Source organism: Streptomyces alanosinicus (assembly GCF_014650595.1).
Taxonomy (GTDB): domain Bacteria; phylum Actinomycetota; class Actinomycetes; order Streptomycetales; family Streptomycetaceae; genus Streptomyces; species Streptomyces alanosinicus.
The window spans coordinates 1-57,671 of the sequence record NZ_BMVG01000023.1 but is presented as its reverse complement, the minus strand read 5'-3'; the positions used below and the strand labels follow the sequence as shown (position 1 = coordinate 57,671).

The window sequence follows — 57,671 nt, the reverse complement described above, 5'->3', positions numbered from 1 at the left end:
CTGGCGGCCTGGCCGGTCAGGTACCGCCGGAAGTCGGTGTGGTGCCACAACGATGGTGGGCGCACCGGGCTGGATCCGGGGGAGGCGTCGGCAAGGAGCTTGGCGCGCCGGGACGCTGTGGCTGCGCATCTGTCCAGCTCGGGGGTGGCCTCGTCCTTCACCGGGCTTCCTCGGCCTTCTCAGGGCGGGAAGGGGAGGCACGTCGTTGGGTGGGCAATGGGTCCGGCGTCGGCGGGATGTGTCCGTACTGGGCTGCCTGGGCGGTGAACATGCGCTGGTAGAGGCCGTCGGCCTGGGCCATCAGCTGCTCGTGCGTGCCCTCTTCGGCGACACGCCCCTGATCGAGTACGTAGATGTGGTCGGCGTTCGCTGTCGCCGCCAACCGGTGTGTGACCAGCACGACGGCATGTCCCTTGTGAGCCAGGGACCACAGTCCTTCGAAGGCCGCGATCTCGGCGTGCGGATCGAGCGCCGAGGTCGGTTCGTCGACGAGCAGGAAGGGCGCGTTGCGGTACAGGCTGCGAGCGGTTACCAGCTTCTGCCACTGTCCGCCCGAGAGCTGGATGCCGCGTTCGTACCCCTTGAAGACGATCGAGTTCCATCCGTGCGGCAGGCTCTCGATGAGCGTGGACACGTCTGCTGCCTGGGCGGCCTCACGGACACGGTTCATGTCCCGGGGGCGATTGCCGGCGCCGATGGCCACGTTCGCGGCGGCGGTCATCTCCCAGCGCGGGAAGTCCTGAGCGAGAACCCCGACGGCCGCGAAGACCTGCGCACGGTCGGTCTCGCGGAGTTCGGTCTTCTCGCCTGACCCGGCCTCCCACCACACATTTCCTTCGGTGGGCAGCAGAAGCCCGGCCAGCACTTTGGTCAAGGTGGTCTTCCCCGAGCCGTTCGCACCGACCAGGGCTGTTACCTCGCCGCGGCGGACCTGCACGTTCACCCCTTTCAGGGACGGCGAGTCGGCCCCCGGGTAGGTGAAGGACACGTCTTCCACGCGCACGGTCTGCACGGGCGAGGGCAGCGGCTTGCCCATGGAAGGGATCGCGTTCTTGTCGGCGACCTCGATGGCGTTCTCGGTGTCGGTGAGGAACAGCAGTTCCTCGTACAGCCGGTTGACTTGCTGCACCAGGGAGGTGAGTCGCGCGGTCGAGGTGCGGATCGCGATGACCGCTGTTCCGCCGACGGCGAGCGGCAGCCGCCCGCTCGCCAGCAGCCACCACAGCAGCCCGTAGCAGGCGAGCGATGCCAGCCCGGCGAAGCCGCCGGCGACCAGGTCCGTGGTGGCCTGGGCGCGGGCCAGCCGCTGCTGTTCGACCTCCGTCTGCCGGGACATCTCCTCATAGCTGGACAGCAGCTTGGTGCCGGCCGCGTGCACGCGGATCTCCCCGGCTGCGTGCGGGCGTGTCAGGTAGTTCAGCAGCGAGGCGATCGCCCGCCGGTGGTCGACCCAGTTCAGCCGTGAAATGTAGTCGCGGCGTGCGGAGCGGACCGCCCCCCAGCCCTTGGGCAGGGCGATCGCCAACAGCATCGGCAGCAGGGCCCAGTGCAGCGACGCCAGGACGACGGCCGCGGCCACCATGCCGGTCACCACGTTTCCCACGCCTACCGACAACCGCAGCATGGTGCGCGCCGAGTCGGTGCCGAACTTGCCTGCCTCCAGGACGCGCTGGACTTCCGGCCGCTCGGTCGCTTCCACTTCGACGTGTGTGACGGCTGTGTAGTACCGCGTGGAAACCGCCCGCTCCACCTGCGGTTCCAGCCGGCCGGACATGGCCGTCGACCACGCCGACAGCAACGCCGTCCCCAGCGCTGTGAGGGCTAGCACCGCCAGTGATGGCAGGGCGTCGCGGAGCTTGTGCGCGGTTGGGCCGTCCGCGAACAAGCGCGTGAGAACGCTGTTGACCGCCACGAGCCCCCACCCGCCCATGACGCCCTGCCCGAGCTGGGCCGCCACAACCCCGGACAGTGCTCGCCGGTCCGCGCTCCAGCCGGTGCGCAGCACCATTCCGATCATGTGCGGCAGTGCTGCCGCCATCCGTCCGAATCCCAGCCGGGTCAACGAGCCTTCGTGTCGGACATAGGACTGGTCGTAGCGGAGCCGTCCTCCGTAGAGCTCACGCTCCGCCTCCGAGATCCCGTCCGTCGTCGTGTCTTGCGCTTCCTGAGGCGCAGTGCAGCGTGGTCCGGCCGATGTCAACGTCGGTCCCCCCTCGGTCGTGGCTGTGTCGACAGGTCCAACGACGCCGCCTGGATTTCGAACACATGTCTTTCGGTCGATCGGTGAATCCCGTCGTTGAGCGGTTCACGGAAGGTGTGCCCTGCACGGGCCCTTGTCCCGCAAGAGCCCTCTGTGGAGGCACACTTGGCCGAAACGCCGACACCCTCGAACGGGGGCGTCACTCCCGGCCCGGTGCCCGTTGCTCCCATGCCTCCAGACATGGGGAATCGAGGCGTGGCTGTAGTGGGCGCGCCCGCTGGCCGGCCCCCGTCCGCCGGAGCGGGGTGCACGGTAGGAAACGCGGTGATCTCTTCCGTGAAGCGCACCGTTCCCATCGGACGCCCGCTCGCACGACGGGTTGACGCCGAACTTTCGACAAGTGCTCATGGGTCCGATCCTGCGACTGGCGGGTCTCACAGATGGTGGCCGAAGGTCCGATACGCGTGCAGGACCGCTGTCATATTGGCGTTGAGGAAGGGGAATGGCAGGGTCGCATCCCAGGTGAGGGGCGTATTGATGTCCTGCGTACGCACGGTGACTTTATTCGGCCCTGTGGCTAGCCGCTGTATGTGGTCGCGGATGCGCCCGGTCTGTGGGATGACGATGCGGTGGACCGCGGCGCGCTGTTCCGAAGTCGAGGAGAGTTCGGCGGTCTTCCCGGTTTCTTGTTCCCGAGTCGATATCTCCCTCATCAGGCGCCCCAAAACGTCCATTTCCTTTGGCGACAGAGCGGCGCAGGGGCCGAAGTGTAGGTGATGGAACATCACGGAAAGCTGATAGAAATACCTACAAGTGCCTTCGGAATCGAACATCCCGGGCTTTATGCATATTTCGTCCGCAATAGCGATCGGAACGGTGCAGATAAACTGCGCGTACATCTCCAGTAGATCACCGCTGGCGGGAATAGAGCGGATGTCGACCGATCGGTACCCATGCCCCAGTGGGAGCCTTTCATTCTCCGGACTGCAGTGAGCCGCACCCCAGTAGTCGGGAGCGCACTCGGATACGATCTTGCCCAAGTGCTCGGCGAACGCGACTGACCAGGCGGCAGACGGATTGAGATTCGGTGGAATGCCTAGATATACGTAGAATCGGTTGAGGTTTCGGCGAATAAACCTGGCATCGTTGGTAACCTCGAATCCAAACGGGCAGATCGCCTGTATCCGAGGGTCTGTCGAGGCTGCTGCTCGTGTCACAATTTCACGCCATGCCGCTATGTTGAAGGCTCCGTCGGAGGCAAAAGGGAAGTCTGGTAATTGCTGCATAACACCCCATTTCGAGACGAGGTGGCACTCCGTCTTCTGGAAGCTCCTCTGCGGGAGTTCATCCTTCGGTACGTGGCGCATGCAGTCAATACCTGGAATGCGGCCGATTTGGGTGTGTCGGTGCGGGGTCGTGCGGATTGCGACTCATGACGGAACGTCACGAGTCAGCTTGCTGCTTACTGGCGGCCCTGTCGAGTTCGCCCGGCACTCTTGACTGGAGAGCCTGACGAAACATAAGATCAACAACGTTGGGGTGCGTAAGCTGGAGGTTAAAGCGTGACACAATGTCCACACTCGCCTATTAGCTTAAGTCGCATTGCCGAAAACGGCTACTCGCGTATAACGGGAATCTCGATAGATGATTTCGACTACGTCGCCTTCGCTGCCCGCTTGGGGAAACCCGTTACGCATCACAGCGGCAAGATAGTTACTGGAGTGTGCTGCACGGCAGAAATGCTTTCTCCGATCCGGACAGGTATCTCAAGCGCATCCTTCTTTCGGATTTCTGGGGAAATTCTTAGTCTGTCTGTGGTGGCGCCACCTACGGAGTCGATCAATGCACATATCCTTCATCTGTACCGGGAATATCTGTCGCTCACCCATGGCGGCGCTAGTGTTCCAGGAGCGTTTGCGCAGGGCCGGAATCGCTGACCGCGTCTCCGTAACCAGTGCAGGGGTTGGCACCTGGCACACCGGAAAGCGTATCGATGAACGTGCCGCCCGCGTATTATCGGCACACGGATATCCTGTCGACCACGTAGCTTCCCAACTGGGGGAACGCGACCTCGACGCGGATGTCTTCGTGGCCATGGATTCCCACCATGTAGCCGTACTCAAAGAACGTCTCGGAGTGGCGAAGAGCCGGACGGCGGACGGCGGAACCCCCGAGGCGGACGAACGGATCCGACTCCTGCGGTCATTCTCGCCGGGGTGCAGCGAAAGGGATGGCGGCGCAGACGGTGTGCCCGACCCCTACTACGGGCAGGAGGCTGACTTCGTCGAGGTCCTCTGGATGATCGAAGCCGCGATGCCGGGCCTGGTCGAGTGGGTACGGTCCAGGCTGGGGGACGGGCCGGTCGAGAAGTCCGATCCGCAGAAGACCGACCACCCTGCATTTGTTTCGATGGTCTGCGATACGCAAGACCTCCTTGCGCAACGGGACGAGGCTGATCGTCTCGGTGAACAGAAAAGCCCGGCTCTCGCCGCCACCGCCCTCGGTGAACTGCTGCCCGTCTTCGAGCGCGTATACGGACCGGAACACCTGGAAACCCTCACCGCGAGGGATATCCACGCGCATTGGCTGGCTGAGGGCGGCCACTTTCTCACCGCGCTGCACGCATTCCGTGCCTACCTCCCGGACTGGGAACGTGTGGCCGGCCCTGAACACCCCGGAACCCTGCACTGCCGCCAGAACATTTCCTACTGGACGGGCGAGTCGGGCGACTTCGGCCTGGCTGTCGAATTGAGCGGGGAACTCCTTCCCGTACGTGAGCGGGCATTGGGTCCGACGCATCCCGATACCCTGCTGACCAGGCATCGACTTGCGTACTGGATCGGAGAGGGAGGCGATCCCGCCACCGCGCTGACACAGTTTCGAGAACTTCTGGACATTCGTATCGAGCACCAGGGCCCCGAGCATCCGGACACCCTCACAACCCGGCACGAAATCGCTCGCCGGACCGGTGAAATCGGTGAGGCCGAAGAGGCGGCGGAGCTGTTCGATGAACTCGTACCTCGGCGTGAGCGTGCGCTGGGTCCCCGGCACATCAGCATGCTGACGACCCGTCACGAATTTGCCAAGTGGATCGGCGAGGCAGGAGCGCCCGACAAAGCGCTGGCCATGCTGCACGACTTGTGGCCTGTGCGTAAGGAGGTCCAGGGTGCGCACCACCCCCGGACCTTGCTGACTCAGCACGAGTTGGGCCGATGGACGGCAGTGACCGGCGACCGGAACGCCGCGCTGCCCATCGTGCAGGAGGTGCTGCGTGCGCGGGACCGTGTCCTGGGCCCGAATCACCCGCACACACGGCTGACGCGTGACCTGTTCGCGGGACTCGGTACCCGCTGACGCCTCGCCAGAGCTCTGCTCGGAGCGCTGCATCGCTAGGCCACACGTACACGTTCGAAGACGGCGACTAACAATTCGCCCATCCGCCCCAGGGGCAAATACCTCAACGGGTACGTCCATGTGGATAGCGGTCGCCTTGGTAAACGGGAATTCGACACGGAGGCGAACATGGCGCTCAGCGGGCGCAAGGTCCTCATCACCGGCGGCTCCGCCGGCATCGGCGCGGCGACGGCTCGCGCCCTGACGAGCCAGGGTGCACATGTCGCCGTCCTCGCCAGGGACGGCGAACGGCTCCGGGCGATCGCTCGCGAGACCGGCGCCCGGCCCATTCCAGCAGACCTCCGAGACCCCCACGCGGTGCCGCGGGCCGTCGAGGCCGCCGGCGACGAACTCGGCGGCCTTGACGCCTTGGTGAACAACGCCGGGAGTTTCCGGCTCGGTGCGGTGCGCGACGGCCGGTACGCCGACTGGCAGGACATGGTCGAGCTGAACATCCTCGGGCTGCTCACTGCTTCCCAGGCGGCCGTTCCCTTCCTGACACGAAGCGGATGCGGGCAGCTGATCAATATCAGCTCCATGAGTGGGCGGCAGGAGCCCAGCGCGGAATCCGGTGTCTATGCGGGAACAAAACACGCGGTGCGCGCCATCAGTGACGGCCTCCGTCACGAACTACACGGCTGCGGGATCCGGGTCACGGTGCTCTCGCCCGGCATGGTGCTGACTAACCGTGGTGAATACATCAGCGATCCTCAGCTGCGCGAAGCAACAGCGCGCTGGCATGAGGAGCAGGCGCTGGACCCAGCCGATGTTGCCGCACAGGTCTGCTACGTCCTTGCCGCACCCCCCGACGTGCACCTGGTCGAGATCGCCCTCATCTCCGCACGGCAAACTCCCTGACGGCAAACGCCTCCTCGGCAGCTGCCGGCTACCGGTATCGCTCGATGGGTGGTCGGCCTGTCAGCCACGACGTCGGCCTCTACAGGGAGAGGAACACCGTCGAGGTCCTGATCAACAAACTCAAGGCGTGGGGGGCGTCGCCACCCGGTATGACAAGGCGGCCTGGGGACTTCGACGAGGCTGAGGGCGTCGACGTAGGAGGCGGCACATGCCAGTGGGCGTGTGGCCGTCGCCGGGCGGCACCAGGTGCCGGTCGCAGGCCCGGGCTTCGAGTGCGTGGAGCACGGGCTGCTCCAGCGGGCTGTCGGCGATACGGCGGAGAAGGCCGATGAAGAGGGCATGCACGGACTGCCGGATGCTGTGCGAGTGGGTGGCGGCGTGGCGCAGTGGGTGGTGAGTGAAGACCGGCATGGGCGGTTGCCTCCGGTGGAGCGTGTTCGGGGAGCTATGTCGGCTCTCTGGGAACGCGGGGGAGGGGCGGGCGGGTCGGCCAGGGGCATGGATGGTGTGCGGGTCCGCGGGTCAGTGAGGTGCAGCGACATCGGCGATGCGCCGTGCTGCCGCCGGCGGAAGGCCGGTGAACTCGGCGAGCCAGTCGGGGCGGTGTCCCTGCCGGGCGAGGACGTGGGCCAGATGAACGCGCGGCTCATACGTTCCGCACCGGGTTCCGGCGCAGGCGCGGGGATCGAGCAGGTATGTGCGTCCGACGCCGTCGTCCAAGGTCAGCCGGACGCTTGGGTAGATCCTGCCGGTCGGGCAGGGCGCGGGGGTGAGGCTTCCGGGGAGGCGCGTGGCGGTGTCCTCCTTCGCAGGGGTCGGGCGCCGGCCGCTACGGCGGCGGCGCAGTCGGCGGCGGCAGAGCGGACATGCCACAGAGATCAGCACGATGCTGAAGGGGCAGCAGGGCATGGGCCGGGATGCCGTGTCCCAGGACGGTTCGGATCTGCCGCACGTTGATAAGGAGGTGGTCTCCCTGTACGCCCTCGACAACCGTCTGTCAGACGGTGATACGGCTCCCGTCAGGCACGGGGGAGCGCGTCCGGGCACGGGGCCGGACCGTGGCCGGGACCGCAACTGCTCTCCATGTCCGCCCCCTTCCGATCCATGCCCGTGGCAGAGGCCCCGATGAGTTGATCAAGCTGGAATGATCCGCAGAGGAGCTACGACTGAAGCCCGCGGATCCTTCGCCGAGGCGTAGGGGGCGCTACGGGCCGCTCGGGTTGCCGGTGAGGCCGCCGGTGTTCTTGACGATCACGGTGTCGCCGGTGCGGCTGAAATCGTAGAAGCGGTGGGCGTCCGCCGTGCTCAGGTGGATGCAGCCATGGGAGGTGTCGGCCTGGCCGATGGCGTGGTCCCAGGGCGCCGCGTGAATGAACACGCCGGAACTGGTCAGCCGCACCGCCCAGTGGACCGTGAGGACGTAGTAGTTGGGACTGCGTGGATCGCATGTGATGTTCGCGCTGCACGATGTCATCGTGATGACCTCGTCCTTGCCCAGCACATGGAATGTTCCGGACGGGGTACGGAAGCCGGGCTTTCCGAAGCCCGCGGTGAAGGTCATCACCGTCCGGCCGTGATCCGTGACGGTCATCTGGTGGGTGGCCGCGTCGACCGTCGAAACGTGGCCCGCGGAGGCCGCCCGGGCCGGACCGGCGCCCAGCGTCAGGGCGGCCGCCAGAGCACCGACCAGCACGAGTCGCGCGGCGTCACGAAGGCATGGGCGTGGGACCAGGTGCTGCAGGGACATTTCCGATCACCGTCGCTCTCCTCACCAACCAATTCTGCCCCCGCCATCGCATGGAGGCACCTTCGCCACCGCGGCGCTCTTCGCGTCGGGCGCCGGCGAACCGTTCGTCGGCACGAAGGACCTGGTGCGATTCCATCTCGCCCAGGCCGGCACGACGGGGCACAAGGGTTCATACGGCGGTTCATACGGCGGCCAGGCCCTCAGCCCTTCGACCTGTTCGCCGGTGGCCGGCAGCTGCCTTGCGGGACATCCCGGCCGATGCAGGGGTGTGCCGGCGGCGTGAGCGAGCCGACCGGCTGGTCAGAGACTCGCCGCGTGGTCGGGTACGTAGGTCTGCAGATCGCGCGGTGGGCGCTCGTAGCCTGTCGACGGCGGCCGCGGCGGCAGCTCCAGCACCGGTGGCGGCACCTCCTGGTACGGCACGGAGGCCAGCAGGTGGGCGATCATGTTCAGCCGGGACCGTCGCTTGTCCTCGCTCTCCACGATGTACCAGGGCGCCTCGGAGATGTCGGTGTGGACCAGCATCTCGTCCTTGGCCCGGGAGTAGGCCTCCCAGCGGGTGATCGACTCCAGGTCCATCGGCGACAGCTTCCAGCGCCGCAGAGGGTCTTCCAAGCGGTGCCGGAACCGTTCCTGCTGCTGGGCGTCGCTCACCGAGAACCAGTACTTGCGCAACAGCATCCCGTCCTCCACCAGCATCCGCTCGAAGATCGGGCACTGCCGCAGGAAGAGGCGGTACTCCTCCTGGGTGCAGAAGCCCATCACGCGCTCGACACCGGCCCGGTTGTACCAGGAGCGGTCGAACAGCACGATCTCGCCCGCGGCGGGCAGGTGCTCGACGTACCGCTGGAAGTACCACTGGGTGCGCTCGCGCTCCGTCGGCTTCGGCAGGGCCACGATGCGTGCCACCCGCGGATTGAGGTACTCGGTGACCCGCTTGATGGTGCTGCCCTTGCCCGCCGCGTCCCGCCCCTCGAAGACGAGGACCAGCCGGACGCCCTCGGCCTTCACCCACTCCTGCAGCTTCACCAGCTCGGCCTGCAGACGCAGCAGTTCCTTCTCGTACACCTTCCGCGGCAGGCTCACCGCCTCCTTGCCGGCCATGCCGTCTCCCCGCTCCGTCCCCCAGGTCGGACACCAGAACGCCACCGTACTCACGGGTGAGGAGCCGCGCACTCCGGGAAACACGGGAGTGCCTTCGAGAGACACGCGCGTGTATCCGAATCCTTCGCCGCAGGGGAGCTCAGCGCCGTGACCTCACCTGTCGGCAGCAGCGGCTTCGGAGCACCGAGGGGCAACGACGCCGGGGGTACGCCCGGTGCTCCGCCGACCGAGGCGGTCATCCGCATGGTCGAGCTGGCCGTGGGCCAAACGGCACCGGAACCAGGGCAGTTCGGGTTCTTTTCCATGGGTGTGGCCCGAACGGCCCTGTCGGGGCCCGCCGCGGCCGTGGAGGGTGGGACACCCGAATCCGAGTCGGCACGTACGCCACCGGACCGCTGCCCCGGCCTGGAAAGGAATCCCGATGTCCGTCGACACGCGGCAGACGCCCGCCCAGTTGGACGAGGATGAGCTGAGGTCGCTGGTCGCCCACTGGCGCGCGGCGAACTACCTCTCCGTCGGCCAGATCTACCTCATGGCCAACCCCCTGCTGACCGAGCCACTGCGCCCGGAGCACATCAAACCGCGTCTGCTGGGCCACTGGGGCACGTCACCGGGCCTGAACCTCGTGTACACCCACCTCAACCGGGTGATCAAGGCCCGTGACCTGGACGCCCTGTGTATCTGGGGGCCCGGCCACGGAGGGCCGGCGGTGCTCGCCAACTCCTGGCTGGAGGGCTCCTACGCGCAGACGTACCCCGACATCTCACGGGACGCGGCGGGCATGGCACGGCTCTTCAGGCAGTTCTCCTTCCCCGGCGGGGTACCGAGCCATATCGCGCCCGAGACCCCCGGCTCGATCCACGAAGGCGGCGAGCTCGGCTACTCCCTCTCCCACGCCTACGGCGCCGCGCTGGACAACCCCGGCCTGCTGGTCGCCTGTGTGATCGGCGACGGCGAGGCGGAGACCGGGCCGCTGGCCGCGTCCTGGCACTCCAACAAGTTCCTCGACCCGGTCGACGACGGAGCGGTGCTGCCGATCCTGCACCTCAACGGGTACAAGATCGCCAACCCGACCGTGCTGTCCCGGCTCCCCGAGGCCGAGCTGGACGCACTGCTGCGGGGCTACGGCCACGACCCGATCCACGTCACCGGCGACGACCCCGCCGTCGTACACCGAGCGATGGCGCAGGCCATGGACACCGTCGTGGACCGCATCGCGGCGATCCAGCGTGCCGCCCGCCGGGAGGGTGTCACCGATCGGCCCCGCTGGCCGGTCATCGTGCTGCGTACCCCGAAGGGCTGGACCGGCCCCGCGGAGGTCGACGGCCTGCCCGTGGAGGGCACCTGGCGTTCCCACCAGGTGCCGCTGGCGGCCGTGCGGGACAACCCCGAGCACCTGCGGCAGCTGGAGCAGTGGCTTCGCTCGTACCGCCCCGAGGAACTGTTCGACGAGCACGGCGCCCCGCGCACCGAGGTGCTGGCCTGCGTTCCTGAAGGGGCCCGTCGGCTGGGCGCGACCCCGCACGCCAACGGCGGCCTGCTGCTGCGTGAACTGCCCCTGCCGCCACTGGAGCGGTACGCCGTCGCCGTCGACAAGCCCGGCGCCACCCTGCACGAACCGACCCGTGTCCTCGGCGGCCTGCTCCAGGACGTCATGGCCGCCACCGCCGGCCGCCGCGACTTCCGGCTGGTCGGCCCCGACGAGACCGCCTCCAACCGGCTTCAGGCGGTCTACGCGGCCAGCGGCAAGGCCTGGCAGGCCGAGACCCTCCCGGTCGACGAAAACCTGGACCGGCACGGCCGGGTGATGGAGATCCTGTCCGAACACACCTGCCAGGGCTGGCTGGAGGGCTACCTCCTCACCGGACGGCACGGGCTGTTCTCCTGCTACGAGGCCTTCGTGCACCTCGTCGACTCGATGGTCAACCAGCACATCAAGTGGCTGCGCACCACGCGCCGGCTGCCCTGGCGGGCCCCCGTCGCCTCGCTCAACTACCTGCTGACCTCGCATGTGTGGCGCCAGGACCACAACGGTTTCTCCCACCAGGACCCCGGCTTCGTCGACCACATCCTCAACAAGAGCCCCGAGGCCGTCCGGGTCTACTTCCCACCGGACGCCAACACGCTGCTCTCGGTGGCCGACCACGCGCTGCGCAGCCGTGACTACGTCAACGTGATCGTGGCAGGCAAGCAGCCCTGCTTCGACTGGCTGTCGATGGAGCAGGCGAAAGCGCACTGTGCGCGCGGCGCGGGCATCTGGGAGTGGGCCGGAACCGAGGACGGCTCGCGGGAGCCCGACGTCGTCCTCGCCTGCGCGGGGGACGTACCGACCCAAGAGGTGCTGGCCGCGGCCCAGTTGCTCCGCCGGAACCTGCCGGAGCTGGCCGTGCGCGTGGTGAACGTCGTGGACATCGCCCGGCTGCTGCCGAGCGCGGAACACCCGCACGGGATGAACGACTTCGAGTACGACGGACTGCTCACCGCCGACAAGCCGGTGATCTTCGCGTACCACGGTTACCCATGGCTGATCCACCGACTGGCCTACCGGCGTACCGGTCACCACCACTTGCACGTACGCGGCTACAAAGAGATCGGCACCACGACGACCCCCTTCGACATGGTCGTCCGCAACGACCTCGACCGCTACCGCCTGGTCATGGATGTCATCGACCGCGTTCCCGGCCTCGCGGTCCGCGCGGCGGCCGTACGCCAGAGCATGGAGGACGTACGACAACGCCACCACGCCTGGATCCGCGAGCACGGCACGGACCTGCCCGAGGTGGCCGACTGGACGTGGGACGGCTGAGGAACGGAGTGATCGGAGTGAGCCCTGCCCGGCGGCGCGACACGATGTGTCCGGCGATATCGGCCACGCCGCTGAACTCGCCGAGCCGGCTGGGCTGTTGTCGGAGGGCGGCGGAGGCCGAGGCGGATCGATGTGGTCGAAGTGACCTGACCGTCTCGTATCGAAGGGGGATCGTCGTTCCGTAACGCAGTCCGTGCCGCGAGGGTCTGCCCGGTGGATGCATGTCGATCCACCGGACAGACCTCGGGCCTACCGCGCGTGCGGCGGGCCCGGGGGAGTGGCTCAGCCGCCGAACCGTACGCTCAGCGGCGCCTGGGACGTGAAGGTCACGCCCTGTCCCGGCTGCGCCGCGCCCACGAACTGGTTGGGGTCGCAGAACGAGTCGGCGAAGAAGAGCGCGGTCGAGTTGGTGTCGTTGTGGGCGCTCAGCGCTCCACCGCCGACGAAGTAGCAGAACCCGTCACTCGGGTCATCGAAGCTCGACATCCCGCCGGTGTCGGCCCGCACGTAGGTGAGTGTTCCGGTCGCTGCGTGCGAGCTGGTACCGAGGGCTGTGGCCAGAATGAGGGCACCGCCGACGGCGACGACCGCTCGACCGAGTCGTCCGGTAAAGCCTCTGATCCTTGTCTTCGTGGTCATGACTTCCCCTCTCCCTGAGCAGACCCAGCGGGGCGCGTTGCCTCCGCCTAGAGCTGCCCGGACACTCCCACTGCCAGGCACGGGGACCACGCGATGCATCCGTCCGGCCGGGCGGGCGACACCACGTCTGCCTACCCGCACGGGGCTTGAGGGTCTCGCGCACGGCGCCTTCGGCTGCGGAGTGACGTCGGAGGCAGACTGGGGGGCGTGGGTTCTTGACCCTCACACCGTGTCAGGCGATCAACTCGGAGCCATCATGTTCACCATCGGAGCCTTCGCCAGGCACGGCCGTGTATCGGTCCGGATGCTGCGTCACTACGACGCCACCGGACTACTGCGCCCGGCCCACGTCGATCCCGCCAGCGGCTACCGTCACTACACCGCTGCCCAGCTCGCCCGGCTCAACCGGATCATCGCGCTCAAGGACCTCGGCTTCACCCTCCAGCAGGTCCAGAAGATCCTCAGCGAGAAGGTCACCACCGAGGAACTGCGCGGCATGCTCCGGCTACGCCGCGCCGAGCTGGAGGCGGCGATGACGTCAACGGCCACCCGGCTGGCCCAGGTCGAGACGAGGCTTCGAATGATCGAGAGCGAGGGGCACATGCCCGGCAACGACGTCGTCATCAAGAGCCTGCCGTCCGTACGGGTAGCGGAACTGACCGGTGTGGCACCGGACTTCGACACCATCACTCCAGTCATCCAGCCGCTGTACGAAGAGCTGTTCCGCCGCCTCCAGGAGGCCGGCATCGCGCCGACCGGGCCGGGCATCGCGTACTACGAGGACGCCCCGGACGGCGGCATCCTCGTCCACGCCGGCGTCGAGGTCTCCGCACCCCTCGGAGACGACGATGGGCTGCGGATCGTGGACCTGCCGCCCGTCGAGCAGGCCGCGACCATCATGCACCACGGCTCGATGGACGCCATCCTGCCGACCGTCCAGGCCCTGGGCCGCTGGATCGACGCCAACGGCTACCGCTCCACCGGCTACCCCCGGGAGATCAACCTGGAGTGCCCGGAGAACGTGGACGAATGGGTGACCGAACTCCAGGAACCAGTGTCCAAGCCCTGACGCGACGGCGAGGGCATGCTCTACTCGGCGCGGGTGGCCGACGACAAGTAGGACATGCCCGAACACCTGCCGATCAGCGTGTAGTCAACTGCCTTGGCACGTATGAGGCTTCATACAGACCCGAGCCCAACTCATCCACGGGGGAACTGATGAGGCTCCGCACTTCTGCCATGCTCGGCGCCAGTTTGCTCGTCGCCATCTTGCTCTCTGTCAGCGGCGGGGGCAGCACCGACGCCACCGCCCATGCCGCGCAGGACGGCCCGAAGTACGTCAAGGTCAGCCCGGACGCGTCCGCGACGGAGTACGGCCTTCTGGCCGCCCCGTACGCGACGGCCATCGAATACGCCCTCCTGTAGTCCACCACCCTGCGCGCGAGGCCGTGCCGCATCAAGCAACGTTCGCCCTGTTGTGACGCGTCGCCTGGATGTTGATCCGGGCGACGCGTCGGGCTCCTTGAAGACCGCCCACAGACGTCTGCTCAGGTTGCTACTCGGCTGAGGCCAGCCGGCGTAGGGATTTCCGGCCCCGGGGTGTCAGGTTCGGGTCCTGGGCCAGCTCTTCGCGCACCGCGATCGCCGATGGATGGCCGACCCTGGCCACGAGATGCACCGCAGCCACGCGCAGGTCCTCTTCCAGATCGGGGTCGCGGGCGAAGAGCAGGAGGTCCTCGGCGCCTCGAGGATCGTGGTGGAGCGCGACCACATAGGCCGCGTTGATCCGCTTCAGGGCGGGACAGGCGGGATCGTCGGCGATGGCTTTCATCCGCTCGACGCCGTATGTCTCGTCGATCTCGACCACGGTGAGCGCCGCCTTGAACCAGAACTCGTCCCCGGCACGGGCGTCGATCCAGCTGTTCAGGAGATCGAGACCGCGTTGTCGGCGAAGCTGGGTGAGCTGCCATGCGATGCCGAGCCGGGTGCCGTCGTCCAGGCCTGGATCGGACGCCAGGTCCACGATCAGATCGAGGCCGGTTTCGTCGTAGGCGTCGACCATCGCCGTCGCCGCCGTAACTTGGCCTTGCAGACTGGTCAGCCTCGGTGATCGGGCCAGATTCCGCAGTGCCGCCAGGCCCTCGGCCCGGCTCTCGGCGAAGGCGAGCAGTGAACGGGCCGCATCGACCCGGGAATCGTCGATCGCCAGGGCGGCGAGGGCCTCGGCCATCGGCACGGAGCCCGGATCCAGCTGATTCACTGCGTCGACGTCGATCGAGGCGCCGAACAGGCTCCTTCCACCAACCTCGCTATGGCGCTTGAGCTTGTCCACTGCCTGGGCCTGCACGTCGTCCGGGAGGTAGGTGCCGAGCCGCTTCAGGGCGGCGAGGAACGTGCAGCCACTGATGCCGCCAGATGGCGGCAGCTTGTCGAGCTCCGTCGTGGCGGCGTCAGCGAGCCGGTCGATGAGGAAGCCGAGATACGACAGGTTTCCCCCTTCATCAGCCGCCCACACTCGTTGACCCCAGGCGCCCACGGGGCGGTAACCAGATGCCGCCCGCCAGGGCCAGAGCCGGAGCCGGTGGCTGTCGAGGGCGCGTCGCAGCTCCGCCAGGCCGCCCTCGCACGGATCGCCGAGAGTCCAGGCGGCCAGGAATTCCTCGTACGTGCGATGCGCGAACTCCAGCTCCCCGCCCTGCTGCTGGAGCACCCCGCTGCGCCGGAAGCATGCGATGAGCTCCTCCCTCCACCGCTTGATCCGCACTCCTTCCGGCAGCTTCGTGAGCGGCTGCTCCAGCAGGATGTCCATGACCGACCGGACGGGGCTGCTCTGCCGTCGGCGAGTGACGGCCACCTTCGCCAGCAGCGTACGAAGCTGCGCGGGCGGCAGCGAGCCCAGAACGGCAACGCGTTCCCCCAATGCGGGGCTGTACCAGACCGGTGACCCTACGTCGCTTCGCTTGCCCGCGTGATGCTCCGGCCGGGTATCGGTGCGAGGCGTGGTTACCATCAGCCGGTCGATGAAGGCGTCGTAGATGGCCCCACGGGTGTCACCCAAAGGCTGCTTGGAATCGGCCTGGTACAGCTCGCAGAGCATGGCGCCGATCATCGGCAGCCTGACCAGGTCGCCGAGATCTGTCTTGTCGATCGCAGCCATGAGGCCGTCGACCTGCTCAGGACCGAGCCGCGCCGCGGCCAGTTCCCGGACGTCACCCGCCTCGAACTGCAAGAGCTCGAAACAGACGGGCGCCGCCTCCTGCAGATCGCTCAGCTCCTGCTTGGACAGGTACCGCGTGGCGACCACGAGGCGGTGGGTCTCTCGCCGTTCTGCGACCCATCGAACCATGTCCCGCAGCGCCTCCCGGCGTACCTCTGCGTTGGTGATCTCGTCGAGGCCGTCGAGCAGAACAAGCCAGTGAGAGCCGGGCGCGGGTGGGCGAGCGAAGAACGGCGCCTCGAGTGGCGCTTCGCTGAGCGCAGTAGCGGGAATCAGCACCGGCAGCGCGGCAGACCGCACTCCGGCCCGCCACTGGCGGCATACGTCGAGCCGGTGACGTCGTAGGAGCTCGGTCTTGCCGCCACCGGGATCACCGAGCACCACCACGAGCGGCGCGGTCGTGAAGACGGCGACGCTCGCCGGCTGGGCCGTCGAACGGTCGACGGGTGGCCCGTCGCGCCAGTTCACCACTGACTGGGCGACGTAGGGTCCGCAAGCCTCAGCCTCTGCGCGGCGGCAGACATCGGCGAGGTACCCCTCCAATGGGGCGCGGTCCTCGTCCACGAGGTCCGCGTTTCCGTCCCGCCCGGCCGTCTGTGACGCGGACCGATCCTCAGTCGAGGGCGCGGCCCGAGCCACCGCCTCCTGTACGAGCGTTGCGAGGGCCTCGGGGGTGGGCATGGTGGAAGCCCTGACACCTGCGGCGAGCAGCTGCTGGATCTCGGTCCGCGGTAGCCAGTGCGTGAGGTCGCCGTCGCGTACCGGCACCGCGAGAGCGTCCGACGGAGGTGCGCCGGATCTACCACCCGTCATGGCCGGCACGACGAACAGTTGACCGGGCTCCTGGGCCGGGATGTGGAGGAATGCCACCCGCGGTTTGTCCTCAGGGCCGGACCAGCCGATTCGTATGCCTCGTACGAAGGGCTTGATCCGCTGGAGCAGCACCTTGCGGATCTGATCGGGGTTGACGTCAGCTGGATCCAAGCCGACGATCTTGTCGAGAATCTCCTCGCCGTACTCCCAGCGAGTGCCGATGCCGAACACGATCACGCCCCCGCCTCCGTTGGCGAACGCGGCGACGTCCTTGGTGATCTCCTCGACGGCCTTCGGGACCGACAGTTTGTAGAAGCATTTCTTCGCGTCGAGCCACTGCGACTCGCGCAGACCGAGCAGAGCATCGGGGCGGTCGGCGTCGAGCGCGGCCAGTGCGTCCTTGAGGTTCATCGGCACTCTGGCAGTATCTACCGGCGGCTCGGCCCGTCATCTCCCTTTTCCCACATTGCCATTACTCGACTATTCCTCTATTCCTCGTCGTCAGCCGCACGGTCCGGCTCCGTCCTCTTCGCTGTGGCATGCCTGGCCGACCTCGCGTACTCATACCGCGCGATCTGCGGCCACCTGCTCCGCCGGCAGATCCGCGGTCATCCCGCAGCCGTCGGACCAGGTCGGTCAGAACCGACGAACTCACGATCGCCTACCGGGCCGCGCTTCACCTCGCCGGCATCCCCGGTTTCGCGGGTTTGTCCGGCGGGCCGTCGGCGGCGCGGTCCAACAGGGAGGTGTGCGGCCTGGACGAACTCGGCCTCGGTCGCCCGGTCGGTGCCAGGCTGGGCAGGAGGCGGTGGGCGTGGTCCCAGGCGGGTTCACCCATCGGGGTCGCGGCGGTGCGAAGGTGCCGCCAGATGGCGGTGATCCAGCCGCCCCCACAGTGGGTGCGCACCCAGATGCGGGAGATGTCGTAGGGGTCGTGGTGGACCTCCCAGCTCCTCCCGTCCTCTCCGGCGCCGCATGCCGATCAGCTCGACGGTGTCCACCGTGCCCTCGTCGCGAACGGCTAGGGCCCATCTGTCGGAGTCGAGTCGATCTCCATCACCTCGCCTGGCCGGGCCGCGGTTCAACCCTCCGAGCTCCGGCCAAGAGCCCACCGCCGTGGGCGAGCACGTCCACCAGGCGCGCGGCGGCCTCCGGGCGGTGCGCCCACGGATGGCGGTAGCCGACCAGCCACAGCACGTTTGCCATCAGTACCGCATTCGGCGTCCCCACCCGCTGGAAGTCGCAGCCCACGGACCGGCAGGCCGCAGCCGGCGCGGCGAAATTCGCGGCGTGTGGCGAATGCAGCCGGTGTCACCTGCCAGGAGATCGCGGCGAGACTCTTCGGGTGAAAAACGGGAGCAAGGCCACCTGACTGGCGGTTCGCTGGTTGTTGGGACGGTCTGAAAAACATACGTTCAGCTCCAGCGTGCACAGCGGCGGCGCCGTGCCCAGAGTTCGTCCGCACCTGCCACAGACCACCAAGCCGAGAGGAACTGTCATGCGCCTGATCCGCTGCGCTCTCGCCGCTGTATCGGTGGCGGCTTCCGCCTCAGCCATCGGCCTGCCCCTCTTCTTCACGGACTGGATGCCCCAGAGCTCCGATGCCACGCAGGTCCGCATGGTCAACGCCCCCGTCATCTCGCGGGGTAAAGCGGAATCGCCCCAGCCACCCTTCGCGAATCCGGGCTCGCAGGACTCGGCTCCCCCTTGTGACAATTACGGAGGCCCCTACTGCGGCTGGGTGAGGAAATACTGGGGCGGCTGCGACAAGGAGTGGGGCCTGAGCTACGGATTCAAAGACCCTGACTGGCTCTGCCGCCACGACCCCCGCCCGAGTCCCTCGGACACATCCAGTCCCTCTGACACATCCAGTCCCTCGGACACGTCGCCCTCTGCCGGAAGCAGCAGTTCCCCGGCCGCACTCAGCCGTTTGAACAAGCCCAAGCCCAAGCACTCGGCCAAGGCCGGTTACAGTCCCACTGCCACAGCCAGCTCCCTCGGCCACCACCCGGAGCAGCAGTTCCTTGCAGCCAGTCCCGCGGAGACACCTCCGGTGGCCAGTAGCAGCGGCGGTGTGCCTTCGCCGGTAGCAGTCGAACCGCAGGCGCTGCCGAGCGGAGAAGACCTGCTCGGCTCTCGCCCCGATCTCCACTCCGGGGCCGACTCGTCCGGTACTGGAATGCGATAGCCGGGCAGACAGACAACACAGCGGTTCTTCCACGAGCCGCACATATGGTGTCCTGAGTTCCTGTCAGCGGGGCATACGAGCGCGGGCCGCGGTCCGGAAGGCTTCGTGAACCTTGGTGAACGAACCGTTCTGCCGGGCGGTGACCAGCGCGGTTGAGTCGGCCATGGCCCCGGGCTTGACCAGCAGGATCGCCAGTTTGTGGTCGAGTTCGTCGCGGACTGCGACGGCGCGGGCATCAGTGTGTGCGAACTTGCCGACGAGTTCGGCGGCCATGCTCCGAACGTGCGGATCGGGGTCGCAAGCGAGATGGCGCAGTGCCGGTTCGAGCACCCGGTCCGCGCCGGGCGCGCAGGTGTCGCCCTTGCACCGGTCGCAGGCCAGGGCGTGGACGGCAGAGATCCTGACCCGAGCATCGGGGTCGTCGCCCATGGAGATCAGTTCGTCCATGGAATCGGCGTCGACCAGGTGGTCGAGGAGGCGGCAGCAACCCTCGCGTACCGCCGTACTCTCATGATGCAGGCCGGCACGGATCGCACTCAACGCGTCCTCGCCGCGCCGCAGCAGTGCGCGGTAGGCCGCGACGGTGCGCTGCGAATCGCCCAAGCAGGCGACGAGGGCCTGGTCGTCGGTACTGGGTAATCCGAACATGCCTCTCAGTCTCAAGGCGCGTGGGGAAGTCCAGCAAAGGGTTTTCCCAAGTCCGCCGCCTCCGCCTCTGCTCCGCCTGCATTCTTCCCAGAGCGTGTCTGAGATCGGAGCGCCTCCGGTCAGGCCGGTGACGGCGCGCATCTGGTCAGCGGACCGTCGCCGACGGGACACTGTGCGCATGGACGGCGCGGGCCAGTCGGGTGGGGCGGACCAGGCACAGTGGGAGCTGCACCCTGGCGTGGCGCTGTTGCTGCCTGCGACGCGCAGGGCCTTGCGTTGCTACGCGGTCCGGTCCGCGGGTGTGGCTCTCGCGGGGCTTGGGGCTGTCGTGGCGGGTGTGCTGGCCCTGGCTTTGTCCGGGCGGGCGGCGCAGTCGGGTCTGGTCCGCGACGTGCTGATCGCACCCGTCGGCCTGGGCTTGGTTCCAGCTGTCGGCGGACTGGCGGGCCTGGTCAACATCCCGCGCATGCGTCACCTGGCGGCTCGGCATCCCTGGCGCGTATGGGACGGTGCGTATCAGGTACTACCGCTGGGGGTCGGTCAGCCGGCTCTCCTGCTCGCACGGGAAGGCGGGCGGGTGATGTCGGTGGTCGCCTGGCGCTGGAACTGGAGCGTGCTGGGTCCGGAGCGGGGGCCGGTCTGGTACGTCGGCGATCCCCTGCGCGGTCCCGCCTTGGCCGCGCCGCCGGACGGCGCCGTTGTCCTATGGGCGCGGCCCGTACGGGTGTTGCGGTGCCGGATGCAGCGCCTGGCCGACGGGCAGCCGCCCCCCGGCGCCCTGACCGGCTCGCCACCTCAGACCGTGTCCAAGAGGGAACCATTTTCGGCCCACTCTCACTCGGCAGAGCGACGTCGGCGAAGCCAGACCGTGGCCAGCGCTCCTAGAACCATCAGCAAACCGCCGGCCGCGATCAGGATGTGCTCGACGCTCAGGAAGTCGTCGCTCCAGCTGGCAGCCGAGTTGGCACCCGGAACAGTCTGGGGCGACGGGGAGCCGGACTTGCCAGTCGTACCACTGTGCGGACCCGCACCGTCCTCGCGGTCATCGTCGTCCTGGCGGTCGACGCAGTGGGTGGCCGGGAAGGGAAAGAAGCGCTTGTGGCGGTCGAAAGTCTTCACCTCGAAGCGCGGGTGAACCTTGAAGAAGTCACGAATCGCAAACTCGTACTGGCCTGAGGTCTGGGTCGGATAATTCACATTCAGATACGTCGAGACAGTAAAGCTGTCCCATGGTGCCGCCGGCGAGGTGGCTGGGGCTCCCGGGTCTCCTTGGACGACGAGAGCCTCCGGCCCATGTCGGTCATTGGTCAGAATCGCCCTCAGGTCCTTGTCGATGAGTACGACACGGCGGTGGCTGTGGCAGTTTCGCCAGGGATTGTGGTGACCGTGGTGCCCCCCGCCTTCTTGGAGCCACAGGGAGCCGGAGGCGTGTCGTGCGGAGGCTTGCGCAGCCATGCCGACCGATGGAGAGACGAGGGCGATAGCCGCACCAGCCAGCGGCGCTGCAACCCAAGCACGAAGATTCATCCGATGACCTCCAAGAGTGGCGGACACAGGCGACCGCCTGCTGGGTGCCACATCCGAATCTCAGATGAAGTTAAGAGAAATCAACTCATCACACCGGGAACGTCCTCGGGGAGCCGTACTCTGTCACTCAACCGCAGCAGTCTCGGCGGATGAAACAGGTCGTGGGCGGCTTCGGTCGGGTGATCGGCATTGTGGGCGGCCGGCCTGTGCGACGGCGTCTTCGCCGAGGGTGGTCGAGATCTGGGCCGGGCTTACTCCGAAGGTTCACGCAGGCGTACGGCCAGGGCGGCGATGTCGTCGTCAAGGCGCCCTCCGCTGTAGTGGAGGAGGGCGCCGTGCAGAGCCGTGAGCAGTTCACGGGGCGGCGTCGGGGGCTGTTGGCGCATCCAGTCCGTCAGCGGAAAGAACTCGCCGTCGCGGGCGCGGGCCTCGGCGACCCCGTCGGTGTAGAGAAGCAGCAGGTCGCCGGCGGCGAATTCGAAGGTGTCGACGCTGTAGTGATCGCCGATCAGCTCCGCGAGGTTGAGCAGCGGCGAGGGGGTGGTTGGTTCCAGGGCTCGGAGTTCCCCGCGGTTCAGGAGCAGCGGCGGGGGGTGTCCGCAGTTGAGGATCTCGATACGCCTGCCACCGTGCGGGATCTCGACGAGAAGGGCTGTGGCGAAGCGTTCCATCGCTCCCTCAGGGGGAAAGGCGGCGTAGTAGCGGGTGCTGCTGGCGTCCAGTCGGCGCGCGACGCTGACCATGTCGGCCTCGTCGTAGGCCGCCTCCCGGAAGGCGTTGACGATCGCCGCGGCCGCACCCACCGCCGGCAGGCCTTTGCCCCGCACGTCACCGATGAGCAGCCTGACCCCGTATCCGGTGTCGACCACCTCGTAGAAGTCCCCACCGATACGGGCCTCCGCCGCGGCCGCGAGATACAGCGACTCGATCTCGACGCTCCCGAAGCGGCGTGGCGTAGGACTCAGCACCACCTGCTGCGCCGCGTCGGCGACGAGCCGCACCTGGAAGAGGGTTCGCTCCCGCTGGAGCCGGACGTGACTTCCGTAGGCGGCCGCCACGGTGACCGCGATGATCCCCGCAGCCGTCCACCACGTCCCCAGGCCGGGGAACACCATGCTGAGGCCGATCATCAGAAAGAGGCAGACCGTCCCCAGCAGCACGGTGGGGAGCACCGGCCACATGGCGGCGGCGAGGGCCGGAGCCGCGGGCAGGAGGCGGCTGAAGGCCATTTCCGGGGGAGTGGAGTATGCCAGGCTGGCGATGACGACGGTCAGGATGACCGGCGACAACCGCACAAGCCACCCCCGGCCGTGGCGACGACGGGGCCGTGGCCGTCCGGATTCGATCACAATGCACAGAATATCTACGCAATGAAGGCATAGCGCTCTGGCGGATCAGAGTCGGTCGACTGCGCCCTGTGGTGAAAACCATCGCCCCGCGGCGCCGCGGACGAGCAGGCAGTGCTCTGGGCCGGCGCCCGAGCACCGCGCGGCTGACGGGCGACCGGGATCATCCCGGCGGGCGACGGGGATCATCCCGGCCGGCTGGAGACGGCCTTCGCCCAGCCCCGGGTGACCGTCTCCCTCGCCTTCTCCAGTTGCGCGTCCGTCGGGAACTGCGGCGTTCCCTCCACCGTCGGCAGTCGTGCGGCGGCTGCTTTGTCGAGGGTTCCGTCCTGCCTCATGGCGTCCATGAGTACCGGGCGGGCATAGGCGCGCAGCCGGAGGTTCTGGCCCTCCGGGCTGAAAAGGTACTCCTGCCACAGGCGGGCGGTCGCCGGGTGCGGGGCGTTCTTGTTGATCGCCAGCGCGTAGTACTGGGCGAAGCTGCCGTCGAAGGGGATCGCGACCTGCCAGTTCACGCCCTTGTCGCGGAGCCGGCCGGTGTAGTCGAGGTTGATGTAGTCCCAGTTGATGCTGATGGGGGTCCGGCCGCTCGCGACCGTTGCCCAGGTGGAATGGAGAGGGTTGAAGTTGCCGCGATTCTTCAGTTCGGCGAAGAAGTCGAGACCTGGCTGGACGTCGTCGAAGGACCCGTTGTTCGCCAGCGCGGCCGCGTAGACACTGGCGAAGGCGGTGGCCGACCGGGGCGGATCGCCTTCGAGTGCGACTTTGTCCTTGTAGCCGGGTTTCAGCAGATCGGCAAAGGTCTGCGGGCAGTGTTTGATCCGATCGGCGTCGCAACCGATGGAGATGTAGCCCCCGTAGTTGTTGGACCAGCGGGCCATCGAATCCTTTTGACTGTCGGGAATCGAGTCGTAAGCGACTACTTTGTACGGCGCGAGAAGATTCTGTGCCGCTGCATTCCGTGCGAACGTATCGCCGACGTCGATCACGTCGGGCGCTGTCGGACTGTTCCCCCTCTTCCTGAGGGCGTCGATCTCGTCCTCGCTGTGGCCCAGCGGGTCCTCGACCGTGACTTTGATCCCGTACTTCTTCTTGAAGCCGTCGATCAGGCCGCCGTAGCCGGCCCAGTCACGCGGCAATGCGAGGGCTCTGAGCGTGCCCTCCTGTTTCGCTGCGGCGATCAGTGCGCGCATGCCGCCCATGCTCTCGGCGGATGTGGCCACCGACGGCTTCGCGGGGCCGGCGGCCGGTGTGTTCTCGCAAGCGCTCAGGCCCAGTGCCACGAGAGCGCAGCAGCTCAGGGCCGCTACTGTTCGGGCACTCGGTGTGGTCACGGCTACTCCCGGACGTACGGGGACGAGATGGTCACCGCGACCGGCTGCCGGCAGTGCCCCGGGGGCCGAGCGGCGGGCTCACGTGCTGCGCCCTCCCGGCTTCCTCGGCTCCACGGCGCCGACGAAGGGGTCATGGAGGTCAGGTTACCCGGCCGCGCCGATGGCGGAATCTCGCCAGGGACGGGGTGTACCGCCTCACCTCACAGCGCGGTGTCGTCCCATTGGTCGAGCAGGAGCTCGCCGAGTTCTTCCGCCTCCGGTGCGGCGTCGTGGTGCAGGAACTGTTCGGCCCAGATGACCTTGCCGGCGGCGGTGTAGCGGGTTCCCCAGCGTTCGGCGAAGCGGGCGACCAGAAAGAGCCCGCGGCCGCCTTCGTCGGTGACCTTCGCCCGGCGCAGCCGCGGCGAGGTGCTGCTGCCGTCGGCGACCTCGAAGATCAGGGTGCCCGCGTCGGCGCTGCCGGTCGGCTCCGTGCGGAGCAGCCGCACGGCGATCGGCTCGGCTCCGTAGCGGATGGCGTTGGTGATCAGCTCGCTGAGGATGAGCTCTGCGGTGAAACCGGCCTCTTCGAGTCCCCACTCCGCGAGCCGACGGGCGCAGGCGGTACGCACGGGGGCCACCGCCGCCGGGTCACGGGGCACCTCCCACTCGGCGACCTGATCCGGACCGAGGCGGCGCGTGCGGGCCACCAGCAGCGCGATGTCATCCCGCGGCCGGTCGGACGGAATGGCCTCCATCACCGCCGCGCAGGTGGCCTCCGGTGTGCGATCGGGCCCGGTCAGCGCCTCGCGCAGGGCGTCCAGGCCGGCGTCCAGGTCCCGGGAGCGGTCCTCGATCAGCCCGTCGGTGTAGAGCACCAGTCGGGAACCCTCGGGCACGGTGAGCCCGGCGGTCTCGACAGGCAGGCCGGCCCCGAGTCCCAGCGGCGGGGAGACGGGCAGTTGAGGGAAGTCGACGGATCCGTCGGGACGGACCAGCGCCGGTCCCGGGTGGCCGGCGCTGGCGATGGCCAGTCGCCCAGAGGTGGGGTCGTAGACGGCGTACTGGCAGGTCGCTCCCGTGATCACCCCCTGCCCGTGCTCCCCTGCGGTGACCTCCTCGGCATCGATCTGCGCCACCAGCTCGTCCAGCCGACCCAGCAACTCCTCCACGGGCATGTCCAGGCTGGCGAAGTTGTGCACGGCGGTGCGCAGCCGGCCCATCGTCGCCGCGGCGTGCAGACCGTGTCCTACGACGTCGCCCACGACCAGCGCCACCCGGGTACCGGACAGCGGGATGACATCGAACCAGTCCCCGCCCACCCCGGCCTGGGCCGGCAGATAGCGGTAGGCGACCTCAAGGGCGGACTGCTCGGGCAGCGCGCGGGGCAGCAGGCTGTGCTGCAGAGCGACGGCCATGGCGTGTTCGCGGGTGTAGCGGCGGGCGTTGTCGATGCACGCCGCTGCCCGCGTGGCCAGTTCCTCGGCGAAGGAGATGTCCTCGTCCTCGAACGACGGGGAGCCCTTCGCACGCCAGAAGATCACCACGCCCAGCACCGCACCGCCGGCGCGGAGGGGCACGACGAGCATGGAGCGGATGTCGTGGTCGAGGGTCCGCCGGGCACCTTCGGACTGCTCGGACCGCCAGATGCCGGAGACGCTCAGGTCCCCGACCAGGACCGGCCTGCCTTCGGCCATCGCCGTGGACGCGGGCTGGGCAGGGACGAGCCGGATCAGCTCGCGGACCGGATGGAGGGGATGGCCCGCGTCGAGACCGGCGACGGCGCTGCGGCGCAACTCGCTGATCGCGGCGGGCGCGCCGGAGGTGTCCTCGCCGCGCAGGACCGGGTCCAGCAGATCGACGGTGACCGCGTCGGCGAACCGGGGCACCGCCACCTCGGCCAGTTCCTCGGCCGTACGCTTCACATCGAGTGACGTACCGATTCGCAGTCCCGCGTCGTAGAGCGACCGCAGCCGTTCGCCCGCCGCCTCCGCCTGGCCGGACAAAGTCCGCAGCTCGGTGGTGTCCCTGAGCGTGACCACGCTGCCGGCCGGTCCGTGAGGTGCGGTGAGGCGCTTGCTGACCGCGAGCAGCCGGTCGGCCGCGAGGTACACCTCGTCGGTGGCGGGGCGGTCGGAGGCCAGCAGCTCGGCGAGGCCCTCGTCCAGCCCCAGTTCGGCGAGGTGCCGCAGCTCCGCGTCCGCCGGCAGGTCCAGAAGCCGTCGTGCCTCGTCGTTGGCCAGCAGCAGCCGGCCGTCACCGCCGACGATCAGCACTCCTTCCCGCACCGCGTGCAGCACCGCGTCGTGGTGCTCGTACATCCGGGTCATCTCGGTCGGCCCCAAGCCGTGCGTCTGCCGCCGCAGCCGCCGACCCACCAGGGCCGACCCGCCCGCGGCGAGGACCAGGGCCGTGGCGGCGCCGCCGAGCAGGACCGGTAGCTGCCGGTTCACCCGGTGCTGCACCCTCTCGACCGTGACGGGCACGGCGACGATGGCGACGACCGAACCGTCGGGACCCCTGACGGGCACCGCCGAGACCACGGAGAGCCCCAGTGAGCCCTTGAACGTACTCGTGAACGGCTTGCCGTTCGCCGCCGCCGAGTAGGGCCCGATGACGCGTCTTCCGATCTGATGCGGGTCGCTGTGGGCGAGGGTGATCCCGTTCAGTCCGTACACGACGACGGCGTCGACGCCCGCGGCCTTGCCGGCCGCCTCGACGTGCGGCTGCAGCACCGCGGTCGGGTTCGCGCTGTTGACTGCCGCCACGATCCCCGGCGAGTTCGCGAACGCCTGCGCCACGGCGAGTGTCCGGTGGCGGGCGTCCGCCATGACGTCTCGCCCAGCCTGCACGACGAGCGCCACCAGGGCGGTGGCGACGAGCAACATCACAACCGCCAGCTGGAGCAGGAAGACCTGGCCCGCGAGGCTGCGCACGCTCAGCAGGGAACCCGACCGCCACGCCTCTCCCGACTGACGTGGTGGACCGAGCTGATGGGTCCTTGTGGACGCATCAGGCGGATCGTGACCGGATTGACCCGATACCCCGCTCATGTCTCCTTTCTATCGTGTCCGGGTGGCCGACCACGAGACGACCGGGACGGACTGCTCCGCTCGGGGCCGCCGACGAGCGCAGGGGTCCTGCCGGGCGCCCGCCGTCACACTCGGCCGCTGAGCCCGCCCGGGGGGTCCGGGCCCGGTTTTGCCGCGAGGTGCAGCTCCTGGGCCGCGTTTCAGGCCCGTGCTTGGTGCCGCTGCCGGAGACCGATCCGCAGGCGGAGACCCCACGGCCCGGCAGCTGCGCACGCGCCGGGGTGGTGCTGCGCTGGGCGGTGATGATCCGGGCGTGTTCGGTTGTGTGCTTGTTCAGCAGCTCGCGGAACCGGAAGACGATCTGGGTGCGGCGGTGAGGGAGCTGTCACGCCAGGCGGGAAGGCCGCGCGGGCTGCGGCGATGACGGTGCGGGCGTCCTCGCGGTCGGCCGGCGATGCGGCCGGTGGTCTCGCCGGTTGCGGGGTTGGTGACGGGTGCGGTGCCGCTGCCCGTACCGGCGAAGGTCCTGCCGTCGCACCAGCGCGTGACGGTGGGGACCATGGTCGTTCCTTCCTGGGGGGGGCAGAAGACGCTGTACGCCTTGCGGAGCGTCTCGGTGACGTCCCACCGACCGGTCCATCCCGGAGGCAGGATCACGAAGTCGGCCACGGAGATCTCGACCGTGCTGCCCGACTCGTCGTCGGTCAGCGTCGCCCGGCCGGAGATGATCTAGCAGGTCTCGGTGTTGGGCCGGTCGACGACGGGCCAGCTCCCCGGGGGCGCATTCCCAGACGCCGATCTGCGCGGGGATGCCGGCGTCCACCGCGAGCGTGTGCAGTCGCGGGTCTCCGCGGTCTGTGCCGGGGCGCCGTCCCGCAGGGGCCAGGTCCCCGAGCACGCGATGCCTGGGAAGGCGAATCAGGGAAGGCGTACGGGCCGGCCCACGCGATGCCCGCGTCGGGGTCGTGACCGATGGAGGGGAACCAGTCCCGCGGGACTCCGAGGGGGCCGCCCCAGCGGTGGGTGATCTCGACGCCGGCCAGTTTCGGGAAGAACTCGTTCATCGTCTCGATGATCTTGGCGTGGTCGAATGGGACGACGGGCACCGGCAGCGGTGTCATCAGCCTTGAGGATTTCCTCGCGGCAGCCGGTCTGGTGCTGGCGCCTGGCGCATCGGTGAGTTGAGGTCGTGGCACGCGGCCATGTGCGCAGCCACGCGGCCATGTGCGCAGCCAGGTGACGAGGCCGTCGTCGGGGAGGACTCGCAACCGGGGGCCGGCCGCGGGTGGGTTCGTGCCCAGGGCGTCCTGGAAGCGCTTTGTCTCCGAGCGTGTCCGGTCGTTCGGCTATCCGGTGTGCCGCCGTCATGCACTCTTACTGAGCAGGATCCGGGAGGGCGGCTGCGGGCAGCAGCCCTGCCGCGATCTCGTGCCGGGGGAGACGGATGCCCAGATGCACTCCGACCGTGTGGAACACACGAGGAAGCAGGTCATCGCCGCGCCACACCACACCGGCGCGGCGCAACGCCCCGTCCAGCGCGGCGACCTTGCCGGTGGGGTCTTCACGTCCGGGGTGATCCAGCAAGCCGTCCTCGCCGATCCCCATGCTCCACACCTCCCCGTCGCCCGGTGAGTACACGAGCCTGGACGGGGCCTGATGATGGTGCAGCGTGACCCACACCAACTCTTCGCCCTGGCGGGTCATCGCGTTGTCGACCTCTTCGATCCAGTCCGGATACCACGTGGCGCACAGGTAGTCCTCCAGCAGGAACGTCCACTCCCCGCTGGTGCCGAACATGCACTGCCAGTCCTTGTACTCCTCTGCCGACCACCGCGTCTGTACTTCGGTCATGGCCGACACCGTAAGACATCACCGCACCGGACCGATGTCCCGCACATCGCACATGCCTCTGCCCGGAGCGACGGGACGTGGACAAGCTGTTCCACGGCAGACGGGCTCAGGCCGGAGACCGCGACGGGCGCCGACCACAGGCACTCGATGAGCATGCTGCCGGGCTGCCGGCCGCGATGACTTGGGCCACACCACGGTCACAGCGTGGGTAAGGAACTCCACCGGCCGGTGGCCGAAGGTAGCCCCCGTGAAGCCGCGGCTGTTCAGGTTGGGTCATGCGCTGCGCGGGCAGGGGCTCGCGCCCGGCGACGGAGTGGGGCTCTTCCTGGCCAACCGTGTGGACTCCGTCCTGGTGCAGCTCGCCGTCCATCTCATCGGCTGCCGCGTCGTGTTCCTGCCGCCCGAGCCAGGGCCTGGCGAGCTCGCCGCGCTGGTCGAGCAGTCCCGGGCTTGCGCCGTGGTCACCGACCCGCTCTTCGCGCAACGGGCCGCCGACGCGGCCGGCCGCAGCGTCCACGCCCCCGTACTGCTCAGCCTCGGGCCCTGCGGGCAGCAGTGCACGGACCTGCTGGCCTCGGCGGCCGAGTGCCCGGCCGTGCGCCCCGACGGCGTGCCCGCCCCGGGAGCGGACGAAGCCGTCACCGTCCTCTACACCGGCGGAACGCTGGGCCGCCCCAAGCTCGCCGCGCACAGCCACCGGCTCTACGACGTGCTGGTGGACCTGATGGAAGGCGCCCCGCAGAACTCCCGCCCCGCGGTCTTCCCGACCATGAACCCGGGTACGGACAGGGTGCTCGCTTCCACGCTGCTCACGCACGGCAGCGGCCACCTGACGTCGGTCCAGGCCCTGGTGACGGGGTCCGCCCTCGTCGTGCTGCCCGAGTTCGAAGCGGGCGCGGCGCTGAGGGTACTGCGTGAGGAGCGGATCACCGCCACCATGTTCGTACCGCCCATGCTGTACGCGGTGCTCGACCACCCGGGGTGCGAGCCGGACGCCCTGCCCGCGCTGCGGCGGGTCGTCGTCGGCGGCGCGGCCACGTCGCCCAGCCGGCTGCAGCAGGCGGTCGAGGTGTTCGGGCCCGTGCTCAGCCAGGGCTACGGGCAGTCGGAGGCACTCGGTATCACCGCGTTCGGCGCGGAGGATCTCGCCTCGGAAGGAGCCCGTCGCCCCGAGCTCTGGCGCAGCTGCGGTCGCGCGATATCCGATGTCGAGATCGAGATCCGTGGTGAAGACAGCACGGCGGCGCTGCCCGTCGGGCAGGCCGGCGAGGTGTGTGTCCGGGGCGAGACGGTGATGCTCGGTGCGCAACGCTGCGGCGCTGGGTGTGCCGGACGAGGAGTACGGGGAGGCGGTACAGGTCTTCCTCGCCACGGCCGAGGGTGCTGACATCGACCCGCAGGCGGTCGGCGCGGCGGTGACCGCCGAGTTGGGAGCGTTGTACACGCCGCGCGAGACGGTGCTGCTGGACCATCTTCCGACGACCAAAGTCGGCAAGGTGGACAAGAAGGCGCTGCGCGCCGCGTGGACCAGCGGGGCCTTGGACACGCCGTAGACTCCGTGCACTGGCCCTGACCTTGACGGCTCTCAATTGACCGATCGGGGTGGCAAATTGAGCGCAGTCAGCACATGCACGACAGGAACTGGATTTCTTGATGGCGGAACTGATATGCGATACCGGCACGGCCCAACCGCGACCCCAAGGAAGATCACGCCGCCGATACACATGCTGACCCAGGCCCGGCGGTGCTTCCGGGTGGACACCCTTGCTTTCTTGGGGTGTTCGGGCAGATAGACGACCGGTACCCGGGTTCCGAGGTCCATCCCCATCCTCGACGCTGTCGACACGGGCGTGAACCTGACGGGTCGGCTCTGCCGGTCGGTGAACTCGATGACGGGCGTCAAGTAGTCGTCCGAGGGTGCCATCTCCTGGTCCACCACCACTCCCTCGGTGTGTACCGCGTACCGCCGCAGCCGCGCCTGCAGCCGCGCCTCCCGGACACCGCGAAGGGTCGGTAGCCGCCCTCGCCGTCGGGCTCGCGCCTGGTGCCCCTGCTCGGCCTTCGTCGAGTCGAACCGGTCAACGCGTCAGTGGAGTCAACTGACCAGGCGCGGCAGGATCGTTGACCCGTCGGACGCGGCCTAGGGCTGGGCGTCGTTGTCGCCGCCGAAGCCGGGTACGTCGGCCGACAGCAGGTGTTCGGCGCCATGTTCGAGGGCCTTGGCCGTCTCGGTGGAGCGGGGGAGCATGGTCTTCTCGTAGGTGCGGATGGCGTCGTCGACAGTGGCGGCGTTCGCCAGGGCGAGGGCGAGTTCGCTGGCGTCGAGCATGGCGAGGTTGACGCCGACGCCGAGCGGGGGCATGAGGTGGGCGGCGTCGCCGAGCAGGGTCACCGTCGCGTTGTGGTCCCAGGTGTGCGGGACGGGAAGGGCGAGGATCGGGCGGTGGATGTAGGGGCCGTCGTTTTCGGTGATCATCTGGCGCATGCGGGGCGACCAGTGGGCGTACTCGTCACATAGCACGGCGCGGATGCCGTCGGTGTCCTCGGCGGTCAGCCCGCCGGCGCTGATCCAGTCGACCGGGACGCGTTGGATGATGTAGACGCGGATGTGGTCTCCGCTGTTGCGCTGGGCGAACAGGCCGCGTTCGCCGTCCGCTGCGTGGGCGCTGCCCGAACCGACCAGCTCGGCGATCTCGGCGTGTCCGTTCTCGACGTCAAAGAACCATGCTTCCAGGAAGCTGACCCCGGTGTACTCGGGGACGGCGGGGGACACGGCCGGGCGTACCCGGGAGAAGGCGCCGTCGGCGCCGATGACCAGATCGGTCTCGATGCTCGTGCCGTCGGCGAAGTGCAAGCGCCGCGGCCCATCGGCGGGTCCGCTGATCACGTCGAGGGAGTGGCCCCAGCGCACGGTTCCCGGCTGCACGGAGTCGAGCAGCAGGTTGCGCAGCTGGCCGCGGTCGATTTCCGGCTTGAAGAGCTCGTCGGCCGCCGGGACTTGATGAGCCGTGATCGTGCCTGTCGGGTCGATCTGACGCATTTCCTGCCCTTCGGGACGGGCGAGGGCGAAGAACTCGTCGAGCAGGCCGGCTTCGCGCAGGGCGACCTGGCCGTTGTCGGCGTGCAGGTCGAGGGTGCCGCCCTGGTCGCGGGAGTCGGGGCCCGGGTCGCGGTCGTAGACGGTGACCGCGATGCCGCGCTGTTGGAGGATGCGCGCGCAGGTCAGTCCGCCGGGTCCGGCGCCGATGATGCTGATGCCGGCGTCGGCGGGCTCTGGGGAGTTCATGGTTGTTCCTTCCAGCTGGCGAAGAGGAGTCATGAAGAGGAGTCATCGGGCGAACAGAGCGGGGCGGGACACTCCGAAGCCGCCGGTCAGGTGCTCGCAACCTCATAAAATCAGAACAAGAAGAAAAGTGCAACGAATCAACTTAGCGATGGGTTCGACTATGGGATAGACTCTCACCATGACTGTGCCCCCTGTCAGCCGCCGCGACCGCAAGAAGGCGGCCACCCGGCAGGCAATCGCCGACGCCGCACTGCAGCTCTTCCTGGAGCGTGGCTACGACCAAGTAGGCATCCGTGACATCGCCGACGCCGCCGACGTGTCGACCGCTACGGTGTTCAAGCACTTCAGCGGTAAGGAAGCGCTGGTATTCGACCAGGACCAGGACCGGGAGTCAGCACTGATCGCCGCGGTGCGCGAGCGACCCTCCGGTCAGAGCATCCTCGACGCCCTCCGACTGCACATCCTCGACACCTGGCCCTCGATCGAGGAACATCCTCAGGCGGCCGAGTTCACGCACCTGGTGGACTCCACGCCGGTGCTGCGCGCGTACGCCGAACGCATGTGGACCCGGTACACCGACAGCCTCAGCGCAGCCATCGCCGACGAGGTCGGCGTGGACCACGACGACCTCGCATGTGTGGCTCTTGCTCGATTCGTCCTCGACATCCCGGCCCTCGCTCGCGGTCGGCAGGACCGCCGAGCCGCCGTCGAGGCAATCTTCGACATCCTCACGCACGGCTGGGAACCGCCCGGCAAGCGGCCTGCGCCGTAGCCCTCCCCCTTGTGCCGGCCCTGCGCGACACCGGGGCCGTTGGCTGACCGCCGGACAGCTCCCTGGTGGCGCGATGTGCGTGGGAGTCGTGAAGAGTTCTCTCGTGGTTCTGGGGATTCGGTCGCGGGAGCGGAAAGATCGGGGGGCTCACTCGGCGCTTGCGGAGAGGTCGGGCGCCGCTCCATGCGATGGGAGACCGATCAACGATGTTGACTCTGGTGCGGAGCAGAGTACGGAGGGCCGCGCTCGCGCTCTCGGCCGTCACGGCCCTCGCCTTCGGCGCGACCGCCACGACCGGCGCGGCAGCGGCCCCCGCTCCCGCGAAACAAGGACCGACCTCGGTGGCGTACGTCGAGGTGAACAACAGCAGCATGCTGAACGTCGGCAAGTACACCCTCGCCAACGGCGGCGGCAACGTCTTCGACGTCGCCGTGATCTTCGCGGCGAACATCAACTACGACACGGGCGCGAAGGCGGCAACCCTGTACTTCAACGAGAACGTGCAACGCGTCCTCGACAACGCCGCCACGCAGATACGGCCGTTGCAGCAGAAGGGCATCAAGGTCGTCCTCTCGGTGCTCGGCAACCATCAGGGCGCGGGCTTCGCCAACTTCCCGTCCCAGCAGGCGGCTTCGGCGTTCGCGAAACAACTGTCGGACACCGTGGCCGCGTACGGCCTCGACGGCATCGACTTCGACGACGAGTACGCCGAGTACGGCAACAATGGCACCGGCCAGCCCAACGACAGCTCGTTCGTGTATCTGGTGTCGGCACTGCGCGCCGACATGCCGGACAAGATCATCAGCCTCTACAACATCGGCCCGGCCGCGTCGCGCCTGTCCTACGGCGGCGTCGACGTCTCGTCCACGTTCGACTACGCCTGGAACCCGTATTACGGCACCTGGCAGGTCCCCGGCATCGCACTGCCCAAGTCGAAGCTGTCGCCGGCGGCCGTCGAGATCGGCGGGACCTCGCAGAGCACGACCGCCGACCTCGCCCGCCGCACGGTCGACGAAGGGTACGGCGTCTATCTGACGTACAACCTCGACGGCGCCGATCGCAGTGCCGATGTCTCCGCGTTCACCAGGGAGCTGTACGGCAGTGACGCCGTCTACGCGCCGTAGGCCGACCGCACTCCCCGCCATCCGGTGCCCCCTCGGGGCTTGCTGCATCCCGTAGGGCCGCGCCCCGGGCAGGCCGCGCCTTCGACAACGATGTCGGAGGCGCGGTCGCAGCCGGCTGGGCATCTCCGGGGTGTGAGTCGGAACTTTCCTTGATCGGGTGGGGCGTGTCTTCGTGGCTTTCGCCAGATCCGTATCCGGGTGTCCATGCGTGAGACTGCTCGGCGTGTACTGGTCGGGAGCCAGTCAACGATCTACACGCGTCGATACGGGGGGTGTCTTTCATGCATGTCGCCATTGCCGGGTCCACCGGCGTTCTGGGTTCGCATCTGATCCGGCGGGTCACCTGTGCCGGGCACATCGTCACGCCGATCGCCCGGTATCACGGGGTGGATCTGGTCACCGGGCGGGGGCTGGACGCGGCACTGGACGGGGTTGATGTCGTGATCGATGCCTCCGATCCACGTCCGCGTGGTCTTGCTGACGGTGAGGAGCTGCGCTCGGAGGTGCGTGAAGCGGCTGAGCGTCTACTGGAGGCGGCGTACGTCATGGGGGCGTACCGGCTGATCTCGGTGTCGGTCCTGGGGGTCGAGCACGCGGCGTTCGACGCGTTCGCGCCCTATCTCGCCAAGCGGGAGAAGGAGGCGATCGCGCATGCCCACGATCTTCCGACCACGGTGGTGAAGGCGAGTCATTTTCACGAGTTCGCGCTGAACCCGGCTGGCGTGCACGCCTTTGCCGATCAAGTCCTGGTGCAGGACATGCTGCTTCAGCCGGTGGCCGCCGGGGCGGTTGCGGCTGCGATCACCGAGATGCTGGAGGCCGACATGATGACCGAGGTGATCGAGCTGGCCGGCCCGGAGGAGATCCGTCTGCCGGAACTGACGCGTCGTGTCCTGGACGTGCACAGGGACAGGCGCGCGGTCATGCCGATCGCGCCGCTGGTACGCCAGATGGGTACAGGCGTGCTGCTGGCTCCGGATACCGCCCTCATGGTGGGCCCCACGGTGACGGAGTGGCTGGATATTTACGCCAGGGATAACGCGGTGTGCACGCCGTACTGACCGGTTCCATCCGAATCTAATCCCCTACTGGCCTTTTTGACCGGTGGGGGATCTTTGCATGCAAAAATTGCGAGGAATTTTCCGTCTGACGGAATTTGCTGAGGTTTCTGCGGCAGCATTCGCTCCACTTGTAGAGATTTACCCGACATTTATATCTCTTTCGGGCAGTTCGCTGTTTTCGGGTGCTCGACGGCTAGTTCGAGCCACTAATCTCGGTGCCGCCGTCGCAGAGAACGGAAATCTAATTCCGTATAGCGGAAGAATTTCTGGTGTCACGGTCTCTGCGCGGTCCATTGCGCAGGGCTGACGCCCTGTAGCGGCGGCAGTACCCGAACCACGTCCACTTCCAAGGGGGGAACCGGGACATGAGTACGCGCAGAAACTTCATAGCGGGAGCCGGCACCGCAGCGGCGGCCACGCTCCTGACCAACGTCACAACCTCGGCGGCGAACGCCGCACCGGCAGCGGCTCCGGCCGGCAACGGCGACGTCTCGACCGACCAGCGCACCGCGCGGGACAACATCCTTCAGGTCGACACCGACATGCGCACCAACTACGACATCCTGCGGGTCAACGTCGCACAGCAGCTCAGCCCGGTCATCGTCGTGGAGAACGGCATGCAGGGCGGCAAGTACACCCTCGTCCTGGGCGGTCAGCGGTTCGTGGAAGAGCCGATCTCGGAGATTTTCAAGCTGGCGAAGTCCATCGCCCACGTCCCGCTCGGGATCTTCTCCGTCGTCGCCCCGTACCTCGACGCGCGGATCCCTGACGGGCAGAAGAACATGTACCCGCACGACCTGGCGATGGTCGCCTACGCGGGACCGGGCAAGACGGACTGGGTCGACCCGCTGACGAAGTTCGTCACCGACCTGGACACCGCCCGCCGCACCCTCGAACAGGCCGGACTGCCCGACGACCTGAAGGTCTCCTGTGCGCACATCCTGGACGCCGGGATGACCTACGCCAACGACATCACCCGTCGGCGCACCTTCGACATGAAGGGCTTCGAGGACTTCACCGGCAAGATCGCCGACGACATCAAGACGAACATGTACTGGGCGGCGAAAGTCCAGATCGAGGCGGTCAAGGATCTGTTCGGCCGCTGGAAGGACAAGGTGGGCGCCGACAACTGGCACGAGCTGTACGTGGTCGTGCTGTCGATGTGGACCACCAGCGAACTGAACCAGAACTCCATCATCATCAAGCACCTGATGGACGCCGACATGGTGGACTCCCACCTGATCGACCTGCCGTGCCAGGCGCCGTCGATCGCGAACGCCGTGGACGTGGCCCTGGACAACCTCGCGAGGATCGTCCAGGACAACATCGCCGCCCAGATGGTCTTCTCCACCGACCAACAGCTGGCCGACGCTCTCAAGGGAAAGCCCGACCTGCTGTCGCAGGAGATCCTCAAGCTCCTCGGTGACTCCTCGGCGACCTCGGCGACGGCCGCCTCCCTGGCCTGCCCGTTCCACTCCAAGCTCAAGGCGCAGAAGACCGTCCGCGCAGCAGCGGTCTAGTCCGTACAGACGGCCCCGTGGACGGACGGGGCCGGTGAGCCGCTCCTCCCTTATGTCATGCCTGACTTATGTCATGCGTGACGCCCTGTGGGGGAGCGGCTCGCCCTTTTGCCACCGGGGGAACACTTGTGAAACACCGAAAACATCCGCCTGTCCGCCAGACGACCCTCGAACTTGTCCTGTTCACCGTGAACCTGCGCGCGGCGATCACCGGCCTGCCGCCCGTTCTCGTATCCGTCACCCGCGACGCTCACCTGTCGGGCGCAGCGGCCAGTGTCCTGGCGGCGTTGCCCGTGCTGTGCCTGGGACTGTTCGCCGGTATGACCCCGTTACTCGCCCGCAGGGCGGGCACCTCCCGTACGGTCGCGGCAGCGCTGGTCCTGATCGGCACGGGATGCTTCGTACGGATCCTGCCCGGGGCCGTCGCCCTGTTCGCCGGCACGGTTCTGGCCGGTGCCGGGATCGCCGTCGGCAATGTGCTCGTCCCAGCCGTGGTCAAACAACGCTTCCCCGCACGTCAGGGCGCCTTCATGGGAGTGGCGATGCTGGTGATGGCGCTCTCCGGGGCTCTTGCCGCCGCTCTGGCGGTCCCGCTGTCCGAAAGCAGCGGATGGCGCGGTGCCCTGGCCGTGTGGAGTGCACCGGCGCTCCTGGGAGCCGTTGTATGGGCCACCGGCGGCCGGACGGCGGACGAAGGCGCCCCGGTCTCCGCCACCCGCCGCAGCAACGCCGGTGAGGTGCTGAGGCGTTCGGGGACGGCGTGGTCGGTCGTGGCGTTCCTCGGGTTGGTGTGCCTGATCTTCTACACGACGGTGGCGTGGCTGCCGCAGATCATGCAGGCACGCGGTTACACACCCGCAAGTGCCGGGGCGATGATCTCGCTGCTGCTGGCCCTCGGTATCCCGCTGGGCATGGCCGTTCCCGTCGCAGCCGCCCGCATGCGCAGTCAACGACCCCTGGTCCTTGCCGTGCTGGCCGCGCATGTCACCGGGCTGGGCGGAATCCTGTTGCTGCCCGAGGCCGGCTGGCTATGGGTATGTGTCCTCGGGATAGCCACCGGCAGCGGCTTCCCCCTCGCGGTCACCCTGCTCACGCTGCGCTCACCCGATCCCGAGACCACCGCCCGGCTGTCGGGCATGGCGAACACCGGCGGCTACCTCCTGGCCGCGGCCGGTCCCCTCGCTGTCGGTCTGCTGCACACCGCGACCGGGTCCTGGGCGCTGCCGCTGCTGGTGCTGCTCGCCGTGGCGGTTCCCGAGACCTGTGCGGGGCTGATCGCGGCGCGGCCGGTGTCCATCGGCGTACCCGAGAAGAAGAAGGAGGAAGTGGTCCGGCAGCTCGACACGGTGGGCTGAACACCCTGCTGCAAGGCGCCTGCCCGGCCTGGACCGGGCCGTGCGGGAAGAACAGCTGGTGTGGCGCATCACCTTCATGAAGCGCCGGCCCGAGCGGATTCCCGTCATCGGGCAGCCGGAAAAACTGGAGCCCCTGTCGGTTCGGCCGGCAGGGGCTCCGTCGTGCCGTTCACGTGCGGATCTTGCTGCGGGCGTAGTGGCGGGCGGCACGGACCCGGTTGCCGCAGCGGTCGTGGGAGCACCAGCGGCGGGTGCCGTTGCGGGAGGTGTCCAGGAAGTACAGGCCGCAGGCGTTGGCGCAGGCGTGCAGGCGGTGAGATTTCTCGGTGATGAGGCTGACGTAGTTGTCGGCGGCGAGATAGCCGAGAAGGTGGGCGGGGTCGTCTATGTCGAGGTGGTGGGTGATGCCGGCGGGAGTGAGTTCGCGGCGGGTGCGGCCGTGGACGAGGAGACGGTTGAAGCGTTCGAGGGCTGCTGGATCGCCGGGGCGGGCGAGGAGGCGGGCGAGGCTGTCGCGGGCGTCACGGATGATGGTGAACGCGTACTCGTCGCTGAGACGGTAGATGTCGGGATAGTGGGTCAGTGCGGGTGAGGTGTGCAGCCATCGGTTGAGGGCGGCCCTGGTGTTGATCAGGTCGTGGTGTCCCCGGGGGTCGGTGTAACGGGTGTTGACGAGGTCCAGGGCGAGGGGCTCGGCGGGCAGGGGACGGGGGTCGTTGTACTGGGGCATGACGGAAACCTTTCGGCGGGAGAACACGGAAGGTGCGGCAGCCTCCGGCTGGTTCCGGAAAAAAGGGGCTGCCGCACCTGAAGGAGAGGGGGAGGGCTGCGCGGTGGTCGGGGCAAGGGGCCGCGCAGCCCTCCCGGCTAGTGGAGGACGGGTGTCCAGGTGGGGTGGGTGGAGGCTTCGAAGCGTTCCCTCAGGGGGGCGCGGCGCAGCTTTCCGATCCCGGTCTTGGGAATGTCGTCCTTGCCGACGGCCAGCAGGTGGGCGCCCGTGATGCGGAAGCGTTCGGCCAGCAGGGTGCGAAGTGCTTCCAGGTCGTCGGTGGTAGGGGTTGTGCGGGGGTGGAAGAAGACGGCGAGTCCTTCACCGGCGGAGGTCGTGACCGGGGTGGCGACGGTGTAGGTGGGGTGGACGAAGCCGAGTTCCTCCACGGAGGCTTCTATTTCGTGGCCGTGGTAGGTGACCCCGGCGATGGTGATCTGATCGTCGGCGCGGCCGGTGACGGTCAGGACGCCGTCGCTGATGTAGCCGAGGTCACCGGTCTTGAACCAGCCGTCCGAGGTGAAGGACTGCTTGTTCTGCTGCGGGTTCTGGTAGTAGCCGTGGGAGACGGCAGCGCCGCTGACCTGGACGTGGCCCACCGTGTTCTGTGTGACGACGGTGCTGTCGTCGGCGGTGATACGGATACGGGTGCCTGGCTGGGGGCGGCCGACGGGCACGTAGCGGCCCTCGGTGTGCTCACTGAACCGGCAGTCGGTGACCCCCGAGGATGTCTCCGACATCCCCCATCCCGGATACATGGCGTCCGTGGGCAGGCCGTGGGGAGCCAGCAGCTGCTGGAAGCGGTGAATCACCTCGGCGTGGACGGGTTCCCCGCCGTTCATGATGTACGTGAGGCGGCTGAGATCCCAGGGATGTCCGGTGACATGCCCGACAGCGTCGTTGACGAGCGCGAACGCATAGTTGGGCGCCCAGGTGCAGCTGATGCGGTGGGTGTGGGCGGCTTCCAGCCAGCGCAGCGGCTGGTCGAGGATCCACTGCTGGGGCGCGTGGACCTGGTAGGCGCCGAGGCAGGTGTCACGGGTGTGGAACATGACCAGGCCGCCGACGTGGTCGAGCGGCATCCAGTTCAGGGTGCGCTGACGGTGGTCGAGACGGTTGGTGTGGGCGGTGGCCGCGCTGCGCGCCAGGATGTTGGCGTGGGTGAGGGCTACCGCCTTGGGGGTGCCGGTGGAGCCGGAGGTGAGCAGGAGGACGGCGACATCCCCGGGATCGGCCCGGTGATGTCGCGCGTCGGGTGTGTTGCGCAGCAGACCTGCCATGTCGCCGGCCCAGGCGGAGGTGTCCTCGGGCGGGGTACGGCCGGTTCCGGTGACGATCCGGGGACACCCGTACAGGGACCACACCTGTGCCGCCAGACCGGGGGTTGCCGCTACCGGCAGAGGGATGAAGCCGCCGAGGATGCACGCCCAGTAGGCGCAGATCAGTTCGGCAGGATCACTGATGTCCAGCAAAAGGACGTCACTGGGACGGGTATGGGTGATACGCAGACCGGCAAGGACGCGTCGGGCGCGGTCCAGGAGCTGGGTGTAGGTGTAGGCGGTGCGGGTGCCGTTTTCGTGGAGGTGGACGATTTCCTGCCGGCCGTGGCGGGCTGCGGTCTGTTCCAGGGCCTCGGAGAGCGTGGCAGCGGCGGGAGTGCGGGCGGGCCCGCCGTCCAGAAGCGCGGGGCGGCTCACCGTGCGGCCTCGACAGCGACGGGCCGCAGGTCGGCAGGGTCGGGGTCGGGGCGCGTGATCAGCGTGAAGGAGGCCAGCGCGGCGATCCCGAGGGCCGCGGTGGTGATGCCCATGGGCAGGGCGGAGGTTTTCCCGGCGAGTCCGACGAGGGGGACCATCGCGGCGCCGATGATGTGCTGGAGGAACCCGATGAGGGCGGCTGCTGCTCCGGCGATCTCGCCGTGGTTGTTCATCGCCAGAGCCATGGAGTTGGGCATGACCAGGCCGACGGAGGTGACGATCACGAACAGGGAGACCAGCAGCGCGGGCAGCGGGGCGTGAGTGACGGCGCACACGAGGGCGCCGACGCCGCCCAGAGCGGATCCGCTGACGCCGAGGCCCAGCAGGCGGCGCGGTCCGCTCTTGTGGACGATTCTTCCGCCCGTCTGGGCGGCGACGACCAGGCCGAGCGCGTTGATTCCGAAGACGTAGGAGAACGCCTGCGGAGACATGTGATGGATTTCCTGCAGGACGAACGGGGAGCCGGCGATGTAGGCGAACATCGCGGCGAACGCGAAACCGCAGGACAGCATGTAGCCGACGTACTGACGGTCCTTGAGGAGACGGCCGAACACGGGTCCGGAGTCGGTGGGGGCGGTCCGGGCCTGGACGGGGTGGGTTTCGGGCAGGAGAAGGGTGCAGGCGAGCAGGATCACCGCGCCGGCGGCCGTCAGGGCGAGGAAGATGCCACGCCAGTCGGTCATCCGCAGGAGTTGTCCGCCCGCGACGGGGGCGAGAATGGGGGCCATGCCGGTGACGAGCATCAGCAGGGAGAACAGGCGCGCGGCCTGGACTCCGGTGTGCCGGTCGCGGACGATCGCGGAGGCGATGACGATACCGGTGGCTCCGCCGATTCCCTGAAGCAGACGCAGCACGACAAGAGTCCATACGTTGGGCGCCCAGGAGCAGGCCAGTGCCGCGGCGACGAACAGCAGCAGTCCGGCGAGCAGCGGGCCACGCCGTCCCAGCCGGTCCGATATGGGGCCGGCGATCATCTGGCCCGAACCGAGACCGACCAGACATGCCGTCAGGGACAGCTGGGTGGCGGATGCGGTGGCGTTCAGGTCGTCGGCGATCTGCGGAAGGGAGGGCAGGTATGTGTCGTTGGCGAGGGGGCCGAGCGCGGTCAGTGCGCCGAGGAGGATCGCGAAGCGGGCGGTGCCGCCGGTTCGTTTCGTCATCGTCTTTCTCCGGGGAAAGCCCCCGGCCCGCATACGGGGCCGGGGACGGTGTGGAGGTGCTTGAGGGTCAGTAGGCGAGGCTGATGCGGGCGCGCAGGGCGCGCGGGGTCTCGATCTCGTCCGCGAAACCGATGGCGAAGTCAGCGATGCTGATCCTGGAATCGCCGTTCTCGTCGGTCAGGAGCTGGTCGCCTCCCCGGCGGTAGTGGCCGGTGCGGGTACCGGGCTCGATGAGCTTCGGGGGTGAGACGAACGTCCAGTCCAGGTCGAAGACCTGCCGGTACAGCTCCAGTGCCTCACTCTGGGCGAGAGCGTTGGCCTTCCACATGGCGGGGAAGTGAGGGGAGTCGATGACCTTCACGCCGGGGGCGGTTTCGAGGCTTCCGGCGCCGCCGAGGACGACGAGGCGCTTGACGGTGGTCTGGCGCAGGCCGGTGATGAGGGCCGTGGTGGCGCCGACGATGATGTCGTGGTCGTCGTCGGATCCGTCGTGGCGGGGGCCGATCGCGGAGACCACGGCGTCATGGCCTTCGGCGAGTGCGGCGATGGTCGCGGCGTTGCGGACGTCTCCGGCCTTGGCGGTGTAGGTGCCGTTGGTGGTGGTGTTCCCGGTGCGGGTGACACCGGTGACGGCGTGTCCGCGTGTGATGAGTTCGTGAGTGATGGCCGAACCGATGTTCCCGGAAGCGCCGAACAGAAGGATTTTCATGGGTTTTCCCTTCGGATGACAAACGTGGGGGCGCGGGAGCGTCTTAGTTTTCATTGAGGAAATCGGGCTGGTCGTGGGTGATCTCGTCCCACAGCAGCTCGAAGCTGAAGCGGGCCAGTTGGGCGTCGCCGAAGCCGTCGGCGGCGGCCTGGGCCTGAGGGGCGGTGAATGTCTTCGGGGTGCCGGCGGCGTGGGCGAGCAGCTGGATCCGAGCGCAGCTGTCGTAGGTGAAGAACCGGTGGACGGCCTCTTCCAGCGAGCCGCCGACGGTGATCAGCCCGTGGTGGCGCAGCAGGATCGCCTGGTTGTCTCCTGCGTGTGCGGCGATGTCGCGGCCCTGTTCGACGGTGATCGAGGGGCCTTCGTAGGCTTCGTAGAGGTGCTGGCGGTTGTGGAACGCGGCTGATTCCTGGTCGATCGGTTCCAGCAGCAGGCCCAGTGCGCCCAGGGCCCGGGAGTGTGCGGTGTGGGCGTGGGCGGCGGCGTGCAGGTGCGGGTAGCGCTGGTGGATCGCGGCGTGGATGACGAACGCGGACGGGTTGACCCGGCGGGATCCCCACACCACACGGCCTTCGGTGTCGACGCAGATCAGATCGGCGACGGTGACCCGGTTGAAGGACACACCGAAGGGATTCACCCAGAACCGGTCGTGGTGCTCGGGGTCACGGACGGATATGTGTCCGGATATTCCTTCGCCGAAGCCCTCCCTGCCGAACAGGCGCAGGGAGGCGGCCAGGCGCTGTTTGACGTGGCGGCGGTGTTCGGCGGGGGTGGCGAACGTGGGATCGGCGGGGATGGGCAGCCCGGTGGCGGTGTCGGCGAGGAAGGCCGGCCGGTCGTCCGTGGTGCTCACAGATGGTCCTTTCAGGCAGGCAGCAGAGCGGTGCCGGTACGGGTGGGGCTGGTGTGGTGGGCGCGGATCGCTTCGGTGATGTCGCGGGCGCGGTCGACCAGGGAGGGGATGCCCCAGGTGAAGAAGAGGGCTCCGGCGGCGAGGTCACCGAGGGCGTACAGGCGCGGATCGCCGTGTCCGGCGACACTCAGGCGGCTGGTGGCGCGTTCGATGGCGAGTCCGCCATAGGGGTTGATGCTGGCGTTGCGGGAGCGCAGAAGGGAGGCGATCAGGCGCTGCGCGGCGTGCGGAATGCGCTGGCGGGACGGGCTGACGGTGTTGATGACGGTGTCGGCGTCGAACTCGCCGGTGCGGGTGGTCAGAGTGAAGCCGGTCTTACCGGCCGGTTGGATATGGCGCAGCCCGGAGCGCACATCGAGCTGTCCGGTGTCCGCGAGGGACAGCAGCAGGGCGGCCGAGGCGGGCGGCATCGGACAGCACAGGCTCATCAGGGTGCGGTAGTGGGTGCGCAGCAGCTGCTGTTTGTCCCTGTCGCACAGCAGCGGCCACAGGTCGGGCCCCGTGTCGGGAATCGCGCGTTGCAGGATCCTCAGGGCCAGGTCGGGGTCGTCCACCTGGTCCAGCTGACGGCGCAGGCGCGGGAGAGCAGGTTCGGTGAACACCGAGGTGATCTCCTGCAGCACGCGGGAGGCGTCGGCGCCGGTTTCACGGAGTTCGGCACGGCACAGTTCCACGAGTTCGGTGACCGTGATCTCGGTGCCCGTGGCGGTGAGGGCCTGGACGCGGGACTGGGTGAGGTTGTGCACGGTGAAATCGGCGGGCCGCTGGCGCACGGCGGGAAGTACGCCGTGGCGGGACGCCAGGGTGATGGTGCCCTGGTGTCCGGTCGCGGCGAGGTAGCGGACGGTGTCGACCGCGGTCAGCCCCGACCCGAGGATGACGACATGGTCGAAAGCACCGATGGTGTGCAGCCGGTCGACGGCCGGGTAGGGGTCCGGGATGTAGCCGGACGCGCCGTCGAGGCTGTAGATGTCCTCGGGTGCGCCGCGTCCCACACACAGCACGGTGTAGTCGAAGACACGGGCGCGTCCGTCTTTCGTCTGGAGCATGACGCGCTCGGCGCAGCGGGACGCGGAGGTGACCGGGGCGCCGATCAGATCGATACGCCAGCCCTTGCGGCGCAGTCGGCCCATGGCGCTGTAAGCGGTGTGTTCGAGGTATTCGCCGTACACGGTGCGGGGTACGAACCGGGCCCCGGAGTGCGGGTCGGGTTCGGTCCGCGTCCGGGTGACGCGGTCGCGGCCGGCGAGCCAGTACGCGAAATGACCGGGGTCACCCGCGCGTACCGACATGTCGGCGGGCACCATGTTGATGGTGAGGGTTTCGGTGTCGACCTGATAGGGGCGTCCGCGCCACAGGTGCGGGGACGGCTCGAACACGGTCAGGGAGCCCGGTGGTACATCGGCTGTGGCGAGCGCGTCGATCAGGCACACCGCTGCTGCGCCGCCTCCGACGACGGCGATGGACAGTTCGCCGTTCACTGTGTTTCACCGGCCGGGGCGGAATAGAAGTCTTCCAGGGAGACGGTGAAGTCGTCGCGGCCGGGGCGGTAACGGATGCAGTACCGGCGGGGGTAGAACCCGGCCTGCTGCCATGCGGCGGGCTGGTTGATGCTGTAGCAGCCGTTTTCGTTGGTGTGGTCGGCGAGCCCCTCGAACCACTTCTTGGTGATCATCGGCTCCTCGAACAGCAGATTCCCGTCCCAGTCGCCGTACATGAAGGTGTGGGTGAAGGGCTGGCCGTGCCATTCGGGGGAGTCGTCGGTGTCCATGAGGTGGTTGCCCATGGCGCCTTCGGCGGCTTCCTTGTGGTCCATGTATCCGGCCGGCATGTACGGCGCGTCGAGGGGCTTGGTGGCCTTGGTGTAGTCGTCGCAGTTGATGACGAGTCCGCACGGGCCGGTACGGATGGAGTCCCGGACCGACTTGGGCTTGAGGTAGAAGTGGAAGTCGAGGTGGGGGACGTCGTAGACGCCGGGCAGGCCGTGGCCCAGCGGGTTGTAGTTGACCAGCACCCACTTCGTGGACAGTCCCGGCGCGGCCGTGGTGGTGTCGGGGAGGGCGAGGGGGTGTTCGTAGCCGCCGACACATTCGGTGTTCTGGTCGATACGGCCGTCGCCGTTGACGTCGTAACAGTGGTGACGGTCGTTCATGTCGGTGGGCAGCCCGGCGAGCGCGTCGTGGGTGAAGGCGACCCCGACTGTGGCAGGGCTGCCGTCGTCGTTCAGCTGGGTGTAGGAGCGCAGGGAGCCGTTGCCGAGATCCTGTTCGGGGCCGAAGGAAGCGCAGGGGCCTTCATAGGAGCGGGTGTGCTCTTCGAGGCCGGCGGCGGCCTGTGCGGAGACGGTGGTCGTCTTCCCGCCGTCCATGCTGTCGGTGACGCACATGACGGTCGTGGTGGCACCGGTTGCATCGGCGGCGTTGGCGGTGGGGACGGTCAGGGCACTGGTGGCCACCAGGGCGACGCTGATGGCGAGGAGACGGGTGCGGCGGGTCATGAGGCGGCGCTTTCGGAGTCGAGGCGGTGAAATCCACCACCGAGGAAAATCAGCGGAGTACCGGCCGGTTCGTCGGGGATGCCCAGGGTGATGGCTTCACCGATGACCTGGACGTGATCGCCGACCGTGTAGTGGTCGTAGTAGCGGCACTCCATCCAGCCGGCCGCGTCGAACAGCAGCGCTCCCGTTCCCACACCCGCATGCGTGCGGACGTGGCGCAGCATGCGGTCGCGTTCGGGGCGCCGCCCGGCGAAGGTGCGGGCGGTGTCCTCCGCGTCGGCGCCGAGGATGGAGACGGTGAAGACGCGGGAGGCGAGGACGTCGGCGAGGAATTCGGAGTCCGCGCGGAAACTCAACGAGACCAGGGGCGGTGTGAGGGAGAGGGAGGACAGGGAATTCACGGTGATGGCGTTGTGGCGACGGGCGCCGGCACGGGTGGGGCGCCAGGTCGCGGCGATACAGACGCCGGTGGCGAAATGCCGCATGACACTGCGCAGGTCTTCGCTCACAGGAGGAACCTCCAGGGCAGGGGAGGAGGGCAGCCGGGCACCGGCGGGGGAAGGAAACGGTGCCCGGCTGCGTCTGGGCGGCTCGTCAGGAGCCGTCGGCCCATCGGCCGGTGGTGAATCCGTTCAGGTCGTAGTCGCCCATGGCCTTGTCGACCTGGGCGCCGTAGGAGTCGAGCAGCCCCATGGCGCGCGCACCGGTGAGGGTGTCCAGGCGCACCTGGTCGGGTCCGCCCGCGTAGTTGAGTTCGTACAGCTCATGGCGGGCGCCGAACTCGCTGCCGATCGCGTCCCACGCCAGCTTGAACAGCTTGATCCGGTCCTCGGCGCTCCCGGCCGATCCCCGGTAGAAGCGGTCCAGTAGCGGGCGCAGCTCGGTGTTCTGCAAGTCCTTGTTGCTGGATCCGGTCATCAGCAGCGAGCCGGCCAGGTGCTCCTCGAAGAAGCGATGGACGCGTTCCCAGGACAGCGGGGCGAGGACACGGTGGCTGGCGGCGTACTCCAGACGCGGCAGGACCGTCCCGGCCGGCCCCTCTTCGGGGTCCATGGCCATCGCGGTGGTCATCGCCCATGTCAGGTGACGCCAGGCCAGGAGCTCACCGAGACCGGCCTGTACACCCCTGAAGCCCTGGGTGCCGTTCATGGCCGTGCCCTTGTCGAGGATCCCCGCCATGAACTCCAGCTTCACCGCCATGCGGATGGCGCCCTGGAAGAAGCCACGCGACAGCAGCCCCGAGCGGGGGAAGTACTCGTGGATCTTCTCGGTGTCCCGGTAGATCAGCACGTTCTCCCACGGGATGAACGCGTTGTCGAAGATCAGAACCGTGTCGTTCTCGTCGAACCGCGACGACAACGGGTTGTCGAACGGGGAAGTGGCCTTCTTCTCGTACGAGGACCGGCAGATCACCTTCAGACCGGGAGTGTTCATGGGCGCGATGAACGCCAGCGCCATGTCCTCGGCCTTGCCCTTCTGCAGGTTGCCCAGGTGGATCTGCCCGACGAACGCGGCGTTCGTCAGCGCGGACGCGGTCGCCATCAGCTTGGCGCCCTCCACCACGATGCCGTCGTCCCGCTCGGCCACGACCTTGATGAACACGTCCCCGATCTCGTGGGAAGGCTTGTTCCGGTCCACCGGCGGATTGACGATCGCATGCGAGACAGCCATGCCCTGCTTGACGTACTTCTCGTACCAGGCGCGGGCGTTGCCGTCGTAGGGAGCGTAGAAGTCCTGGGTACTGACCAGGCCGGCCATGAACGAGGCCTTGTAGTCCGGGGTGCGGTTCATGAACCCGTAGGACAGCCGCGCCCAGTGTTCGATGGCGTCGCGGGCCTTCAGCAGTTCCTCGGCCGAGTGGGCGGGGGTGAAGAACCGGTGGACGCGGTGGCCGGTGTACCGGTCCACGGTCGTCATCAGGTCTTTGGTGTCCGGCGCGTGCAGGGCGTCGTACAGGTGCGCGGAGGACTTCGCGGCGTTGGCGAACGCGGGGTGGGCGGTGACGTCCTTGACGATCTCGCCGTCCAGGTAGACCTGGCGGCCGTCGCGCAGGCTCTCCAGGAAGGAGTCCCCCGTCATCAGCTCGTTCGGTGCCTCGTCTGGTGTGGGAGCAGCGCTCATCATGAATCCCCTCCGAAAGAAACGGACATGCGGGAGAAAAGGCGCGCCTTTGCGAGCCGGAAGGGACAGAACGGCTGATGGCGTCCCCCGTGACGCACTTCTCCCGCACAAATGCGGCGAACACCTCAAGGGCGACTCAAGTCCCCCTCGTGTGTTTACGAAGCTAACACATGATGTAAGCGTTGGTAACAGATCCTGGATCCGGCAAACCGGAGAATTCGTGCACCCGCGCAGCGGAACGCCCCCGTCCACCCCGCCTTCGTGGCTTTCCCGGCCAACGAAAAAGCCCCGTCCCGGCAGGACAGGGCCACATCACGCCACCACGGCGAAGAATCTTCAGAAAAACTACGCACCCAGCGAACGCGACACCTCCTCGATCACCTCCTCCCGCACCGCCACCGTCCCCGACAGTGTCCCCACCAGCGCGCGCGCCAGCACCGCCACCGCTCCCAGCCGCTCGTCCGCCACCTGCTCCATCTGGCCTGTCACCTTCGCGATCACCGCATCACGCACCACCTGTGACATCGCCGCCTCCCCGAACAGCTCGGGAAACGACAGCATCATCAGGCACACCCCCACATTCGCGGCCAGCACCGCCTGACCCGCCACCGCCGGCGCAAGACTCAGGCGTCCCACCGCGCTGCACCGCTCCAGCACCGACAGCAGCAACGCCTGTGCTTCCCCCACCGCCTGTGGCTTCGGATCCCCCGCCGGAGCGAACATCAGCCGGTACAGATGCGGATTGTCCAACGCGAACCGCACATGCGCATCCCATGCCGTCCGCAGATCCGCCACCGGATCCTCCGTGCGCGGATTGCGCCGCTTGTTGGCCAGGAACCGCTCAAAGCCCTGGTCCGCCACGGCCGCCAGCAACCCCTGCTTGCCCCCGAACTGCCGAGAGATCTCCGGTGCCCCCACCTGCGCCTTCGCGCAGATCGCCCGTGTGGAGATCTCCTCCGCGCTCAACGTGGCGAGCAGCTCGGACGTGGCGGCCAAAATGCGTTCTCTCGCTGTCGACATGACTCCATGCTAACAGTTTTCGCATACCCCGCTAACGTCCCTGACCAGGGAAATCATGCTCACCGCGCAACCGGGGTCAGTCTCTCCATGTATGTTCCGCTTACGTTCTGTGTTAGCGTTGTCAACACTGCGGGGCGCCTCACCAGCGCACCCGCCACTCCGACACACCTTGAAGAGGACCCCATGGCCACGACCACCCTGCGCCAGCTCAACAACCTCGATGAGACGCCCGCCTCCCTGGCCGAGGCCACCGTCATCCTCATCGACTTCCAGAACACCTACACCTCCGGCACCATGGAGCTGGACGGCTGGGCCGAGGCCGTCGCCGAAGGAAAGAAGCTCCTCACCGCCGCCCGCCAGGCCGGCGCCACGATCATCCACGTCCAGGACCAGGGCTACGAGCCCGAGACCGAGGGCGGAAAGATCATCGCCGACGTCGCCCCCATCGACGGCGAACACCGTGTCATCAAGTCCGTCCCCAACGCCTTCCACAACACCAACCTCGCCGAACTGGTCGAGAAGGCCGGCCATGAAAACCTCGTCCTCGCCGGCTTCATGACCAACATGTGTGTCCTGTTCACCGCTCAGGGTGCCTTCCTCAACGGCAAGCGTCCCACCGTCGTCGCCAAGGCCTGCGCCACCCGCGCACTGCCCACCACCGCCGCGGGCCAGGAGCACATCAGCGCCCAGCACATCCACGACGGCGCCCTGGCCACCATCACCGAGCTGTACGGGGTTGTCGTCCCCACCACCGGCGACCTGAAGTGACCTGATCACTCCTTTGTGAAAGGGCGCCCCTGCTCCGGCCGGGGCGCCCTTTTTGCCGCGCCCCGACGGCCACGCCACCGGTGGCCGCCGACCCTCTACGATGACTCGCACGATCGCGGGGCAGAGGGAGACGCGGGGCATGCGACGGCTGGGGGATCTGGAGGCGGAGATCATGGACCGCCTGTGGAGGTGGCAGCGCCCTGCGACCGTGCGCGAGATCGTGAACGACATCAACCGCACACGGCCCGTCGCCTACACCACCGTGATGACCGTGGCCAACATCCTGCACGGCAAGGGCTGGCTGCTGCGCGAGCAGAAAGAGGGCCGCGCCTGGCTCTATGAGCCGGTCCGCACCCGGGAGGAGTATGCGGCCGCGCTCATGGAAGACGCCCTCGGCGCCAGCGAGAACCGCCCCGTGGCGCTGAGTCACTTCGTGGACCAGATGTCGTCCGCCGAGATCGACGCGCTTCGCACGGCCCTGCGCAACGTCGGGAAACGCACCGGCACCTGAACGTGGACCGGCAGGCCCTCGCCCGGCCGGAGGCGCCCGGCCTCACCCTCCGCCGGTCATCCGCACGTCACCAGCAGCGGCAGCACCGGAGCCGTCACCGACGCCAGCACGATCCCCAGCCAGGCGGCGCGATGCGGCCTGGGGTGCGGGGTCAGCACGCGCCGCAGTCGGACGACGACGTCCGATCCGCTCGCGCCCAGTGCCGCCTGCGGCGCTCGCCCGGCCGCGACCTCGTACATCGCGGTCGCCAGGGCGTCCCGGGAGTGATGCCGCAGGGCGCGGTCGTCCGCGACCATCTCCAGCAGCAGGTACGTCTGCTCCTTGGCATGACGTGCGAGCGGCAGACCGCGGAAGGCGTACGAGAACGCGTCGACCAGCATCTTCACCACATGATGTCTGCCCTCGACATGAGCACGCTCGTGCTCGAGTACGGCCCGCAACTGTTCCTCGGTGAGGACGTCCACCGCGCCGCGCGTGACGACCACGTGGGCGCGGCGTCCCCCCAGGCAGTACACCGCCGGCACGCCGTGGTCGACGATGGTGGCGCCGTACTCGGGTGCCGGCTCACCGACCAGAGCGAGCAGGTCCAGCTGTCGGTCGCGAGCGCGTCGGGCCCGCCAGGCGTATCCGGCCAGAGAGCCGGCCGGGAGCAGCACGACGACGAGGGGGGCCGCGATCACGAGCGCCTCACCGACGGCGGGCAGATGCTCACCCGCCGACGGGTCATCCGCGCCCAGCGCACAGGCGGCGAACAAGCCGGCCAGCCCGTCGTGCACATGATGGTCGGTCATCGCGAGGTGATACACCGAGAGGGCGCCGGCGACGACGAACGTGGCCATGAGGCCCTGCCACGCCAGCACCGCAAGGCCCGGTGCGCGATGCGCCCACCGGGCCCGAGCCAGCCGTGGCGGCACGGTGACACCCACCAGGACCGCGTAACCGGCCAACCCCACAGCTGTGATCATGAGCTGCTCCGCCTCTTCACCGCTCGAAGCGCCGAGCGTAACGCTTCCGCAGCACCTCCTCGATGCCGAGATCTCCTTGCGGACTCCCCTCCCGCCGCGAACCGCCGTCCTTGTCCCCACTGGTGCTCGAGGCGTCGCCCGCAGCCTCCGCCGCTTCCGCCAGCGCCTTGAGCCGGGTGAGGGTGCGCTGGATGTTACGGCGGTTGAGAGCTGCCCGGTCCAGGACACCGGTGGCCGGAAGCGACACGGCGCGCAGCAGCGGTCCCCGGTGATCACGGGTGCTCTCGGTCACCCGGCAGCCGCGGTCGGTGGGCACGATGTCGTAGCGCCAGTCGGACACCGGCCTTCCGAACAGGGTGACGCGGAAGGCGAAAAAGCGGTCGGGCGTCGCCTGGGTGACCGTGGCGGTGGTACGCCACACCAGGGGACCGCGGCGGTTGGTGCCGCGGAACCGCTCGCCCACGCGTACGGTGAACCGGCCCGGCGTGACACGGCACTCGGCGACGAAGGCACGCCACTGGGACAGGTCGGTGAGCAGTCGGTAGACGGTACCCGGCCGGGCATGGACATGGACGCTTCCGATCGCGGTCGGCTCCTGCATCGGTTGCCTCTCCTCGTCGGCAGGTGACCCGCCCCCGACCCGGGCCACCCGAAAGCGGCTCAGGCTTCCTTCAGGCCCAGGCGTTCGTGCAGTCGCCGAAGGGGCCTCGGTGCCCACCAGTTGGCGCGGCCTGCCAGACGCATCACGGACGGGACGAGCAGCCCGCGTACCACGGTGGCGTCCACGATCACGGCCGACGCCAGTCCGACGCCGAGCAGTTTGAGGATGGTGAGGCCCGAGGTCGCGAATGCCGCCATCACGGTTGCGAAGAGCAGGGCGGCGGCGCTGACCAGGCGCCCGGTGCGCTCCAGACCGAGTGCGACGGCGCGGGTGTTGTCGCCGGTCGCCACATACACCTCCCGGATGCGGGAGAGCAGGAAGACCTCGTAGTCCATGGACAGGCCGAAGACGACGCAGAACATCAGGACCGGCATGCTGATGTCGAGCAGGCCCGTCACGCTGAAGTCCCCGACGAGCCAGCGCAGATGGCCTTCCTGGAAGACGTACACCATCGCCCCGAAGGTCGCGCTGAGGCTCAGCAGGTTGAAGACGACGGCCTCGACCGGGATCAGCAGACTTCCGGTGAACAGGAACAGCAGCACCAGGGTCGCTCCGGCGATGATCAGCCCGGTCCACGGCAGCCCGGCGGCCAGCGCGTCGCGCGTGTCCACCAGCAGGGCGGCCTGCCCGCCGACGAGGAGGCGCCCCGGCGCACCCTCGGCCGCGCGAAGCCGCTCGACGAGCCGTGCACCCGCGTCGGAGTACGGTTCGACCGAGGGGACCACCGACATCCAGGTGGCACCCGGGGCACGGAAGCGGGCGGACGCCGGGCCGGCCCCGGCGACCTGCTTCCCGCCCGCGTACGACCCGGTCGCGGCGTCCACCCGGGAGACCCCCGGGAGCGTGGAGGCCCGGGCCGCGTAGGCGCGGACGCGATCCGCGGACGTGGTCGGAAGGACCACGGACAGGGCCGAGTTCTCCCGGCTGTCGAAGTCGTCCCGTACGACCTGGGCCGCGACGTGGGCGGGCGCGGAAGCGGGCAGTTCACGGTCGTCGGTGATGCCGAACGAGGCCCGGGTGAACGGCAGTCCGAGGGAGACGAGCAGCACCACGACGGCGAGCGCGAAGAGCGCGGGGCGGCGCATCACGGCCGTGGCGAGCCGGTGCCAGAAACCCGTCTCCCCGCCGGCCTGCCCTGCGGGACGGCGCTCGCGGCCGCGCCGGAGCAGCCGGTGCACGTTCCAGGCGTCGACCCGGCGTCCGAGCAGGGCCAGCAGGGCGGGCAGCACGAGGACGGCACCGAGCGCGGCCAGCGCGACGACGGCCATGCCCGCATAGGCGAAGGAGCGCAGGAAATACAGCGGGAAGACCAGCAGCCCGGCGAGCGAGAGCGCCACGGTGACCGCCGAGAAGAGGACGGTACGGCCGGCGGTGCGTACGGTCTCGGCGATGGCCTCGGGGACGTCCTTGCCGCTCGCCAGCTCCTCGCGGTAGCGGGTGACGATGAAGAGGCTGTAGTCGATGGCCAGGCCCAGCCCCAGAGCGGTGGTGATGTTGGTGGCGAACACCGACACCGAGACCACCATGGACAGCAGCCGCAGGACGAGGAAGGTGCCGAGCACGGACAGCAGGCCCACGGCGAGGGGCAGCGAGGCGGCGACCGCACTGCCGAAGACCATGAGGAGGATCAGGAGGGTCGCCGGGGCGGTGATGGCCTCCGCCTTGGCCAGGTCCTGTTCGCTGCGCTTCTCGATCTCCACGGAGACCTGGGCGGAACCGGTGACCGTGACGTCTAGGACGCCCTGTTCTCCCCTGACCTGGGGGACGAGTCGCTTGGCGGTGGCGCGGAAGTCGTCCTCGCTGCCGCCGAGCCGGACCAGCACGAGGGCGGAGCGACCGTCCTTGGAGCGCAGCGGGGCCGCGCCGGGCATGGTCCAGTAGGACCCGGTGGAGAGTACTCCCGGGGCCTTGGCCACCCGTTCGGTCAGGGCGCGCCCCGCCGCGGCCGCCTCCGGATCGTCCACGGAGCCGGGCGCGCGGGCCAGCAGCACCAGGTTCGGCACGCCGGTCCTGAAGCGGTCGGCCAGGACGCGTTCCGCCTTGGTGGACTCGGACTTGGGGTCGGTGAACCCTCCGCTGGACAGCCGCTCGGCGACGCCACCGCCGAAGACCGCCGCGAGGGCCATCACCACGAGCGTGAGCAGCAGGACCGGCAGCCGTCTGCGGGCCACGGACCGGCCCAGGGCGGCCAGCCGGGAGGGTGGGCCGCCGTCGGGTCCGGCGGGGGTGCCGGGCGCCTCGTTCTCGGGCGTGGATCGGGTCGATGTGTCGCTCACGACAGCTCCCTGCGACGGAAGGGCCCCACGGCTTCGAGCGCGACGGGCTGCGGATGCCGCCCGGCCACCGCGGAGCAGGTGTTTTCCGACGGTAGGAGGGGGTCAAGCAGCTCATTCACAGGCGCAGTTCAGGGGAACTGCAATTCTCCTTGCACCCGACTACGACTAAGCTCCTTAGCAGTTGGCTCACGGGGGCCGGACCACGGCCCTGCCGTACACGGGACACGGGGGACGGATGAACATACTGGTGGTCGAGGACGACGCGCGGGTGGCCGACGCGCTGAGCAGCGCACTGGGCATGCGGGGACATCATGTCGTCGCCGTGCACACCGGCGCGGAGGCGCTGGAGCGCCTGCAGGAGTGCGAGTTCGTCCTTCTCGACCTGGGACTGCCCGACCTGGACGGTGTCGAGGTGTGCAAACGCATCCGGGCGCGGTCGGCCGTACCGGTCATCGCCCTCACCGCCCGCGCCGAGGAGATCGACCGGGTGATGGGCCTGCACGCGGGCGCGGACGACTACGTCGTCAAGCCGTACAGCGTGCATGAACTCAACGCCCGCATCGAGGCCGTGGCCCGCCGCTCCTGCCGCTGCGGGCTGGACGGCCGCGGGCACGATCCCGACTGCCACGGCGGCGCGCAGGAGGTACTGGCCGTCGGCCCGCTGCAGTTCGACCTGCGCGGCCGCGCCGCCCGACTGGACGGACGGACCCTGCAGCTCACCCGCAAGGAATTCGACCTGCTGGTGATGCTGGCGGAGGACCCCGACACCGTGCACACCCGGGAGGCGATCATCTCGCGCGTGTGGGACGAGAACTGGTTCGGCTCGACCCGGACCCTCGACGTGCACATCGGAAGCCTGCGCACGAAGCTCGGCGGCTACGAGTGGATCGAGACCCTGCGCGGGGTCGGCTTCCGGCTCGGCGCGTCGGCCAGGCAGTGAGCACACACACCGGGAGGTGTCGGCCGTGCGCCGCCGTCTGCTGATCACGTACCTCTCACTGACCGCGGTACTGCTGCTGGCGCTGGAGGTCCCGCTCGCCCTGAGCCTTGCGATGAACGAGTTCCATCACCTGGCCATCGCCCAGGTCAACGACACGGAGAAGCTGGCCGCCGCGGCGTCCCGCACGGCCACTCCCGCGTCGGACGCCTCCTGGGCCGCCCGGGCCACGTCCTACGGCACACACACCCACAGAACGGTCCTGCTCCTCGACGCACAGGGGGAGATCGCCCTCTCTACCCGTCCCGGCACCGCGATCGAGCGTGCCGAATGGCGCCGGACGGTACGGCGCGCCCTGGACGGCAACCCGAACCTTCCGCTGGAGTACCCGTTCAACCTCTCCGCCGAGCCGCTGCTCGTCGCCGCGCCCGTCTTCGAACACGGCTGGGTGATCGGTGCGGTCGTCACCATCTCGCCCACGACGTCCCTCCGGGCGCGGGCGCTGGGGCAGAACGCGCTGCTCCTCGGTGTCGCGGCAGCGGGTCTGCTGGCAGCCGCGGCGGCCGCCGTACCGCTGTCGCGGTGGAGCCTCGGCCCGGTCCGTCAGCTGCACCGGGCCGTCGGCGCCATCGCGCAGGGACGGTACGACACGAGGGCGTCCGCCGAGAGCGGGCCGGCGGAGATCCGTGAGCTCGCAGCCGCCGTGAACACCATGACCGACCGGCTCGTCGCGCTTCTGGAGGCCCAGCGCAGCTTCGTCGCGGACGCCTCGCACCAACTGCGCAACCCGCTCTCGGCGCTGCGGCTGCGGATGGACGTGCTGGAGTCCGCGGTCACCGAGGCCGGACGACCGCATCTGGAGCAGGCGGTCGAGCAGGCGGTGGAGGAGGCCGAACGGCTCGGCCGGATCCTCGACGAGCTGCTCGCGCTGGCCCACGCCTCCGAGGCCGACAGCGGAGCCACGCCCGTGGAGATGCGCTCGGTGGCCGAGGCGCGCGCCCGTGCCTGGAGCCCGCAGGCGGCGGCCACCGATGTGACCATCGTGGTCAAGGGCGAGCAGGTGGTGGCCTGTTGCCAGCCCGGCATACTCGACCAGGTGCTGGACGTGCTGCTGGACAACGCCTTGGGTTTTTCCCCCGCCGGGGGACGGATCACCGTGCGCACCTGGGTGGACGACACCCGCGCGCGGGTGACCGTCACGGACGAGGGGCCGGGCATGACGGCCCAGGACGCGGAACGCGCGACCGACCGGTTCTGGCGCGGCGAGCAGATCGGGAACCGGTCGGGCTCCGGGCTGGGTCTGGCCATCGCCACCACGCTGCTCGAAGTCGGCGGCGGCCGCCTGTCGTTGTCCTCCGCCGAGCCCCACGGCCTGGTCGCCGAGGTGGACCTGGCGCGTGACATACCCGGCGTGGCCGCACTGACCCGCAGCGACGCCGGCGGGCGCTCGTGACACATGTGGCCCGCCGCACGGCCGGCTCTGGGTTGCCTCTTCTGCGGTGCGGCATACCTGCGGCATACCTGCGGCATACCTGAGGTTGCCTCCTGTGCCGTACGCCAGAAGTGGTGCAAGCCTGCGACCGGCCAAGTGCAGACATGTCTGCACACGAGCTGAAGCTCCTCTGAAACGCGGCTGCACCTGGTGCTCATAGCGTCGTCTTCCGTCAGACCGAACATGTGCACCAAGGGGGAAACATGCGGTTTCTGCGCACTGAGCGCACCGCGTTGGAAGAGCTGCTGCCGGGGCTCGACGCCACGCTGTCCGACCACGACTGGGACGTTCTGGAGCGTCCCGGGAGCCCCGCCTTCGAGGCGTTCAGGAAGGCCGGCGGACCCGCCCTGCTGGTGCCGTCCGAACACGCCGGTACCGGAGCGGACCCGGTCCAGGCCGTCCGCGTCCAGCGCGCCGTGGCCGCCCGGTCGCCCTCGCTGGCCGTGGCCACCACGATGCACCACTTCTCGGTGGCCGGTCTGGTGGAGACGCACCGCGCCAACCAGGGCCTGGAGTGGATGCTGCTGGAGGGTGTCGCCCGGGACGGCCTGCTGCTGGCCTCCGGATTCGCCGAGGGCCGGCCGGGCCGGCACATCCTGTCGCCGACCATGCGTGCCGAGCGGACGGCGGACGGGCAGATCCTCGTCTCCGGCGCCAAGAGGCCGTGCAGCCTGGCCCGTTCGATGGACCTTCTGACGGCTTCGGTGACCGTGCCGCTCGCCGAGGGCGAGGGCACACAGATGGCCGTCGCGCTCGTTCCCGCCGGCTCGGACGGCATGCGGGTGGAGCCCTTCTGGACGACACCGGTGCTCGCCGGAGCGGAGAGCGAGGCGGTGGTCCTCGACCGGGTTCCGGTCCCGGAGGACCTGCTGGTGCGGATCACCCCCGAGGCGGCCGGCGGTCTCGACGCGCTGCAGACCGCGGGCTTCCTCTGGTTCGAGCTGCTGATGACCGTCACGTATCTCGGCGCCGCGAGTGCGCTCGCCGAGCGTGTGCTGCTCGCGGACCGGGCCTCGGTGACCGAGCAGGCGGCGCTCGTGACGGAGCTGGAGGCCGTGATGGGTGCCGTGGAGGGCATCGCCTTCCGCATGGCGCACGGCTTCTCGGGGCAGGAGGCGCTGGCCGCGGCGCTGGTGTGCCGGTACTCCGCACAGGACGCCATCGCCCGCGCGGTCCTGCGCTGTGTGGAGTCGCTCGGCGGTATGGCCTTCATAGGCGACCCGCAGGTGGCCTACCTCGCCTCCTGCACCCAGGCCCTAGTAGGGCTTGGTCAGGTTCACTCGCCAGTGGCGTGTCCGTTTGATCGGGTGGCTCG

46 protein-coding genes (1 of these 46 running past the window's edge) are annotated in these 57,671 nt (G+C 68.5%); 18 read left to right on the top strand and 28 right to left on the bottom strand.

From position 1 onward, the window contains the following. The 3 genes from IE277_RS32460 to IE277_RS32450 form a co-directional block, all read right to left on the bottom strand. Positions 1-161, bottom strand: partial view of an MFS transporter gene (locus tag IE277_RS32460; RefSeq protein WP_229882125.1) — the start only. 1,276 nt of this gene lie to the left of the window's left edge; 161 of the gene's 1,437 nt are visible here — the first part of the coding sequence; its start codon is at positions 159-161; the stop codon falls past the left edge of the window. Next, positions 158-2,038 carry an ABC transporter ATP-binding protein gene (locus IE277_RS32455; RefSeq protein ID WP_229882124.1) on the bottom strand — a complete coding sequence of 627 codons (1,881 nt, stop codon included), beginning with the start codon at positions 2,036-2,038 and terminating at the stop codon, positions 158-160. Before IE277_RS32455 ends, IE277_RS32460 begins: the two co-directional genes overlap by 4 nt. A 596-nt stretch (positions 2,039-2,634) precedes the next feature. Beyond that, positions 2,635-3,567 carry a hypothetical protein gene (locus IE277_RS32450; RefSeq protein WP_189957293.1) on the bottom strand — a complete coding sequence of 311 codons (933 nt, stop codon included), beginning with the start codon at positions 3,565-3,567 and terminating at the stop codon, positions 2,635-2,637. 475 nt (positions 3,568-4,042) lie between these two features. Here IE277_RS32450 and IE277_RS49300 point away from each other — a divergent pair, with 475 nt between their 5' ends. After that, positions 4,043-5,554 (top strand): arsenate reductase/protein-tyrosine-phosphatase family protein, encoded by a 1,512-nt coding sequence (locus IE277_RS49300; protein ID WP_189957292.1) that lies wholly within the window; start codon positions 4,043-4,045, stop codon positions 5,552-5,554. A gap of 168 nt (positions 5,555-5,722) precedes the next feature. After that, entirely contained in the window at positions 5,723-6,451 is a 729-nt protein-coding gene (locus tag IE277_RS32440; protein ID WP_189957291.1) for an SDR family oxidoreductase, read from the top strand. Between the two features lie 1,204 nt (positions 6,452-7,655). On the opposite strand, the gene IE277_RS32435 is transcribed toward IE277_RS32440, so the two are convergent. Further along, complete coding sequence (locus IE277_RS32435; protein ID WP_189957290.1) at positions 7,656-8,198, bottom strand: L,D-transpeptidase; 543 nt, start codon at positions 8,196-8,198, stop codon at positions 7,656-7,658. A gap of 300 nt (positions 8,199-8,498) precedes the next feature. Next, positions 8,499-9,302 carry a polyphosphate kinase 2 gene (ppk2, locus tag IE277_RS32430; protein WP_189957289.1) on the bottom strand — a complete coding sequence of 268 codons (804 nt, stop codon included), beginning with the start codon at positions 9,300-9,302 and terminating at the stop codon, positions 8,499-8,501. A gap of 421 nt (positions 9,303-9,723) precedes the next feature. Here ppk2 and IE277_RS32425 point away from each other — a divergent pair, with 421 nt between their 5' ends. After that, a complete protein-coding gene (locus IE277_RS32425) occupies positions 9,724-12,108 on the top strand; it encodes a phosphoketolase family protein (protein ID WP_189957288.1) in 2,385 nt (794 codons plus the stop codon). A gap of 282 nt (positions 12,109-12,390) precedes the next feature. Here the strand turns inward: IE277_RS32425 and IE277_RS32420 are convergent, their stop codons facing one another. Further along, complete coding sequence (locus tag IE277_RS32420; protein ID WP_189957287.1) at positions 12,391-12,747, bottom strand: hypothetical protein; 357 nt, start codon at positions 12,745-12,747, stop codon at positions 12,391-12,393. Positions 12,748-13,003: 256 nt separating this feature from the next. Between IE277_RS32420 and IE277_RS32415 the strand changes: the two genes are divergently transcribed. Then, a complete protein-coding gene (locus tag IE277_RS32415) occupies positions 13,004-13,816 on the top strand; it encodes a MerR family transcriptional regulator (protein ID WP_189957286.1) in 813 nt (270 codons plus the stop codon). 170 nt (positions 13,817-13,986) lie between these two features. Further along, a complete protein-coding gene (locus tag IE277_RS32410) occupies positions 13,987-14,172 on the top strand; it encodes a hypothetical protein (RefSeq protein WP_189957285.1) in 186 nt (61 codons plus the stop codon). 130 nt (positions 14,173-14,302) lie between these two features. Here IE277_RS32410 and IE277_RS47825 read toward each other — a convergent pair whose 3' ends face one another. From IE277_RS47825 to IE277_RS32375, 7 genes are all read right to left on the bottom strand, one after another. Beyond that, positions 14,303-17,188, bottom strand: coding sequence for an RNA-binding domain-containing protein (locus IE277_RS47825; RefSeq protein ID WP_229882132.1), 2,886 nt, complete (start codon positions 17,186-17,188; stop codon positions 14,303-14,305). A gap of 1,840 nt (positions 17,189-19,028) precedes the next feature. Continuing rightward, entirely contained in the window at positions 19,029-19,613 is a 585-nt protein-coding gene (locus IE277_RS32400) for a HEAT repeat domain-containing protein (RefSeq protein ID WP_229882123.1), read from the bottom strand. Between the two features lie 834 nt (positions 19,614-20,447). Then, a complete protein-coding gene (locus IE277_RS32395) occupies positions 20,448-21,140 on the bottom strand; it encodes a hypothetical protein (RefSeq protein ID WP_189957284.1) in 693 nt (230 codons plus the stop codon). Positions 21,141-21,391: 251 nt separating this feature from the next. Then, a complete protein-coding gene (locus IE277_RS32390; protein WP_229882122.1) occupies positions 21,392-22,435 on the bottom strand; it encodes a PP2C family protein-serine/threonine phosphatase in 1,044 nt (347 codons plus the stop codon). Positions 22,436-22,671: 236 nt separating this feature from the next. After that, on the bottom strand, positions 22,672-23,820 hold the full coding sequence (locus IE277_RS32385) for an ABC transporter substrate-binding protein (protein WP_373310940.1): 1,149 nt from the start codon (positions 23,818-23,820) through the stop codon (positions 22,672-22,674). Positions 23,821-24,020: 200 nt separating this feature from the next. Then, complete coding sequence (locus IE277_RS32380) at positions 24,021-26,852, bottom strand: SpoIIE family protein phosphatase (protein WP_189957282.1); 2,832 nt, start codon at positions 26,850-26,852, stop codon at positions 24,021-24,023. A gap of 312 nt (positions 26,853-27,164) precedes the next feature. After that, on the bottom strand, positions 27,165-27,500 hold the full coding sequence (locus IE277_RS32375) for a hypothetical protein (RefSeq protein WP_373310939.1): 336 nt from the start codon (positions 27,498-27,500) through the stop codon (positions 27,165-27,167). 354 nt (positions 27,501-27,854) lie between these two features. Here IE277_RS32375 and IE277_RS32365 point away from each other — a divergent pair, with 354 nt between their 5' ends. After that, positions 27,855-28,016: a hypothetical protein gene (locus IE277_RS32365; RefSeq protein ID WP_189957281.1), complete on the top strand. Its 162-nt coding sequence runs from the start codon at positions 27,855-27,857 to the stop codon at positions 28,014-28,016. A gap of 189 nt (positions 28,017-28,205) precedes the next feature. Here IE277_RS32365 and IE277_RS32360 read toward each other — a convergent pair whose 3' ends face one another. Continuing rightward, entirely contained in the window at positions 28,206-28,682 is a 477-nt protein-coding gene (locus IE277_RS32360) for a hypothetical protein (RefSeq protein ID WP_189957280.1), read from the bottom strand. A 247-nt stretch (positions 28,683-28,929) separates the two neighbouring features. Here IE277_RS32360 and IE277_RS32355 point away from each other — a divergent pair, with 247 nt between their 5' ends. Further along, entirely contained in the window at positions 28,930-30,069 is a 1,140-nt protein-coding gene (locus tag IE277_RS32355; RefSeq protein ID WP_229882119.1) for an AMP-binding protein, read from the top strand. After that, positions 30,008-30,235: an AMP-binding enzyme gene (locus IE277_RS47820; protein ID WP_229882118.1), complete on the top strand. Its 228-nt coding sequence runs from the start codon at positions 30,008-30,010 to the stop codon at positions 30,233-30,235. The genes IE277_RS32355 and IE277_RS47820 overlap by 62 nt, the downstream gene beginning before the upstream one ends. Positions 30,236-30,822: 587 nt before the next feature. Here the strand turns inward: IE277_RS47820 and IE277_RS32345 are convergent. Beyond that, positions 30,823-31,968 (bottom strand): FAD-dependent oxidoreductase, encoded by a 1,146-nt coding sequence (locus IE277_RS32345; protein ID WP_189957278.1) that lies wholly within the window; start codon positions 31,966-31,968, stop codon positions 30,823-30,825. Positions 31,969-32,146: 178 nt separating this feature from the next. Here IE277_RS32345 and IE277_RS32340 point away from each other — a divergent pair, with 178 nt between their 5' ends. The 5 genes from IE277_RS32340 (at position 32,147) to IE277_RS32320 (ending at position 37,800) form a co-directional block, all read left to right on the top strand. After that, positions 32,147-32,740: a TetR/AcrR family transcriptional regulator gene (locus IE277_RS32340; RefSeq protein ID WP_189957277.1), complete on the top strand. Its 594-nt coding sequence runs from the start codon at positions 32,147-32,149 to the stop codon at positions 32,738-32,740. A gap of 206 nt (positions 32,741-32,946) precedes the next feature. Beyond that, positions 32,947-33,864 carry an endo-beta-N-acetylglucosaminidase H gene (locus IE277_RS32335; protein ID WP_189957276.1) on the top strand — a complete coding sequence of 306 codons (918 nt, stop codon included), beginning with the start codon at positions 32,947-32,949 and terminating at the stop codon, positions 33,862-33,864. 281 nt (positions 33,865-34,145) lie between these two features. After that, a complete protein-coding gene (locus IE277_RS32330; protein ID WP_189957275.1) occupies positions 34,146-34,925 on the top strand; it encodes an SDR family oxidoreductase in 780 nt (259 codons plus the stop codon). Positions 34,926-35,290: 365 nt separating this feature from the next. Next, positions 35,291-36,445 (top strand): hypothetical protein, encoded by a 1,155-nt coding sequence (locus IE277_RS32325; RefSeq protein ID WP_189957274.1) that lies wholly within the window; start codon positions 35,291-35,293, stop codon positions 36,443-36,445. A gap of 188 nt (positions 36,446-36,633) precedes the next feature. Beyond that, positions 36,634-37,800 carry an MFS transporter gene (locus IE277_RS32320; protein ID WP_229882117.1) on the top strand — a complete coding sequence of 389 codons (1,167 nt, stop codon included), beginning with the start codon at positions 36,634-36,636 and terminating at the stop codon, positions 37,798-37,800. Between the two features lie 169 nt (positions 37,801-37,969). Here the strand turns inward: IE277_RS32320 and IE277_RS32315 are convergent, their stop codons facing one another. The 10 genes from IE277_RS32315 to IE277_RS32270 all read right to left on the bottom strand — a co-directional run bounded on the left by IE277_RS32315 (position 37,970) and on the right by IE277_RS32270 (position 48,746). Continuing rightward, complete coding sequence (locus tag IE277_RS32315) at positions 37,970-38,530, bottom strand: CGNR zinc finger domain-containing protein (protein WP_189957272.1); 561 nt, start codon at positions 38,528-38,530, stop codon at positions 37,970-37,972. A 137-nt stretch (positions 38,531-38,667) separates the two neighbouring features. Then, complete coding sequence (locus IE277_RS32310; protein WP_189957271.1) at positions 38,668-40,266, bottom strand: AMP-binding protein; 1,599 nt, start codon at positions 40,264-40,266, stop codon at positions 38,668-38,670. Beyond that, on the bottom strand, positions 40,263-41,486 hold the full coding sequence (locus tag IE277_RS32305) for a multidrug effflux MFS transporter (RefSeq protein WP_189957270.1): 1,224 nt from the start codon (positions 41,484-41,486) through the stop codon (positions 40,263-40,265). Before IE277_RS32305 ends, IE277_RS32310 begins: the two co-directional genes overlap by 4 nt. Before the next feature lie 67 nt (positions 41,487-41,553). Beyond that, positions 41,554-42,195 carry an NAD(P)-dependent oxidoreductase gene (locus IE277_RS32300; RefSeq protein ID WP_189957269.1) on the bottom strand — a complete coding sequence of 214 codons (642 nt, stop codon included), beginning with the start codon at positions 42,193-42,195 and terminating at the stop codon, positions 41,554-41,556. Between the two features lie 43 nt (positions 42,196-42,238). Continuing rightward, entirely contained in the window at positions 42,239-43,048 is an 810-nt protein-coding gene (locus tag IE277_RS32295) for a class II aldolase/adducin family protein (protein ID WP_229882116.1), read from the bottom strand. Positions 43,049-43,059: 11 nt separating this feature from the next. Next, positions 43,060-44,589 (bottom strand): FAD/NAD(P)-binding protein, encoded by a 1,530-nt coding sequence (locus IE277_RS32290; protein ID WP_189957268.1) that lies wholly within the window; start codon positions 44,587-44,589, stop codon positions 43,060-43,062. Next, positions 44,586-45,605, bottom strand: a complete 1,020-nt coding sequence (locus tag IE277_RS32285) for a hypothetical protein (protein WP_189957267.1) — start codon at positions 45,603-45,605, stop codon at positions 44,586-44,588. The genes IE277_RS32290 and IE277_RS32285 overlap by 4 nt, the downstream gene beginning before the upstream one ends. Further along, positions 45,602-46,114 (bottom strand): flavin reductase family protein, encoded by a 513-nt coding sequence (locus IE277_RS32280; protein WP_189957266.1) that lies wholly within the window; start codon positions 46,112-46,114, stop codon positions 45,602-45,604. The genes IE277_RS32285 and IE277_RS32280 overlap by 4 nt, the downstream gene beginning before the upstream one ends. Before the next feature lie 85 nt (positions 46,115-46,199). Beyond that, entirely contained in the window at positions 46,200-47,729 is a 1,530-nt protein-coding gene (locus IE277_RS32275) for a 4-hydroxyphenylacetate 3-hydroxylase family protein (protein WP_229882115.1), read from the bottom strand. Between the two features lie 342 nt (positions 47,730-48,071). Then, positions 48,072-48,746 carry a TetR/AcrR family transcriptional regulator gene (locus IE277_RS32270; RefSeq protein ID WP_189957265.1) on the bottom strand — a complete coding sequence of 225 codons (675 nt, stop codon included), beginning with the start codon at positions 48,744-48,746 and terminating at the stop codon, positions 48,072-48,074. A gap of 183 nt (positions 48,747-48,929) precedes the next feature. Here IE277_RS32270 and IE277_RS32265 point away from each other — a divergent pair, with 183 nt between their 5' ends. Beyond that, positions 48,930-49,514 (top strand): cysteine hydrolase family protein, encoded by a 585-nt coding sequence (locus IE277_RS32265; protein ID WP_189957264.1) that lies wholly within the window; start codon positions 48,930-48,932, stop codon positions 49,512-49,514. 139 nt (positions 49,515-49,653) lie between these two features. Further along, positions 49,654-50,025, top strand: a complete 372-nt coding sequence (locus IE277_RS32260; protein WP_189957263.1) for a BlaI/MecI/CopY family transcriptional regulator — start codon at positions 49,654-49,656, stop codon at positions 50,023-50,025. 56 nt (positions 50,026-50,081) lie between these two features. Here IE277_RS32260 and IE277_RS32255 read toward each other — a convergent pair whose 3' ends face one another. Genes IE277_RS32255 through IE277_RS32245 form a run of 3 tightly spaced genes read right to left on the bottom strand, consistent with a single transcriptional unit; the run spans position 50,082 to position 53,927 of the window. Then, a complete protein-coding gene (locus IE277_RS32255; protein WP_189957262.1) occupies positions 50,082-50,990 on the bottom strand; it encodes a M56 family metallopeptidase in 909 nt (302 codons plus the stop codon). Positions 50,991-51,006: 16 nt separating this feature from the next. Next, complete coding sequence (locus IE277_RS32250; RefSeq protein WP_189957261.1) at positions 51,007-51,591, bottom strand: SRPBCC family protein; 585 nt, start codon at positions 51,589-51,591, stop codon at positions 51,007-51,009. 59 nt (positions 51,592-51,650) lie between these two features. After that, on the bottom strand, positions 51,651-53,927 hold the full coding sequence (locus IE277_RS32245; RefSeq protein WP_229882114.1) for an MMPL family transporter: 2,277 nt from the start codon (positions 53,925-53,927) through the stop codon (positions 51,651-51,653). A 235-nt stretch (positions 53,928-54,162) separates the two neighbouring features. On the opposite strand from IE277_RS32245, the gene IE277_RS32240 reads away from it, so the two are divergent. From IE277_RS32240 to IE277_RS32230, 3 genes are all read left to right on the top strand, one after another. Beyond that, positions 54,163-54,867 (top strand): response regulator transcription factor, encoded by a 705-nt coding sequence (locus IE277_RS32240; RefSeq protein WP_189957260.1) that lies wholly within the window; start codon positions 54,163-54,165, stop codon positions 54,865-54,867. Positions 54,868-54,892: 25 nt separating this feature from the next. Then, positions 54,893-56,317 (top strand): sensor histidine kinase, encoded by a 1,425-nt coding sequence (locus IE277_RS32235; protein WP_189957259.1) that lies wholly within the window; start codon positions 54,893-54,895, stop codon positions 56,315-56,317. Between the two features lie 242 nt (positions 56,318-56,559). After that, positions 56,560-57,671 (top strand): acyl-CoA dehydrogenase family protein (locus IE277_RS32230; protein WP_189957258.1); only part of this gene is annotated, 1,112 nt, incomplete at its 3' end.

Excerpts from the sequence above, each read along its gene's own strand:
- IE277_RS32260 (WP_189957263.1), top strand. The coding sequence starts at position 49,654 with ATGCGACGGCTGGGGGATCTGGAGGCGGAGATCATGGACCGCCTGTGG.
- IE277_RS32300 (WP_189957269.1), bottom strand. The coding sequence starts at position 42,195 with ATGAAAATCCTTCTGTTCGGCGCTTCCGGGAACATCGGTTCGGCCATC.
- IE277_RS32270 (WP_189957265.1), bottom strand. The coding sequence starts at position 48,746 with ATGTCGACAGCGAGAGAACGCATTTTGGCCGCCACGTCCGAGCTGCTC.
- IE277_RS32435 (WP_189957290.1), bottom strand. The coding sequence starts at position 8,198 with ATGTCCCTGCAGCACCTGGTCCCACGCCCATGCCTTCGTGACGCCGCG.
- IE277_RS49300 (WP_189957292.1), top strand. The coding sequence starts at position 4,043 with ATGCACATATCCTTCATCTGTACCGGGAATATCTGTCGCTCACCCATG.
- IE277_RS32400 (WP_229882123.1), bottom strand. The coding sequence starts at position 19,613 with ATGTTCGGATTACCCAGTACCGACGACCAGGCCCTCGTCGCCTGCTTG.
- IE277_RS32275 (WP_229882115.1), bottom strand. The coding sequence starts at position 47,729 with ATGATGAGCGCTGCTCCCACACCAGACGAGGCACCGAACGAGCTGATG.
- IE277_RS32410 (WP_189957285.1), top strand. The coding sequence starts at position 13,987 with ATGCTCGGCGCCAGTTTGCTCGTCGCCATCTTGCTCTCTGTCAGCGGC.
- IE277_RS32425 (WP_189957288.1), top strand. The coding sequence starts at position 9,724 with ATGTCCGTCGACACGCGGCAGACGCCCGCCCAGTTGGACGAGGATGAG.
- IE277_RS32255 (WP_189957262.1), bottom strand. The coding sequence starts at position 50,990 with ATGATCACAGCTGTGGGGTTGGCCGGTTACGCGGTCCTGGTGGGTGTC.
- IE277_RS32415 (WP_189957286.1), top strand. The coding sequence starts at position 13,004 with ATGTTCACCATCGGAGCCTTCGCCAGGCACGGCCGTGTATCGGTCCGG.
- IE277_RS32325 (WP_189957274.1), top strand. The coding sequence starts at position 35,291 with ATGAGTACGCGCAGAAACTTCATAGCGGGAGCCGGCACCGCAGCGGCG.
- IE277_RS32450 (WP_189957293.1), bottom strand. The coding sequence starts at position 3,567 with ATGCGCCACGTACCGAAGGATGAACTCCCGCAGAGGAGCTTCCAGAAG.
- IE277_RS32285 (WP_189957267.1), bottom strand. The coding sequence starts at position 45,605 with ATGACCCGCCGCACCCGTCTCCTCGCCATCAGCGTCGCCCTGGTGGCC.
- IE277_RS32315 (WP_189957272.1), bottom strand. The coding sequence starts at position 38,530 with ATGCCCCAGTACAACGACCCCCGTCCCCTGCCCGCCGAGCCCCTCGCC.
- IE277_RS32265 (WP_189957264.1), top strand. The coding sequence starts at position 48,930 with ATGGCCACGACCACCCTGCGCCAGCTCAACAACCTCGATGAGACGCCC.
- IE277_RS32455 (WP_229882124.1), bottom strand. The coding sequence starts at position 2,038 with ATGGCGGCAGCACTGCCGCACATGATCGGAATGGTGCTGCGCACCGGC.
- IE277_RS47825 (WP_229882132.1), bottom strand. The coding sequence starts at position 17,188 with ATGAACCTCAAGGACGCACTGGCCGCGCTCGACGCCGACCGCCCCGAT.
- IE277_RS32345 (WP_189957278.1), bottom strand. The coding sequence starts at position 31,968 with ATGAACTCCCCAGAGCCCGCCGACGCCGGCATCAGCATCATCGGCGCC.
- ppk2 (WP_189957289.1), bottom strand. The coding sequence starts at position 9,302 with ATGGCCGGCAAGGAGGCGGTGAGCCTGCCGCGGAAGGTGTACGAGAAG.
- IE277_RS32360 (WP_189957280.1), bottom strand. The coding sequence starts at position 28,682 with ATGACCGAAGTACAGACGCGGTGGTCGGCAGAGGAGTACAAGGACTGG.
- IE277_RS32250 (WP_189957261.1), bottom strand. The coding sequence starts at position 51,591 with ATGCAGGAGCCGACCGCGATCGGAAGCGTCCATGTCCATGCCCGGCCG.
- IE277_RS32330 (WP_189957275.1), top strand. The coding sequence starts at position 34,146 with ATGCATGTCGCCATTGCCGGGTCCACCGGCGTTCTGGGTTCGCATCTG.
- IE277_RS32420 (WP_189957287.1), bottom strand. The coding sequence starts at position 12,747 with ATGACCACGAAGACAAGGATCAGAGGCTTTACCGGACGACTCGGTCGA.
- IE277_RS32395 (WP_189957284.1), bottom strand. The coding sequence starts at position 21,140 with ATGAATCTTCGTGCTTGGGTTGCAGCGCCGCTGGCTGGTGCGGCTATC.
- IE277_RS32240 (WP_189957260.1), top strand. The coding sequence starts at position 54,163 with ATGAACATACTGGTGGTCGAGGACGACGCGCGGGTGGCCGACGCGCTG.
- IE277_RS32305 (WP_189957270.1), bottom strand. The coding sequence starts at position 41,486 with ATGACGAAACGAACCGGCGGCACCGCCCGCTTCGCGATCCTCCTCGGC.
- IE277_RS32380 (WP_189957282.1), bottom strand. The coding sequence starts at position 26,852 with ATGAGCGGGGTATCGGGTCAATCCGGTCACGATCCGCCTGATGCGTCC.
- IE277_RS32440 (WP_189957291.1), top strand. The coding sequence starts at position 5,723 with ATGGCGCTCAGCGGGCGCAAGGTCCTCATCACCGGCGGCTCCGCCGGC.
- IE277_RS32340 (WP_189957277.1), top strand. The coding sequence starts at position 32,147 with ATGACTGTGCCCCCTGTCAGCCGCCGCGACCGCAAGAAGGCGGCCACC.
- IE277_RS32335 (WP_189957276.1), top strand. The coding sequence starts at position 32,947 with ATGTTGACTCTGGTGCGGAGCAGAGTACGGAGGGCCGCGCTCGCGCTC.